This window comes from Micromonospora sp. NPDC049044 (assembly GCF_040649215.1).
Classification (GTDB): Bacteria; Actinomycetota; Actinomycetes; order Mycobacteriales; family Micromonosporaceae; genus Micromonospora.
On record NZ_JBEZFA010000001.1, the window covers coordinates 1 to 57,185 of the forward strand.

The window sequence follows — 57,185 nt, forward strand, 5'->3', positions numbered from 1 at the left end:
CCCGAACACCGCCGCCTACCAGATCAGCGTCGAGCACCTCGCCGACTGGATCGCCACCCGCGGCTACGCCGCCAGCTAAGCCACACGAGCACACGACGAAGGGCCGGACCCCACCACAGGGGACCGGCCCTTCGTCGTCGGCGTTTTCCACAAACTGCGTAACGCATTGACAAGTTTCGACGCAAGGGTGACGCTTGGACGATCGGTGAGAGCGCTCTCTCGCACGAGGTCCGCTGGTCACCACCAGTCCGGCCAGGGCAACCTCCGACGTCTTCGGCGGCGACGGCGCAGCGACCCCTGACCCGTCCCCCGACAGGAGTCACGAGATGGACAGGGCCGCACCCCTCTCCGGCAACCCCCGCCGCCTGCGCCTCGCCACGGCGATCGGCGCACTGCTTGTGCTACTCGGCACGTACCTCGTCGCCAGCACCGGGCGGGCCGACGCCAACCCGGTCGCCAACGCCATCCGGGTGGCCGAGTTCCCCGCCGACTGCACCTACAGCCACCGGCTGCCGGACGACCCGATCGTCTTCCCCGGGCTACCCGGCGCGTCGCACATGCACAGCTTCTTCGGCAGCACTGTGACGAACGCCAACACCACCCTGCCCGACCTGGTCAGCTCCCAGAGCACCTGCAACCCGCGGGTGGACGTCTCGTCCTACTGGGTGCCGACCCTCTACCGCGACAACGTGCCGGTGGAGCCGGCGATCGCCACGTTCTACTACCTGGGCGAGGGCGTACGCGCCGACGTCGTCGCGAACACCCAGCCGTTCCCGCTCGGGCTGCGACTCGTCGCCGGCAACGCGAAGGCCACCGGGTCGAGCGACAGCATCGCCAGGTGGTCGTGTCTGCACGCGGGACAGGTGCCGCCGTCGAAGGACTTCGTCACCTGCCCGTCCGGCACCATGCTGGAGTCGTACCTGGACTTCCCGCAGTGCTGGAACGGCCGCGACCTGGACTCGCCGGACCACAAGAGCCACCTGGCGTACCCGGTGAACCAGGCCTGCCCGAGCACCCACCCGGTGCACGTGCCCAAGTTGCGGCAGGTCCTGCGGTATCCGGTGAACGGTGACCCGTCGCGGTTCCGGCTGGCCTCCGGGCCGGGTTACACCATGCATGGCGACTTCTTCAACGCCTGGCCGGTCGCGGAGCTGGCCCGGCGGGTGCAGGACTGCATCCGCCCCGTCATCAAGTGCGGCGCCGACGGCCGACCGATCTGAGCCAACCGACGACGGCGGGTCCGGTCCTGCCGGGCCCGCCGCCGGGAGGGAGAGAGGGCCAGATGCGGAGACCAGCCGTACGCCCGCCCGGGTGCCTGCTCCTCGCGGCGTTGCTCGTCGGCGCGTGCACCGGTGGGTCACCGACCGGGCCGGCCGCGCCATCCGCCGCGACGATCGCGACCGCCGCACCCGTCGGGTCGGCTGCGTCCGGTGGTTCGACGGGTCAGTTCAGCGCCACCGACGTCGCGTGGCTTCATCTGACGGTGGCGATGAACGAACGCCTGCTGCCGGTGCTGGAGCTGACGCCGAGCCGGAGCACCGACGCGCAGTGGCTGACGTTCGTCGCCCGGCTCGGCACGGCGCACCGCACCGACCTGAGCACGGCCCGACGGCTGCTCGCCGAATCCGGTGCCCCGGCCACCAACCCGCACGAGGGGCACGACATGCCGGGCATGGTCACCGACGAGGAGTTGGCCGCGTTGCGGTCGGCCACCGGCGTCGCGTTCCAGCGGCGGGCCCGTCAGCACGTACGAGCGCACCTGGACCAGGCGGTCCGGATCGCCGCTGCCGAACAGCGGGCCGGCACCCACCGGGCGACCACGGCGTTGGCCTCGGCGGTCGTCCGGACGGGAAACGCCGACCTCACCTGGCTCGATCGGGCGGACCGGTGAGGCGGAGCTTCCGACCGGGCCAACGGGAGCGAAGCGCCGATCGTCCTCTCACCCGGTCGCCAACAGCCGGGCGATCGCCGCCGGCTCCGCGAGGTGCGGGAAGTGGCTGCCGGGCAACACTGTCACAAGGACCTCCGGCAGGGCATCGGTCAGCCAGGCCAGATAGCGGGGTGGCGGCTCGGACGAGGTCACCCAGCGGTAGGGGATCCCCCGCTCACCGATGGACCGCAGGTCGCGGGTCCGCTCGGCGGCGATCTCCGCGTCGGACCCGCGCAGGATCTCGCCCCAGTAACCAAGCAGCAGGTCCGGCCGGGGATCGGTAGCGGTGGTCACGATCTCGCGCGCCTCGGGCGGCAACGCCTCGATGCCCATTCCGGCCAGCATGGCGTCCCACACCTGCCGCCAGTCCGGGCCGCGCAGTGCGGGCTCGGCCTGGCGGACGGCCACGCCGAACGGGCCGGGCAGCAGGATCTGGTCCAGATTCACCACGCCGCGCACCGGATGGCGGGCCGCGTACGTCGTGGCGACCACCGCGCCTACCGAATGTCCCACCACGATCGGCTGGGCGAGGCCCGCCTCGGTCACCTGCTCGTGTACGACATCGGCCACCGCCGCCATCTCGTAGGACGACCGCCTGGCTGCGTCGCCATGGCCGGGCAGGTCGAGAGCCAGAACCGGCCGGGCCGGATCGATCACCGCGAGCTCGCGCCGGAACGGGTCCCACTGTCGGTTGTCGAAGGTGAGGCCGTGCAGCAGCACCAACGGTGGCTGACTGTCTCCGCTATCCATTGGCGTTCCCTTCCTGCGCCGCGGTCGCTCGGGCTTCCGAGCGCAGCGAGTCGATGGTGAGGTCGAGGACCGCTTCCAGGTGATCGATCTTTCCGGTGGAGAGCAGCAGCAGTACGCCGCCCTGGATGCCGGCCAGCAGCGCCGCGGCGGCGCGGTCGGCGTCCACGTCCGCGGCGATGTCCCCGGTCGACTGCATCTGCCGGATACCCTCGGTGATCGCGTTCTGCCAGCGCCACATGAGCCCGGTCACGACCGCCTGCGCGCCGGGTGCGCGTCGGCCGGTCTGCCCGAGCAGACCGTTGAGTGGGCACTTCACGCCCTGCTCCAGGTAGCGCTCGATGAGCCGGTCGCGCCACGCCAGCCAGGCCGACCAGGAGGTCAGGTTGCTGAGCATCGGCTCCTGGTCGATGAGCACCTGGTCGGCCTCGTGCTGGGCCACCGCGAGCAGCAGCTCCTCCTTGCCCTCGGGGAAGTAGTGGAAGAGCTGACCCTTGCTGGTGCCGGTGCGGGCCAGCACGTCCTCGAGGCGTACCTCGTCGACGCCGCGCTCGCGGATCTCGGCCGCCGCGCCGGTGACGATCCGCGCCCGGGTGGCCTCGCCCTTGCGGGTGAACGCCCGTGTCATGCGGCCTCCGTCACCGTCGCTCCGCCTTGCCTGCCGGTCCGACAGTAACCCGGAGTTTGGACTTGCGGGTCCATTTTTGCCGAGCCAAGGTCTGGAGCGCGGTCCGATCCGGGCCGCCACCACGATCGGGAGAGGCACCACCGTGAACCACTACTACCTGCTCGGACGGTCCGGCCTGCGGGTGAGCCAGCTGGCGCTGGGCACCATGAACTTCGGCGTCGACGGGTTCCACGCCGCGTACGGCAAGACCGAGGAGGAGGCCGAGCCGATCTTCCACCAATACCTGGAGGCGGGCGGGAACCTCGTCGACACTGCGGACTTCTACACCGCCGGGGAGAGCGAGCGGATCCTCGGCCGTCTGATCGACCGGGCCGGCGTCCGCGACCGGCTCGTGCTCACCAGCAAGGCCACGAACACCGTCGACCCGGCCGACCCGAACGCCAGCGGCAACGGCCGCAAGCACCTCGTGCGGGCCGTGGAAGGGTCGCTGAGCCGGCTCGGCACCGACTACATCGACCTGTATCTGCTGCACACCTGGGACCGGATCACCCCGGTCGAGGAGGTCGTGCACACCCTCGACGACCTGGTGCGCGCCGGCAAGATCCGGTACGCCGGGCTCTCCGACGTGCCGGCCTGGTACGCGGCCCGGGCGCAGAGCTACGCCGAGGCACACGGGCTGGCCCCGATGATCAACGTGCAGCTTCCGTACTCGCTGGTGACGCGGGGCATCGAGGCTGAGTTCGTGTCGATGGCGCAGAGCCTGGGGATGGGGCTCACCGCGTGGAGCCCGCTCGGCGGTGGTCTGCTCAGCGGCAAGTACCGGCGCACCGGCGAGGGCATGAGCGGGACCGGGCGGTTGACCAACCCCGACGCCGCGGGTCGGGAGATCAACCCCGGCGACTGGAAGGTCATCGAGGCACTGGAGGGCGTCGCCGCCGACCTGGGCCGCAGCATGGCCCAGGTCGCGATCAACTGGGTGGCCACCCAGCCCGCCGTCGCCTCGGTGATCGTCGGGGCGAGCAGCCCTGCGCAACTCGCCAGCAACTTCGGTGCGCTCGACTTCGAGATCCCGGCCGACGCCCGACGCCGGCTCGACGAGGCCAGCGCCCCGGACCTCGGGCTGCCGTACGGCATGTTCACACCGCAGTACCAGTCCTGGGTGGTCAGCCCCGGCCTCGGCATCGGCGACAAGCCGGCGGGTTACGCCCCGCCGGTGTTCAACGGGGCCGCCCAGCCCACGGCGTGAGAGATCCGGCAGACCGGCACCGGTCCAACCCGAGCACCGGTGCGGACCAGACCGCCAGCTCAGGCCCGAGCACCAGCGCGGACCAGACCATTGGCGCGGACCGGGCCGAGCGGAGCACCGGCGCGGGCATTGAGCGCACCGCGCCCGCGCCGGTGCCGGTGCCTCGCCGCCGGAGCCTGGGGCCGGGTCACCGCATGGCGACGGTCACTGCCGGCTCTGCTCGGGAAGCTGGTTGCCGTAGTAGGCGCCGGCGCCGTGCTTGCGGGTGAAGTGGCGGTCGAGCAACCACTGTGGTGCGGCCGCCGCCGGGTTCAGTGACAGCGTCTTCAGGGCCATCTCCGCGACCGCCTCGCAGACGATCGCGTTCTCCACCGACGTGAGCGGGTCCTTCGCCCAGGTGAAGGGGCCGTGGTTGGCGGCGAGGGCGACGGGGTTGGCGAGTGCCTCGGCCTCTCCCCCGATCAGCTCGATGATGGCCCGAGCGGTGTTGAACTCGTAGTCGTGGGCGCACTCGTCCGCCGTCAGGTCCCGGGTGACCCGGATCGGACCGGCGAAGGTGTCGGCGTGCGTGGTGCCGAGCACCGGCACGTCCCGCCCGGCCTGGGCGAAGGCGACGGCGTGCGTCGAGTGGGTGTGGGTCACACCGCCGATGGACGGCCAGTGCAGGTAGAACGCGCGGTGGGTCTCGCTGTCGACGGAGGGCCGCAGCGTCCCGGCGACGACCTGCCCGGTCTCCAGGTCCACCGGGACCAGCAGGTCGGCCGTGAGGTCCTGGTATGCCACGCCGGAAGGCTTGATCACATAGATGCCTGCCTCCCGGTCGACGCCGCTCACGTTGCCCCACGTCAGCTCGGCGAGGCCGGCCTGGGCGATGAGGCGGTTCGCGGCGAGGACTGCGGCGCGCAGGTCAGTTGATCCGGCCGTACTCATTGCAGGTGACGCCTTTCGGGTGGAGGTGGCATCCGGCGCAGCGCGACGCGCCAGCGCGGCTGGTTAGCGCTAACATTCTGCCCGGTCGATAGCGGGGGCGCGGTGTCGGGCCGGGGTGCCGCGCCCGCGAGCGGCACGACACGGGCAGTTTAGACGCCGGCTCGACCGCACGCGGCCCACCTCAGCTGTCGACGCGGGCCACCCGGGTGAGTCCGGGCGTCGGCGTCGGACCGCCCTCGTAGAGCGCGACGTACCGTCGGCGCAGCTCAGCGCCCTGATCGTCGAGCGCGGCCAGGTTGAGGATGTTGTGGCCGACGCCCAACGCCGCGGGCAGGGTGCAGACCTGCAGCGGGATCGCGTTCGCGTCGGCGATCCGGCGGGGTACGGTCACCGCCGCGGCGAGGTCCACCACGCCGTCGAGTGGGCTGATGGCGACCGCGACGCTCCGCAGACCGGTCCGGCGCGGCGGCTTCGGCAGACTGCGCGCGATCGTCAGGTACTGGGTGACGGCGGAGAGGGAGTAGCCGCGCGACGTGACGCGGTCCGGGAGGAGGCGCCGCCCGTACAGGGTGATGAGGGGTCGGACCGCGAAGGCCGGCGCCTGGCGCGGGTCCGGGCCGAAGAACGGCGACAGCAACAGCAGCCGTCGTACGACGTCGCCCGGCACCTGGGCCAGCCAGGCGGCCAGTACCGCGCCGCCGGAGATCCCCACCACGCCCACCTCGTCGCCGAGAGCCGCCGCGACGGCCAGCGCCTGCACGGCGTACGTCGCCAGTTCGTCCGCCTCGACCCGGTGGTGGGCCCGCTTGTCGACGGTGCCGTGGTGGGGAGCCCGGGGGATCCAGACGTTGTACCCGCTGTCGAAGAACTCCTCGGCCAGCCCGTCGTACTGCTCGGGCGCGAGGGTGTAGCCGTGCAGCAGCAGGACGACCCGGCCGGTACGGCGGCCGTGACTCAGCAGGCGGCTGCGCGATTCGGGTCCGACGGCCGGATCCGCCGCCTCGGCCGCGATGACGGCCTCGGCGGTGCGGATGGCGGTGTCGAAGTCGAACTGTGGCGGCAGTGCGACGCGTAGCCCACGGCGGGGCAGCGGCCAGCGATACAGCCCGGCGACCAACGCCATGACCAGCGCCAACCCACCGAGGACGAGGGCGATGATCTTCGGCATACGCTGATGCTGACAGGGGTGCGGTCGGGTGCCTGCCGAGGGGTGCGCCCCGGTGACAGGGCGCACCCCGGTCAGCTATTGCGGTGCGTCCGACGGTGCGAAGACGACCCTGGAGCGCAACTGCCGGAACCCGGTCCGTTCCAGTTCCGCGAGCACCGCCACCCGGTGGGCGTCCACGTCGGCGATGACCTCCCGTGCGCCGCCGGCGGCCAGCACCCGCACCGCTTCGGCCAGCAACTCGGGTCGGGCCGCCTCGTCGAGCAGGCCGAGATAGGCGAGCAGCGGGTAGCAGGCGTCGCCGGCGGTGCCGACCAGACCCACCGGCTCCCCGGCGTGCAGCGCTACCCGCCATTCCTCGGTCGCGTCGCCGAGCCAGGCCAGCGGGTCGGTGGCCAGGTCGACGCCGGCGACCGCCTGCGCGATCTCGACGCCGGTCAGCACGTCCGGTTCGGCGATCCGGGAGACCAGGGCATTGATCTCGGCCGCGTCGGCGGGCGGCCGGAAGTGGTAGCGCCCGGAGGACGCCGGCAGTGGGGTGCCCGTCCAGGAACACCGGAGCCGCTCCCCCCGCTCGACCAGCCCGGCGAGCCGGGCGGCGGCCATCGGGGCCCGGACCACGGCCAGCACCTCTTCGCGTCGCCGCCAGTGCGCCGGCAGTGCGGCGTAGTACCGGCCGGGACCGCCGAGCGCCTCGTGGGCGGCGTGCAACAACTCGGCACCGACCTCCGGCTCGGCGTCGAGATCGAACCGGTCCAGCCAGGGGGCGCCGACGGCGCCCGGCGGAAGCAGCCAGGCGGCCCGGCCGACCACCCGGCCGCCGCGCAGGGCGACCCAGGTGGTCTCGGGTCGGTAGCCGCCGCCGGCGATCCCGTCGGCGTAGCCGACCTGGCGCAGTTGGGGCAACGGATTGGGCATGGAGTCGAACAGGTTTTCCTCGCCCGCGACGAGCGGACGGATGACCAGATCAGTCATGGGTGGGCCTCCGGGAAGCGCGCCCCGGATCAGATCCGCGCGGACGCCGGAGCGCGGAGGGGGCGCAGAACATCGGACATTGTTCTGACCTCCTTCCAGCTCGACGGCGTGCCAGCAGACGCTACGCGCCGGGCTCGCCGGCCGCAAGGAATTGTCACAGCGTCGGGTTGGTCTCCGACCCGCGCCGGTGGGCTCTCCCGTCGAACACGGCGATGGCGGCCAGGATCACCCCGGCCGAGGCCGCCACCGCGACCGGCGGGAGCAGCACCATCGGTAGCGCCGCCACGATCAGCACCGCCGCGCCGACGTACAGCATCCGGCAGCGTGGCGCGTATCGGCTCTCCTTTTCCAGGAAGCTCCGCCCGATCAGGAACAGCACCGGGCCACCGAACATGATGACGACCAGGGCCCAGTCGATCGGCGGGTGCGGGTCCTCGATGACCTGCCCGAAACCGACCGCCGTACAGATGATGCCGCCGACGATGATCAGCAGGCTGTAGCTCGCCCACCGCGACAGCTGGATGCCCTGCCCGCCCGGGGTAGCGGCCTGACCGGATCTGACGTGGTAGAAGTAGATTCGCCAGAACGAGACGGCCGTCGCGAAGGCGGCGACGAGGGTGACGACCCCCGGCATGGTGAAGCCCGGAAAACTGACAGCGGCACCGGCCTCGAGCACCACCTCGGCGAGAGCGATCATGAAGAACTGGTTGTACCGCTCGGCGAGGTGCACCTGCGAGATGACCACCCGCGCCCTGCTGAACAACCTCGTGCCGAACGACGGCACGGACCAGCTCGTGGCGGCACCGGTGAGCTCGATGGCGAGAGCGAGGGTCCAGAAGATGCCCCGACCGAGGCCCCCGCTGATGCCGCCACTGATCCAGAGCACGCCGGAGGCCGCGTGCCAGGTCAACACCCGGGCCGCGAACGCCCCACCCGGGTGGCCCCGCAGGGCGAGCGTCAGGAAGAGCGGCCGGCCGATCTGGATCAGGACGTACGTGCAGGAGAACACCACGCCGCGTTTGCCGAACGCCTCCGGCAACGAGACGGCAAGCACCAGCGTGCCGAACATCGTCGCCAGCAGGACGGCCTGGAGGTCCGGTCGGCGCGGGTCGTAGGTGCTGGCCAGCAGGGCGTTGAGCGACCAGATCATCCACATCGCCGTGAAGAACAGCACCGTCTGGCCCGCCTCCGACAGCAGCGTGTGCCGGACGATCGTCAGGTCGTCAGCCACCCGCCCGGCGAGGCGGGCGAGGGCGAAGACGTAGACGATGTCGAACAGCAGCTCCAGGACGGTCGCCGAGTCGGGGCTCCGGCTGTCGCCGAGCCCAGGCGGGAACCTGGGGCGCGTCAGCACGGACGGCGGGACAGCTCAGCCGGCCGGTGCCGCCGGCACCGGTCCGCCGAGGCGGTGACGGTCTCCGGCGACCTGCTCCGCTGCCATCGTCCCCGAACCCTTTCGCCGACCGTGCCGCCTGACGCCTGTCCACATACTTTATCCGGATATATGAGAGTCCTCGTGGTTATGCCGGATACCCCCATCGGCGGTACGGGCCGGCGCCTCCCGGCCCGTCCCACCCCCGGTGCGGGCGATCATTCGTGCCGTCACCCCCCGGTACGCGCGCGGATCGACGGGGAGCAGCCACTGCCGGGCCCGGGTCAACGGACCGACGTTGAGCCCCAACTCGTCGAGCACCTCGTCAATGTTGTGCATCGAGAACGGAATGATGTTCGTGCCCCGGGCGTGCCGCCCGTTGGTGCGCTCCGCCATCCAGGCCAGCCGGACGCGCACCTCGTCACGCATCTGGGCCTCGGCCGGCAGGGTGAGCCCACCCCGCAGGTACGCGGCCGTCCACACCGCCGCCATCTCCGCGCTGAGCGGGCTGAAGAACGACGAGTTGTAGCCGGCGAACGTCAGCCGTGGTACGCCGATCGGCAGGATCTGGCGGTAGAGCTGGAAGTTGCCCGCGTCGTCCTGTAGCCGAGCGTGCAGCACGTCGTCGAAGAACGGCACGTGCTGTCGGAAGCCGGTCGCGCAGATCACCAGGTCGGCCGGGAGCACCGTGCCGTCGGCCAGGCGCGCGGCCGGCCGGCCATCGTCGGCGACGAGCAGTTCGGTGATCACCTGGTCGCGGTGCACGGCGATCCGACCGTCGGCGACGCGCTCGAAGAAGCCCTCGGTGGTGAGGCTCACCGTGCTACGGGCGATGTCCTCGAAGCTGCCGTTCGGCACCAGACCCAGCTCACGCAGCCTGAGTTGCCTGGTCGCGACCGAGCCGACGCTGTCGATCAACCGTTGGCGCAGGCCGTTGCCCGGACCGTGCAGGAACCGCTCGAAGCCCTTCAGGTCGAGGTAGCGGAACAGAGCCTCACCCATCCGGGTGAGCAGCAGGTACTTGTAGTTGAGCGCCCCGCCGAGCTTGCGGGGCATCTTCCAGAGCAGTTCCCGGGCCACCACGTGGGTCTGCGCGGCGAGGTCGCTCAACGGGACCGCCACGTCGCAGGCCGACTTGCCGTACCCGACGACGAGGACGTTCCTGGCGCGGGCCACCTCGATGTCGTGCAACTCCCCCGCGGCCAGGACGCGCCCACCGGCGGCGGCGAAGCCGGCGTGACCGTCGAACGACGGCACCACCGGGTCGGAGAAGATGCCGTTGGCGACGACCAGGTGGTCGTACCGCTGCACGGTCACCGGCTCCTGGGCGCCCGTCGGCCGCGACGTGATCAGCCACCCGGTGTCGTCGTTGACGAGTTCGGCGAAGGCAACCTCCGTGGACAGGCGCAGCACGCTGGCGAGCCCGAACTTCCGCACGTAGCTCTCCAGGTACCGCTGCACCTGCTCGCCCGAGGGCCACTGCGGATAGTCGGCGGGCATCGGCAGGTCGGACAGGTGGTAGGTGCCCTTGTTGTTCTGCGTGTGCAGACCGGGATAGCGCCGGGTGCGACTCCACACCCCACCGACGTCGGGCGCCTTTTCGAGCACTGTGACGTCGAATCCGCTCTGCCGCAGCACCTTCGCTGCGCTCAGGCCGGCGAATCCGGCGCCGACGACGGCAATCCTCATGGCATCCTCCGAAGCGCGGGAACCACTGCGGCAGCGGTGGTGAGCGCACGCTAGCGAGCGGGCCGCGGCTGTCGCTATCCGCTGCGCGCGAGGGGTGTCCGCAACGCGCAGCCGACCGGCCCGTGTCGGGTGCACGGCTTTGCGACACCGTCCGTCCCCGTCCCGCCTTATCGTCGGCGCACCAGGACGCCCCGGGAGGTGTCGGATGGATGCCGTGACGGTCCGGACGAACGACGTCGATCAGGCCCGTGCCGAGGTCGGCAGGGTCTTCTGTCCGCACCAACTCACTCCGCAGGCGGGCGTGCGCGGCGTCCAGCTGCGGATGGCGGCCCGCCGGGTCGGCGGGGTCGGGGTCATCGATCTCGACTACGGGCAGGCGGTACGAATCCAACCCCCGGCCCTGGAGAGCTTCTATCTCGTCCAGGTCCCCCGGGCCGGCAGCACTGTGGTCCGGCACTCCGGTCACACAGTGACCTCGACCCCCGACGTCGCCTCGGTCCTGTCCCCGTACGACCCCTCGGACATGCGCTGGTCCGCGGGGTCACCACATCGGATCTTCTACGCCGAGCGGCGGGCCGTCGACCGGGAACTCACCCGCCTCCTGGGTCGCCCGGTGGACGAGCCGGTCCGCTTGGACCTCGGCATGATCATGACTACGCCGACCGCGCGGGCTTGGGCGCGCGGTGTGGCGTTCCTCGCCGACGAGCTGGCCCAGCCGACGGACGCGTCGCTGTTCGACCACCCGCAGGTCGCCGCCCGTTTCGAGCAGGGGCTCATCGGCCAGCTGCTGCTGGCACACCGGCACAGCCATTCCGACCTGCTCGCCGGCCCGGGCCGGCAGACCAACCCCGGGCGGCTGGTCCGCCGGGCCTGCGCCCTGATCGCCGACCACCACGGCGAGGCACTGACCGTCGGTGATGTCGCCGAGGCGCTGCGGGTGAGCGTACGAACGTTGCAGGACTGCTTCCGGCGCGAGTTGCGGACCACCCCGACGGCGTACCTGCGGGCCTGTCGCCTCGACGCGGCGCACCGATCGTTGCGGGCGGCCGAGCCGGGTGTCTCGGTGACGAGCGTCGCGCTGCGCCACGGGTTCGTACACCTCGGTCGGTTCTCCACCGAGTATCGGGCGCGATTCGGCGAGGCGCCGTCCACGACCCTGCGGCGCTGAGCGGAACACGGTCGACGACGCGCGGCGTGCCGCTGTCAGTTCACGGAACCGACCTCAAGATAGGCACGCAGGGCGCGGTACGCCTCGTCCCGGCCGACACGACCCCGAGACGTGTCGTCCTCCGCCGAGAATCGGCAGGCGATCTCCAACGCCGCCTGAACGCTCTCCGCCACGTCGGGGTGCTCGCGGGCGAGGTGCACAAGTGTCTGCCCGGCGGCGCTACGAACGTCGGCGCTCTCATCCTCGATAAGCGCTTGCAGCGCGGTCCGGACCTGCGGCGTCGGTTTCGATTGCCGCAGGGCGTCGGCCGTGATTCGCCTGATGAGCGAGCTCCTGTTGGTGGCGGCCAACTCGATGGCAGCGGCGGTCACCTCGTCGCTCAACGGCCCGAAGGTGGCCAGGGCCGCCACCACCGACGCACGAACGACGCTCTCCGCAGTGGAAACCGCCAGGTTCACCGCTGCCACCTTCGCCTCTTCGGGCCACCGGCCGGCGTCGGTCACCGCTCTCAACGCCCGGACCCGCAGCTGCGGCTCGGCGTTGGAACTCGCCAGGTGCACCGCCGCGGCGGTCGCCGCCTCGGTCAGCTCCTCGGCAGCGGCCAGCGCTTCCACCGCCCGCACCCGCACGACCAGACTTCGATCGGTAGCGACCACCCGCTCGAGAGTGCTGGCGACCCGTTCGGTAATTCCCCGACCAACAGCCAGTTCCTCCACCGCCTGGAGTCGCACGTCCACATCGACAGCGGTGGTCGCCAGTTCGACGAGGGCACTGATCACCGCCTCGTTCCGCCTCCCGCCGGCGGCCAGTGCCTTCACCGCCTCCCTCCGGACGCTTGGTTCACCGGTCAGATCCATCGCCGTCGTGATCACCACCTCGGAGAGCACCCCACCGGCAGCGAGTGCGCGCACCGCCCTGAGGCGTACGCCCGGATCCACGTCGGTCGTGACCAGCCCGACCAGGGCCGTGACTGTCGCGTCGTCGAGGGTCTGACCAGCCGCCAGCGCATGGACCGCCCACAGCCGGATGCCGAGGTCGGCGCCGGTGGTGGCCAGGTCCACCCCGGCGGTGATCACCGGCTCGGTCAGGGCCCCAGCGGCGGCAAGCGTCTGCAGCGCCCAGAGCCGGACACTCGACTCCACATCCGTGGTCGCCGACCAGGTGAGGGCCTCGATCGCCGTGCTCGTCAACGGTCCGCCAGCGGCCAACGCCCGCACCGCCCACGATCGCACGCCCGGATCCGCGGCGGTGGTGGCCAGCCCGGCGAAGGCAGTGGTCAGGGCCTCGTCCAACGCCTGAGCAGCGGCGAGCGCGGTCACCGCCCGAATCCGGGTGCTCAGCTCCTCGCCGGTGGTAGCGAGATCCACCGCGGCGGCGATCACCGGCTGAGTCAGTGCCCCGACAGCGGCCAGGTCTTCCACCGCCCGGACCCGCACGTCCGGATCCGGATCGGTGGTGGCCAACCCGACCAGAACGCCGATCACCCGGTCGGTCAACCGCCCGGCATCGGCAAGCGCCTGCACCGCCCGGACCCGTACGCCCGAAGTCACGTCGGTGGCCAACCCGATGACCGAGGGGATGACCGCGTCGCTCAACTCGCCGGCGTCGGCGAGCGCCCGCACCGCCCGGACCCGTACGCCCGGACTCACGTCGGCGGTGGCAAGGTCCTCCGCGGCGGCGATCACCTGCTCGGAGAGCGCCTCACCGGCGATGAGTGCTTCCATCGCCCGCATCCGCAGAACCGGATCGTCAGCGGTGGTGACCAGCTCCCCCAGCGCCGCGACGACCGGCGGGGGGAACGAGGCGAGCGGGGCGACTGTCACCGCCAACTGGCAGAACTGTTCCGGCGCGGTGCGGCTGGCACTTACGGCACGGTCACCCAGGGCTTGCAGGAGGCGACTAGTGGCCCTGGTCGTGCCGAGCATGGTGAGGTGCTTGGCCAGCGCCGTCCGATAGCTGGCGAAGCGACACCGACTCGTCGGGTTGAGCCACTCGTCGAGTGCCAGGTTGACCACGGCGTCGATGGTGGCTGTCTCCACCGGAATGTCATCGGCCAGGACTCGCAGCATGAACAGGAAATCCCTCCCCAGCAGCTCCTCGTACGGGCTGGGGCTGCCGGCGGCCGGGTGGATGGCTTCGGCCACCACCGACTCCACCTGTTCGGCGTAATCCTTGCCGATCAGACCGAGCGCCAGGAGGATCGGTTCCTCGTACCGGGGGTCATGCAGTCGACGCCGGATACCCGAGGTTCGTTCACTGGCGGCGCCCCGAAAGGCGAGGGCACGGCCCGTGTAGTACTCCTCGAAGGTCAGGTGGGAGAAGCCGTAGCGCCTCGGTGCGCGTTCCACCACCAGCCCGGTGTGACGGTCGGCCTTGTCGATGAACCTCATGACGCCAAGACCCGCATCCGTGTTCATCGGATCGGCGGCCGTCAGGATGGACGGATCCCAGGTGACCCCGTGATGGGCGGCCCAGAGCGGCCCGAGGACCTCCAGTAGTTCACGCACTGTCGCCGAGCCCTCGGGGCGGTGCTCGTGCATCCACGCGGCCATCTCGGTGAGCCAGCGGGTAAGCATGCGTTCGTCGGGCAGGTCGGCCGCTGCCACACCGCGCACGGTGCGCCAGGTCAGCCCCAGCGCGTTGCACACCTCGATGTACGCCTCGATTCGTCGGTGCGGTAGTCGGCCGCTGGCCCGGTGGACGAGCACCAGGGCGGTCAGTAGCAGCGGATTCACCGCCAGGCGACGCACACCGGGATTGCCCTGCAGCGCCTGCGTGATCGCCGCGGCCTCCCGCAGTCCGATCTGACGGGCCGCGGACTTGGACCTGCTCGGCGCCTCGGCCCGTTCCACCTGCCAGCAGTAGCTACTGAGAAACGTGGCGATCGTGGGATCGTCCATGTCCAGTAGCCGGACCGCGTGAAAGGGTTTCGGCAGTGGCGCCGCGAGGTAGCCGGAGATGCGACTGGTCACGATGAAACGGTTGCCCGGCCGCGAGTGCGCGGTGACGAAGTTCGCCACAGCGGTGACCACGCTGCGGCGCTGGTCGGCCGAGGCGATCTCGTCCAGACCATCGAGCAGCACCAGGCAACTGCCATCGGCGAGCCGCTGGCGCAACAGGTCGCCGAGGCCTGTCGCACCGCACTCAAGGCCCTGGAAATAGTGCGGCAGGAACCCGCTTATGCCGGTGGTCAGCCGGTCGGGCCACAACGCGTAGTCACCCACCGGAAGATAGATCGGAAACAGTGGCGCCTGCCCGTCCACTGTGCTGTTCGTCGCCAACGCCCGGCCGTGCGTCAGGGCCAGATAACTCAGCAGTGTGGTCTTTCCGCTGCCCGGTTCGCCCAGGACGAGCAATTGCTTGGTGGTACGTACCGCGTCCAGTACGGGCATTGCCTGCTCGGTCGGCCCGGAGTTGTGCGGGGAAGGATCGCGACCGTACTGCATCTGCAACCGGTCGATGGCGGCCTCGAAGGCGAGATCGTCAAGATCGGCGGACTTCAGCCTGGTCTGCAACTTGTCACGTTCCGCCTCGAACCAGGCCCGCGCACGGTCCCCCGGATGCCGGTCGGGCCGGGCCTGCAGACCAACGAACACCTGCTCCAACGGCAGTTGCACGATGGTGTTGCGCACCACCCCCGCCGTCCCGACATACTGGTGTCGATCAATGAGCCAGCGTAGATACCGGGTCTCGTCCTCGGTCGTGGCGGGCGCCGCTCCGAGCGCCGTCGCTATTCGGCCCGCAGCAACCGCCGTAGCCGCGACATCGGCCCGGCCGAGCACGTCGGTCAGCACGGGCTCCTTGAGCACCTCGGTCGTCAGGTTGTCGAGCAGAGCCTTGAAGGCGGGCCGCAGTTCCGCGATCTGTTCCCACCGCGCATCGTCGGACGAGGAGCGGCCGAGGGAGTCGATGAGGCGTTCAGCGAGCCTGGTTGCCGACGGCTGAGCTCCCGGAACAATCGCCTTGGCAAGCTCGACAGCCCCCTCGAGTTCCAAGAAGTCCGCATTGACGTCATAATCCGCGAGCCGACGTCCGTGCCTGGCCTGGGTCGCGGCGAATGCCCGCTGGAGCGCGCGTTCCAGCGCCTTCTGCTCGCGAAAGCCGGTGATCCGAGTCCGCAATCCCGCGACGGCGGCACCACTCAACTCTTTGCCCACCTGCGCCATGATCGCCTTGGCGAGCGCCGACAGCACAGTAGACGACAGCGGTTCCATGGCCCGGGAGTGTATCGCCCGAATGCGAAGCAAGATCAGTTTCGGTTACCCGGAAAACTGCTCCTTATCGCGAAACTCCACGTGGTCCCGCCACGAGTGACGCGGCGCGTATCCCAGCACTCGGCGTGCCTTGTCGATGCTGAGCAGGGTCTCGTGCTCGGCCAACGCCTTGCGGACCTCGACGCCCGGGTAGACCTCGGCGAGCAGGCCGGCACTGGACCTGCTCATGACGGTGTCGGCGTTGGCGATGATGAAGACGTCGGCGCCGGGCCGGTCGTGGGCGAGCGCACGCTCGACCGCCTGGGCCCCGTCGCGGGCGTCGACGTAGCCCCACAGGTTCCACCGGCGTAGCTGCGGGTCGGCGTCGAACGAGGGGAACGGCGCGTAGTCCTCGACGTCCATCACGTTGGAGAAGCGCAGACCCACCATGACCAACTCCGGGTCCCAGCGGCAGAAGTGCCGCGCCATCTCCTCCTCAAGGGCCTTGTTGAGCGAGTACGTCGACTCGGGTCGCGGCGCGTACTCCTCGTCGACTGGCGCGTACGGCGGCGGGGTGTCGAACGGCAGCCCGAGCACCGTCTCGCTCGACGCCCACACCACCCGCTTGATCCCGGCCGCCCGAGCCGCGGCGAAGACGTTGTACGTGGCGGCGGAGTTGTTCGCGAACGTTGTCGCGTTCGACATCAGCCCGGGGGCCGGGACCGCGGCCAGGTGCACTATCGCGTCGATGCCGCCCGCGTGTTCGTCGGCGCCCCCAGTGAACGCCTCCACCACCTGCCCGTAGTCGGTCAGGTCGACCTGGAGAAACTCACAGTCGACGTCCCGGGGGTCGCGGCCTCCGGCGCGGTCCACCGCGAGCACGTCGACACCCACGGCGTGCAGGTGGGCGACCACGGCGCGGCCGAGCTTGCCGGTGGCTCCGGTGACGACGACACGCCTGGGCAGTGCGGAATCGCTCATGCCCACATCTTCTCCGGCGTGGCGCGGCACCCCGCACGCGGGTGGAGCACACCGGCGATCGAGACCGGACTGCTCCCCGTCGGAACCTGTACCCCCAGGGGGAACGTCGAACGGTGATGACCCGACGCCTACTGCTCTGTGCGGTCCTCCTCCTCACCGCCTGCTCTGACGGACCGGCAGTCCGGCCGCCGACCGGCACGGACACCGTGATCGCTGTGGTCGACCGGCGCGGCGGTTTCGCCGCCTCCGCCGAGCAGTGGGCGCTGCCGGCGCTCACCCTCTACGGCGACGGCACCGCCGTGACGCGAGGTGACGACCGGGGTGCGCTGCTGACGGGGCATCGCCGGACGCTCTCGACGGCACAGATCGACGCGCTGTTCCGGCGGGCGGACGACGCGGGCATACTCACGGACCGCGACTACCCGCAGGACGTCACCGACGCGGCCACACTCACCGTGCGGCTGACCACTACCGGCGGCGCGTACGAGACGACTGTCACGCAGCCGTCGCCCGGCGAGGGCGGTGACCGTGGTGAGGTGATCGCGTTCGCCGAGGCCGCGGCAGCCTCCGGTGTCGACGCCGGAGAGTACCTGCCGCAGCGGGCGACGGTGCTGGTTGTCGCCGACTCCGAGGACAACTCCGACGTACGGCCCTGGCCGCTGGACGTGCCCCTGTCCGCGATGGACGGCGCACCCCAGCGGCCCTGCCACGTGGTCGACGGCGCGACGCTGGCACCGCTGCTGGCCGAAGCCGGCGCGGCGCGGCGCGAGACCCGATGGCAGGCTGAGGGACACCGGGTACGCCTGGTGGTCCGACCGCTGCTGCCGCACGAGCGGAACTGCGCGGACCTCGACTAGGCGGAATCACGGTACAACTCTGGGAGTCAGCGCGATCATTACATCCCACGGTGACCGGGACGTAATGTGCGTAACGTGCAGGGGTAACCCTGACGCGACGAGGAGAGACTTCATGTCCAAGCCACCGCTGCCCGAGCCCGCGATCGCCATGCTGCAGAAGCCGAATCCGGCCGTCATGACCACCCTGCAGGCGACCGGTCAGCCGGTCTCTGCCGCCACCTGGTACCTGTGGGAGGACGGCCGGATCCTGGTGAACATGGACGCGGGCCGCCGCCGGCTGGACCACGTCCGGAACGACCCCCGGGTCTCCCTCACGGTCCTGGACGAAGCGGGCTGGTACACCCACGTCAGCATCATCGGGCACGTCGCCGAGCTGCGCGAGGACGAGGCCCTTGCCGACATCGACCGGCTGTCCCGGCACTACACCGGGAACCCGTATCCACGGCGGGAGCGCGCTCGGGTCAGCGCCCTGATCGAGATCGACCGCTGGCACGGCTGGGGCTCGCTCAAGGACAACAGCCAGGTCGGTTGACCAATCAGCCCGGCCGGCGGCACCGCCGGCCGGGCATGTGGCCGGACGCTCTTGACCCCGGACTGTGATCGGCTTAACTTCATCAATCAGATAAGTCTCTTTACTAATTCTGCTTGATGCCTCGTGGGAGTGTGCCGATGCGACCATTCCGCCACCGCCGTCTCACCGCCGTCGTCACCCTGGCGGCCCTGCTGTTCGCCGCCGCCCCGCCCAGCGCCGCGAGCGCGGGCGACAACCAGCAGCGCCGCGCCGGTTACCACCGGGTTGGCTACTTCACCCAGTGGGGCATCTACGGTCGGGCCTTTCCGGTCAAGAAGCTCGACACGTCCGGGGCGGCGAGCCGCCTCACCCACGTCAACTACGCCTTCGGCAACATCAGCGAGGACGGCCGCTGCTACCTGGACGGCGGGCCGGGCGAGGGCGACGCCTGGGCCGACTACCAGCGGCCCGTCCCGGCGGAGGAGAGCGTCGACGGCGTCGCGGACGCCCCGGGCCAGGCCCTCAACGGCAACTTCGGCCAGCTCGCCAAGCTGAAGGCCAAGTATCCCGACCTGAAGGTGCTGATCTCGCTGGGCGGCTGGAGCTGGTCGACGTACTTCTCGAACGCGGCCCGCACCGACGCCTCCCGCAGGGCGTTCGTCGCGTCCTGCGTCGACCTGTACCTCAAGGGCAACCTCCCCGGCAGCCCGGGCGCCGCAGCCGGCGTCTTCGACGGCGTCGACCTCGACTGGGAGTGGCCCAACTGGGCGGGTGAGCCCGGCAACGTCGTCCGCCCGGAGGACCGGGAGAACTTCACCAAGCTGCTTGCCGAGTTCCGTCGGCAGCTCGACGCGTACGGGCGCACGACCCGGTCACACCACCCGCTGACCGCGTTCCTGCCCGCCAACCCGGCCACCATGGACGCCGGCTACGAGGGCCGCAAGATCTTCAAGTACCTCGACTTCGCCACTGTGCAGGGGTACGACTTCCACGGCGGCTGGGAGTCGGTGGCCAACCAGCAGTCGGCGCTGCGCGTACCGGCGGGATCACCGGACAACCCGGACTTCTCCGTCGAGGTGGCCATCGACGGCTGGATCGCCCGCGGCGCGCCGCGCGACAAACTCGTGCTCGGCATCCCGTACTACGGCCGGGGCTGGACCGGCGTCACCGGCGGCGGCAACGGCCTGTTCAAGCCGGCCACCGGGCCCGCGCCGGCCACCTTCGAGCCCGGCTACGAGGACTACAAGAAGCTCAAGACCCTGGCCGACAACGGCTACACAGTGCACCGCGACCTGCGCGCCGGGCACGCCTGGTTGTTCGACGGTACGACGTTCTGGACGTACGACGATCCGGCGGTCGTGTTGCAGAAGGCGCTCTACATCCGTCGGGCCGGTCTGGCCGGCGCGATGATCTGGTCATTGGACGGAGACGACGACAACGCCACATTGACCAGAACCATCGGCCTCGGCCTCACGACCTGGTAGCTCCACCCCACGCGGCTCCCCTGATCATGTGACGAAAACAGGTGTCAGAGGCGTCTCCGCCCTCCTTTTCATCACGTGCTCACGGGAGCCGCTCCTTTTCGGGGGTGACCGCGCGCACCGCCGCGTCGATGAGCGCGGTCACCTGGTCCATGTCCCGCGCCTGGCGGACGTCCACATCGGCCGTCCACCCGTTGGGCCGGGCCAGCCGCACCGTCACGTCCTCCCGGCGGTGGATCAGCCAGTTGGCGATCGCCTGCACCAGCACCATGGCGGCGCCCGCGTCGTCGACCGCCACCCGCAGCGGGTCCGTGCCGTCGATCGACGACTCACCGGCCGGCGTCGAGGTCACCCCGTCGCGCAGCCGGTCCTCGGCACGCAGCCAGGACGCCAGAGAGCGCCGAGCGTCGGCGGACGGCAGGTCCGAATGGACCGAGAGCATGATCATCTGTGGCACGTGCTCCACCTCCCCAGACGACGACAAGCACCTGCCACCATCCTGCCAGTCCGCGTCGGAACCGGCACGCCGAGTAGTCACCACCGTCGATCGGAGCTTGACCTCCTGTCGGCCGCTTCATAGGCTCCGGCCACTGCGAGGTCTTCCCCGAGAAGGGCATCCGAGACATGACCCCATCGATGCGCTCGTCCTGGACGGCCCCGTCGAGACGGCTGGCGGGGGCCGCCACTATCGCGCTCCTACTCGGCCTGGCTCCCCTGCTCGGCGGCACCCCGGCCGCGAGCGCCGCACGGCCCGCACCCTGCGCCGACGACCCGACCGCACGGTTGGGCACGGTGCCCGCCCCGGAGACCGTGTTCGGCTTCCCGCTCGGCGCGGGTCAGCAGCGGGTCGTCACCAACGAGGAGGTCCGCGGCTACCTGACGGCTGTCGACCGCGCCTCGGACCGGGTCGTCACGGGGGTCCTGGCCACCAGCGTGGCCGGCCAGCCCCTGCCGTACGCGGTGGTGTCCAACGAGCGCCACGTGCGACCGGCCGCCCTGCGAAAGATCGCCGACGACGTACGGGACCTGCGTGACCCACGCCGGACCAGCGCACGGACGGCCGCCCGGACGGCCAAGGACAGCCCGGCCATCGTCTGGATCACCGCGAACGTGCACGGCGGCGAGAAGAGCGGCACCGACGCGGCGCTCAAGACGCTGTACGAGTTGGCGGCGGGCCTGTCCTGCGAGGTCGCGCGGCGCAACGACAACCTGGTCACCGTCATCGTCCCCACCCAGAACCCGGACGGCCGGGACGCGACCCGGCGGCAGAACGAGTTCGGCTTCGACCTGAACCGGGACTGGTTCGCCCGTACCCAGCAGGAGACCGACGGCAAGCTCGAACTGCTGCGCCGCTACCCGCCGCAGGTGTTCGTCGACGCCCACGAGATGGGTGGCCGGCAGTACTTCTTCCCGCCCAACGCCGACCCGATCCACCACGAGATCGCCGGCGAGGCGGTGGACTGGATCAACCGGATCGGCGAGGCCAACAAGGCCGGCTTCGGCTACCAGGGCGCCTGCGACGAGACAGTCACCACCGAGTGCTACTTCAACTACGACACGTACGACATGTTCTTCATGGGTTACGGCGACACAGTGCCGACCACCGGCTTCGGTGCGGCCGGCATGACGTACGAGAAGGGCAGCGCGTCGGCGGTGGCCGACCGGGTCCAGCAGCAGTTCCACACCCAGTGGTCGACGTTGGGGTGGGCCGCCGCGAACAAGCGCGAGGTGCTGGACGGCTACTTCGACATCTGGACCGACGCGCTCGCCCAGGGCCGGGCGGGCACCCTCGAACCGAACGAGGTGGTGCAGCCCACCAACGCTGTCCAGTTCCCCGTACCGGACATCAGGATCCGCTCGTACTTCCTGCTGCCGGACCGGCAACTCGCCGACGTCCGCCAACTCGTCGAACGGCTGCGCCGGATGGACGTCGAGGTGTACGAGGTGCAGAAGCCGACCCGGGTGCCGACCGCGCGGGTCTTCGGCGGGCGAACCGCCACGAACGTGACAGTGCCGAAGGGCGCGTACTGGATCCCGATGGACCAGCCGCAGAAGCACTGGATCCAGGCCGTCATGGGCGAGGACCCGTACACGCCGTTCCCCTACTTCTACGACGTGTCGTCCTGGAGCAACCCGCTGCTGATGGGGGTCTCCGCCATCTACACAGGTGACAACGTCCGGCCGAAGGCCCGGCTGGTCCGCGCGATCTCCGGTGGACGCAGCGCCCCGGCGTGGCCGTGGGGCTCGTACACGTACCCGCTCGACTCGGCAGCCGCCGCGGAGCTGACGTTCAGCCTGCTCGGTCGCGGCGTCCCGCTGGTGCGGGACCTGGACAGCAACCGGGTGGCGGTGCCGGCGAAGAAGCTGACCCGGGAGATCGACCGGCTCGCGGCCTCGCTCGGAGTGAGCCTGGCACCGAGCGGGCCAGCCACCGGCACGCCGGTGCACCTGCCCGACGTGGGCCTGTTCCAGGGCACCGGCATCTCCACCACGTCGGGTTCCCACGGTGAGGCGCGCTACGTGCTCGGCAAGCGGTGGGGGCTGGACCTCACGCCGGTCACCACCGCCGACATCAACGACAACACCGCCGCGTTCACCGGGCGTACCGTGCTGGTGGTGCCGGACGGCAGCAGCCCGACCGGCGGTCTGACCGCCGCGGGCCAGGCCAACCTGCGCGAGTGGATCGCCCAGGGCCACACCTACGTCGGGCTGCGCAACGAGGGCACCCGGTTGGCCCGCGCCGCCGGGCTCACCTCGACCACCGAGAAGACCAAGCCGGCCGACTATCTGGTGATCGGCTCACACCTGCGGGTCGACGTGGACACCGCCAGCCCGGTCGCCCTGGGCCGACCGGCGGAGGACTTCGAGTTCAACAACAGCGACCCGATCCTCACGCCCAGCACCACCGGGACGAACGTGCTCAGCTACCCGACGGGTGACACGTTCTGGGCCAACGGCTACACCGTCGGCGCGGACACCCTCAAGGGCACGGCGGCGGTGGTGGACGAGCCGACCGGAGCCGGTCGGGCGGTGCTGTTCGCGTTCAACCCGCTCTTTCGGGCGTACAACGAGAATGGTCTGCACCTGGTGGCCAACGCGTTGCTCTACCCGGCCGGCGCGACGCCGGACGCCCGGCGCGCGGCCGGGGTCGACGCGGCGCGCGCCAGCGCCGCCGCCGCGCCGGTGACGCCGGACCTCGGCGGCGGCTGGCGACCGATCACCATCCAGGTCGCGGCGGCGGACCTGCCGCGCGCCCAGGCGATCGTCGGACGCTTCACCGCCGACGCGAAGGCGTCCGCGAAGGACGATTCGGCGTACGTCGTGATCCCGAACCCGCGAGGGCTCCAGGCCGACGAGCACCCGTTCGTGAAGGATCTGGTACGCGCGCTGCGCGACGCCCGAGTGCCGCTGCGGTCGGTGGTGGGCTGACGTAGCCCTCTGTACGCCGAAGCGCCCGTCCCCGACATGGGGACGGGCGCTTCGTCGTGCGCGCGGGTGCGGGAACTATGCGGCGAGTCGACGGAAGACCTCACCACACACGTCGACGCAGAACGCCAGCACGACGTCGGCCGTCCGCACCCCGGCCGTGCTGAACAGGAAGACCTCGCGGTCGACGCGGTCGACCGACTCGGTCCACGGGGCGGCCGTCAACGCCTGCTCGAAGAAGTCGTTGCCTGGGCGGGACAGACCGAAGACGGCCAGCTTCCCGTCGTCGAAGCTCAGCGTCCACTCCCGGCCGTCCCTGGTGGAGACGGCCAGATAGCCCGGCAGGTCCTCCAGCGCCGGGTCCTGCGGCAGGCGCGCGGCGGCCTCGGCCACCACGGGCGACCCGGCCAACGCGTCACCGTCGAAGACGTCCCAGCCGTCGACGCGCTGCGGCTCGACACCGTCGACGGCGTAGCCAGGGCGGGACCGTTGCCACCAACTCATGGTTCTCACTATCGGGTAAGGGGGCCACGACGACGTCGCCCCGGACTGGCGCGGCCCCCTGCCCCCGGCACCGTCGCCGGGATCGAGGCCGGGAGCCGGCCGGCCCGACGAACGGGCCGGCCGGCCACCCGACGGCAGCGTCAGCCTGTCGCGCACACGGTCTACCCGGCCCCAGGTGGCAGTCGATGCCGGTACGGTGTTGCCCGCCATCACGAGAACGACCGGGGGTGGGTGTTGGTCTACCAGATCCAGTTCGAGGGTGAGATCCGCGCAGCCGAGCTGCGGCGGTTTCTCGCGGACAACTACGGCATCGCGCCCGCGGCGATCTATGTCGGGCGCATCGCGGACCGTTCGGCTGACGACCCGCGACCCGTCGCCATGTTCACGCCGCCCGAGGACGACGAGGAGTTCGGCTGGGTGCTGATCGGCGACACCGAACTCGCCGACGCCACCGGGCTCGGCGAACGCGAGCTGGCCGTTGCGCTGGCCCGCGCCTTCCGGATCCGGGCGCTTGTCGACGACGGCAGCTTCTATCCCGACAGGTGGCTGCTGGTCAGCACCGACGGCAGCACCGGCCGGGTCCGCACGGACGAGGACGCCGCGGCCGACGGCAACCTGCGGATCCTGTACGCACTCGAACCGATACGTGGCGAACCCCAACTCGCCGTCGTGCCACCGCGGGACTGGTCCCGCGATGGTGACTGACCGGCCGGCTGGCCCCGCGCGAACGGGCCAGCCGGCGCACCACGCCGCGGTCAGCCGCTCGCGCAGACGGTGCCGTTGAGGGTGAACGCGGTGGGCAGCACGTTCGGCCCGCTGTACGCGCCGACGAAGCCGGCGCTCACGCTGCTCCCGACGGCGATCTGCCGGTTGTCGTCGGTGGGCGTGACCCGCACGCCGGTGCCGGTCTGCTCCCAGGTGGCGCTCCACCCGCTGCTCACCTGCTGCCAGCCGGTGGGCCAGGTCCAGGTGAGCGTCCAGCCGTTTATCGGTCTGGTCCCGTTGTTGACGATCTCGACACCACCGATGTAGCCGTTACCCCAGTCGTTGGCCGTGGTGAACCGGACCGTGCACGCGCTGGTGGCGGGACTGCCGGTGGCGAAGGTGAGCGGTGGTGAGGCCCAGGACACCCGGCCGGCGGTGTCGCGGGCCAGCACGTTCACCGTGTATCTGCTGCCCGGCACCAGGTTGCCGACAGTGAACGAGGTGCCCGCCGTCTCGCCGAGTTGCTCGCTCACCGCGCCGTTCTGCCGGTACACCTCGTACTTGGCGATTGGGCTGCGGCCCGGGGTGGCTGCCGGCCAGGAGATCGTCGCGGCCCGGTCGGTGACGTCACTGGCGGTGGGCTGGCCCGGCGCCGAGGGCAGGCCGGCGGTCGCGCCCGCCGGGCGTAGCACGAGCGTCGTCAGCGAGTACGCCGGCAGCGTCCGGCTGGTCGCCGAGCCGGACTGGCTGGTGGCGATGCCGGTGGCGCCGTTGCTGAGGGTGGCGACGGTCGGCGCGGCGGCGGACGGGGTGAACCCTGCGTAGTCGATGGTGACGTCATGCGCCGCGTCCGGGTCCTTGTTGACAAGCAGCACCGCGAGGTCGCCGTTGCCGCGGCGCACGGCGTGCGCGGTGACCAACGGCTCGTCGGTGCCGGCGCGGATGAACTGGTCGCCGGTCTTCGCGAAGAGCTTCATCATGCTCAGCCCGTAATACGGCGCGAACGGTGTGTTCAGCGGCGGCTGGCACACCGACCCGTCCTCGGTGCAGGCCCCGCTGGAGAGCAACCCGAAGTCGCCGTAGTCGGTCTGACCGGCCACCTGCGTCACGGTGCCCATGCCGTTGTGCACGTTCCACCACTGGGCGGTGAAGACACCGTTCTCCAGCAGCCCGCTGTAGACGTCGGCCAGGAAGAGCGCGGCCGGTTGGGTGGTGCGGCCGACGTCGACGTTCAACTCGGTGAAGCTGATGCCGATGCGCTCGGCGTCCGCGCCGGCGTACCTGGCGAGTTGCTGCCGCAGCAGGTAGGTGGCGTCGGGGAGATGGTTGACGCGGGCCAGCGACTCGGCGGCGGTGCCGCCCGGGTACCAGTGCACGTCCACGAAGTCGATCTTCGGGCCGGCGATGGAGAGCACCGTCTGGTTCCACGGGCCCGGGTCACTGCCGGCGGTGATCCCGTCCGGCCAGTTGCCCGGCATGGTCAGCACCGCGCCGACCTTGACGCTCGGGTCGACCGCCTTCATCGCGTCGGCGTACTCGACGACAAGCCTCGCGTACTGTGTCGCGCTCTTGTCCGGATGGTCGTCCGCCTCCCAGGCGGACCCGTAGTGGCCGTTGCCGTAGTTCTCGTTGCCGACGGTCCAGTACCGCGCCCCGTAGCCCTTCGTCACGTTGGCGTATCGCACCCAGTCAGCCGCCTCGGCGGGTGTCCCGGTGCCGTAGTTCGCGATGATCATCGGTTGCGCGCCGACCCGGCGCACCGCCGCCATGAAGGTGTCGAAGTCGGTCCCCGGGGCGACGTAGCCGCCGGGCGCGGTGTGGTCCTTCCAGTGGTAGATGTCGGCGTACGAGCCGCCGGGGTAGCGCATCATCTGCACACCGGCGTCGCGCAGCAGGTCCGACGTTTGCGTGGTGCCCAGGTTCTGGTCCCAGATGGCGTGGTTGACACCGAGCGCGGTGGCAGGCACTGTCGCCAGCCCCGCGCGGGCGTTGACGGTCACGGTGACCGGGTCGGGAGCCGCACTGGCCGTCGGTGGGTTGATGCCGGCGAGCGCGGTCGCGGCGAGCAGCGCGCTGGCCACCACTGACGCGCGCCTCGTCTGGTTCTGCATGGGCTGGGGTTCCTTTGCGGGAGTGGGTGCACGGATGGCTCTCGGCGGTCCATCGCTCGTCGCACCGTCCCCCAGCATCCGTGCCGGATCCTGGTTGCCCATCGGACGGACATCGGCCCCGCACGTGGCCGCTCATCGACGCACAAGAATGTCACGGGCGGCTCGGGAATCTCAAGCCCGCGCCTGTCGACACGTCATACGTCACTGCTTGACGAACGGCATGTTATCGCTCACAGTCGATGTCGAGGCGAACGGCGTTCGCGGCTCGCCGGGAGAGCCCCCGCCGGTCGGCCTCGGCGAGACGACGTCCCCCGGGCAGGCGGGCGTCGCACCAGGACCTGACCGCGGCTGCCGACGACGCGCGGCGGACGACGCGCGTCCGCACCACCACCAGATCACCTCGTGCTGGCGCCGAGTCCCCGACCCAGCACAAGAGGAAGCGCCGATGAAATCAAGGATCGCACTGCTGGCCGCCGCGCTCGCGACGGCCCTGGCGACGATGACGGCCGTGGTCACGGTCGCCACCCCAGCGTCGGCCGCGACGCTCACCCAGGTGACGAACTTCGGCACCAACCCGACGAACCTCCAGATGCACCTGTACGTGCCGGACCGGGTCGCGGCCCAACCGGCCCTGCTCCTGGCCCTGCACTACTGCACCGGCAGCGGCCCGGCGGTGCACTCCGGTTTCGGGCTCAGCTCCCTCGCCGACCGGTACGGCTTCATCGTGATCTACCCGTCGGTGACCCGGAGCAGCAAGTGCTGGGACGTGTCCTCCCCGCAGGCGCTGCGGCGCGACGGCGGCAGCGACCCCGTCGGCCTCAAGTCCATGGTCGACTACGTCCGGGGCCGCTACCCGGTCGACGCCAACCGGATCGCCGTCGGCGGGTTCTCCTCCGGGGCGATGATGACCAACGTCATGGTCGGTCTCTACCCGGACCTGTTCAACGCCGGGTTCAGCTCCTCCGGGGTGCCGTTCGGGTGCTTCGCCACCACCAACGGCGCCGAGTGGAACAGCGAGTGCTCCGGCGGGCGCATCGTGCGGACCCCGCAACAGTGGGGCGACCTGGTGCGCAACGCCTACCCCGGCTACACCGGCAAACGCCCCCGGGTGCAGATCTGGCACGGCACCACTGACACCACGCTGAGCTACGTCAACTTCGGTGAACAGATCAAGCAGTGGACAAACGTCACCGGCGTGTCCCAGACCCCCGCCTACACCGACTCGCCGCAGGCCAGCGCCACCCGTACCCGCTACGGGGGCACCGGCGGCACGGCACCCGTGGAGGCCATCAGCTTCCAGGGGTACGGCCACTCCATCCCGTTCGACGCGGCCCAGGCCGTGCGGTTCATCGGTTTCGACGGCACGAGCCCCACCACACCGCCGCCGAACCCGACAACCCCGCCACCGGGCGGCACGGCCGGACCGCTGCGCAACGTCAACGCCGGTCGCTGCCTGGACGTCCCGGCGAGGTCGCAGACGAACGGCACCCAGGTGGCGTTGTGGGACTGCAACGGCGGCACCAACCAGCAGTGGACGCCGACCGCCGCGAGACAACTCCAGGTGTACGGCACGAAGTGCCTGGATGCCGAGGGCGCGGGGACCACGTCGGGCACCCGGGCGATCATCTGGGACTGCAACGGCGGCACCAACCAGCAGTGGAACCTCAACACCGACGGGACGGTCACCGGCGTGCAGTCCGGCCTGTGTCTCGCACCCAACGCCGCCGGCACCGCCAACGGCGCCCAGCTGGTGCTCTCGACCTGCAACAGCTCGAACAGCCAGCGGTGGACCAGAGGCTGACGCGTTTACCGACGTCGACGTACCCCGTTTGGTGTTCGGCCGGCCGGTGGCCCGGCTCGGGAAGGATCCCGGGCCGGGCCACCGGTCTGGTCGTGGCCGCCGTCCGCGCGGGGCGGCGGCACCCGGGCTCAGCGGTAGCCGGCGACGGTGATGTTCGCCTGTACCGCGTTCTCGGTAGCGTCGGACGGGTAACCCGCGACCATCGCGCCCTCGTAGAAGGTGCCGACGCTCTGGTTGGAGTCGAGGGGGTGTGGTTGGTGGGTGTGCCTCAGCCCGGGTGGTGTCCCGCTGCTCGGGCCCGGACTCTGAGCAGCGGGACCACCAGACGCGACCCGGCCACCTGGCCGGGACCGACGGCTCCCGGTAGCCGTCCCGCGTCGGCCACGTCCCCACCCGTCCGCCCCACGCCGCCGTCGGCTGCTCCGGACCAGGAGTCACCGCTCTCGCGATTGCCCGGAGCCAGTCGAGAATCGACGACTGTCCGTCACGTTAGCGCTAACAGGACACGTATGTCCATAGACGATGATCAGTGTCTGAGGGGGTCAGTCGGTCAGCCGCAGCAGGTGCCGGCCAGGGAACGGGCGGCCGTGCTCCCGCTCCCACGTCCGCAGGTGCCGCTCCCGGTCCGGCGCGGCCGGGGCGAGGAATTCGAAGTACGCGAGGATGACCGTCCGAGCCTCGTCGACCGAGTAGGTCGTCCCCGACCGGACCGGCCCGCAGCTCACCACAGTGACACCGGCCGAGGTGCAGCGGACCACCGACGAGTTGCCCTCGAACTCCTCGCAGGCGGAACGCCCGGACGCCGCGTCGTCGATGCACTGGAGCAGTTCGAGGCAGTCCGGGGCGTAGTTCTGGACATCGCTGGTGAGCTGCGAGGCGAGGTCGCGGAAGCGCCGATCACCGCTGATCATGCTGGCCGCACCGTACTGGTTACGGCCGAACTCGACGAGCCCCATCGTCAGCTCCCCATGCCCCACGAAACCCCGGCGATGTCAGGGGAGCCTAGTCGGCGTCACGACCCGGACTGCCCCGACGGTGCCGGCCGCCGTGGCGGTGCGGCACTGTCGCGCACGATGAGCTCGGTGGCGAGTTCGACCCGTGGGCTTTCGGTCTTCTCTCCCCCGGCGAGTCGCAGCACGGTCCGGGCGGCCAGCATGCCCATCTCGGCCAGGGGCTGACGAACTGTGGTGAGCGGCGGTGAGCACCACCGGACCTCCGGCAGGTCGTCGAAGCCGACCACGCTGATGTCGTCGGGCACCCGCAGCCCGCGTTTGCGGACCGCCTCGTAGACGCCGAGCGCCATCTGGTCGCTCGAGGCGAAGATGGCGGTGGGCGGGTCGGGCAGGGCCAGCAACTGGGTACCGGCGCTGAAGCCGCCCTCGTGGTAGAAGTTGCCCGGACGGATCAGGTCGTCGTCGAGGGGAATGTTCGCGGCGCCGAGGGCGGCCCGGTAGCCGTCCATCCGGGCCCGGCTGCACATCAGGTGCGGTGGGCCGGCGATGAAGCCGATGCGGCGGTGGCCGAGGCTGATCAGGTACTGGTTGGCGCTCAGGCTGCCGGCCCAGTTGGTGGCGCCGATGGTGGGTGACTCCTGCGGGTCGACGCCGGCCGGGTCGATGATGACCACCGGCAGGTGCAGGCGGCGCAGTTCGGCCTGCAACGGCGGGTTCACCATCGAGGTCACGAAGATGATGCCCTCGGTGGAGCGGGTACGCATGTTGTCGAGCCACTGCTTGGCCGAGGAGATGCGCCAGTGGATGGCCGACACCACGGTGCCCACGCCGCTGGTCTGGCCGACGTCCTCCACCCCACGGATGATCTCCACGGCCCACGGGCTGTCCAGGTCGTTGAAGACCAGGTCGATGAGAGCGGCGTCGGTACGCCGGGCCGGTGACCGACGTCGGTAGCCGTGCCGGTTGAGCAACGCCTCGACGCGTTCCCGGGTGTCCGGGGCGACGTCGGATCGTCCGTTGATGACCCGGGAGACCGTGGGCACGGAGACACCGGCCAACCGCGCGATCATGGCGATGGTGACGTTTCGGCCGTTCTCCGTGCCCACGGTTCCTCCCTTCGTCGTGCGGGCAGCGTCAGGTCTGCTCGCGGTGGTGCGATGTCACCCCTTGACGCTGCCGGTCAGACCGCCGATGAGCTGCCGTTCGGCCACGGCGTAGAAGCCCAGGGCCGGCAGCATGGACAGCACCACGTACGCCAGCACCCGTGCGGTGTCGTCGGCGTACTGCCCCTGGAACGCCTGAACTCCGACGGGAAGCGTCCACCAGCTCTGATCGCTGAAGACGACGAGCGGGAGCATGAAGTTGTTCCAGCTGGTGACGATGGCCAGCACCGATACGGTGGCCAGGGCCGGACGGGCCATCGGCAGCAGGACTCTCCAGAAGAACCCGAAGGCGCTACAGCCGTCGAGGACAGCTGCCTCCTCGACCTCGGCCGGGATGGTCCGGAAGAACTGGCGCAGGATGATGATGGTGATCGGCAGCCCGAAGGCGGCCTGGGGCAGGATGACACCGAGCGGATTGTCCAGCAGGCCCATACCGCGCAGCAGGACGAACAGCGGCAGGATGGCCACCGCGAACGGGAACATCAGACCGATAGCGAACAGGGTCACCAGGAACTCGCGACCCCGGAAGGCGTAGCGAGCGAAGACGAATGCGGCCATCGCCGCCGCTCCGACCACGATGAAGGTGCTGCTCACGGCGATGAGGAGACTGTTGCCGAGCTGCCGCCAGAACACGCCCTCGCTGAGGATCTCGAGGTAGTTCCACACCCAGGGATCGGGCCAGCCCAACGGATTGGTGGACAGCTGGCCGTTGTCCTTGAAGCCGCCGAGCACGCCGAAATACACCGGCACGACGATGAGCGTGCCGACGGCGATGCAGACGAGGTGCAGGACGACGCTGCGGGTCCGCTGGACGCGACTCGTCGTGGCGGTCATCGCTGGCCTCCCTGGGTGGTGACCGCGCCCGCGGTGTCGCGACGCAGCACGATGCGTTGGTAGAACAGTGCGAAGACGAGGCTCAACAGGAACATCACGATGCTGATGGCGCTCGCGTAGCCGACCTCGAAACGTTTGAAGCCGAACTGGTACATCGTCACGGCCAGGGTTTCCGAGGAGTGGATCGGGCCACCACCGGTGAGCACCCAGACCATGTCGAACAACTGGACGGTGCCGATGACGGACAGGAAGATGCTGATCCGGATCGTCGGGCCGAGCAGGGGCAGGGTGACGTGCCGGAACGCCTGCCAGGCGGTGGCGCCGTCGGTGAGCGCGGCCTCGGACAGCTCCTTGGGGATGCCCTGCCGGGCGGCCAGGAACAGCATCATGTAGAGACCGAAGTACTTCCAGGACACCACCAGGAAGACGGCGTACAGCACGGTGTCCGGGTCGGCGAAGACGGTGCCCGCATCAGAGCCCAACCACCGGGCTACGCCCTCGCCCAACCCTCGGTTCGGAGAGAACACCAGGGTGAACAGCACGGCCGTGGTGACCTCGGAGAGCACGTACGGGGCGAAGAAGATCAGCCGGTACGCGGCGCGACCCCGCAGTGGCTGGTTGAGCAGCATGGCCAGGGCCAGCGCGACCGGCAGCTGCACGACCAGGGACAGCACCACCAGCACGAGGCCGCGCCACAGGTCGCCGCGGAAGGTCGGGTCGCCGAAGGCGCGGGTGTAGTTGTCCAGCCCGATGAAGTTCTCGGGCAGTCCGAAGCCGTTCCATTTGTAGAGGCTGGCGTAGCCGGCCACCACGATGGGGGCGAGGACAAGGAGCACGAACAGCGCCAGGGCAGGCGCCAGGAACACGGCGAGGACGCCACCCCGGCCCGGCCGGGGCTGGCGGCCACGCTTGCGCGCGGTGCCCGGCCCCGGTGCCGGCGGATCGGTCGCCGAGTCGCCGCGCCTCGTGTCCGACACGGTCGATGGCCTGGTCATGCCTGCTCCACTCGGGTTCTACGGCCGGCTACGGATGGATGACGGGTCACGATCAGACGGTCTTTGCCACCTGCGTGATGTCCTTGACGATCGCCGCCGGGGACTTCTTGCCGGCGATGATCTCCGCGACGCTGTCGTTGATCTGCTGCCCGAGTGCGGGCGCGTACGCCTGGTCGAGGTAGAGCTGAAAGCCGGTGTTCTTGGCCAGGGCCTCCGCGACGGCCTTGTTGTTGGGGTCGCTGATGGCCGAGGTGGCCTCGGTGACCGTCGGGTTCACCGCGTTGGTCTGCGCGGAGCGCTTCTGGTTCTCGACGCTGAGCAGGAACTTCAGGAAGTCGACGGTCGACGCCGGGGCGTCCTTACCGACGGCGAAGCCGTTGCCACCGCCGAAGACCTCGGTCGCGGCGCCCTTACCACCGTCCACGGAGGGGAACGGGAAGAAGCCGAGTTTGTCGCCGAGGCCCTTCTTGCTGGTGGAGCTGGACGCCTGCACCGCCGGCGCCCACTGCCCCATCAGCTCCATGCCGGCGTTGCCGTTGCCCATGGTGGCGGCCTGCCCGTCGGGCGAGCCGAACTCCGCGCCGAGGAAGCCCTTCTGGAAGGGTTGCAGGTCGACGAGTTCCTTCAGCCGCTCACCCGCGGCGACGAGGTCGGGGGTGTCGAAGTTCTTGCTGTCCACGGCCTTCTGCAGGGCGTCGACACCACCGATGCGCATCGCGAGGTAGGACCAGTAGAAGTGGGCCGGCCACTTGTCCTTGCCAGCGAGGGCGACCGGGGTGATGCCGGCGGCCTTGAGCTTGCGGACCGCGTCGAGCACGCCGTTCCAGGTGGTGGGGGTCTCGGTGATGCCGGCCCGGGTGAAGAGCTCCTTGTTGTACCAGAACCCGACCATGCCGATGTCGAACGGAATGCCGTAGACCTTGCCGTCGATGGTGTAGGGCTCCATCGCGGCGGGCAGAATGCCGGCGACCAGGTCCTTCGTGTCGTCGGTGAGGTCCTTGACCAGACCGGCGTCGACCTGCTGCTTGAGCACGCCACCACCCCAGGACTGGAAGAGGTCCGGCACGTCACCGGCCTGCGTGGCGGTGGTGAGCTTGGCCTTGAACGCCTCGTTCTCCAGGGGCTGGATGTCGATCGTGACGTTCGAGTGGGCGCCCTTGTACTCGTTGGCCATGGCCGCCCAGACCGGGAGCATCGGGTCGGTGTTCTGGATGTGCCACCAGTTGATGGTCTGCGGCGCGTTGGGGTCGCTGGACTTCTCGTCGCCGCTGCAGGCGCTCAGCAGGTAGGCGCCGGCGCCGGCACTGGCGAGGCCGAGCAGCGTTCGGCGGGAAAGGTGCGTAGTCATGATCCATCCCTTCGGGGACTCACTGGGTGCTCGGACGCCGGCCGAGCCGGCGGTGGGACTTATGGATCTCCGGAACTTTCATTGCTTCGCCGGTATTACCGGTCGATGGCCGGCACGCTACGAGCTGTGGCCGCAACGGTCAAGACCTCTGTCCTATTGCGAAAAGACCGGCTAGCGTAGGCAGGACTTCCAGTGATCCGGGACCGCAAGTTTCCGGAAGTTCCAGACAGTCGTCCAGAGGAGCCCTCGTGTCGACCGACATCGCTGACGTGGTGACCGCTGCCCGGTCGATCCGCAACCCCGTCCTCGCCGGATTCCATCCGGACCCGTCGATCCTGCGCGTCGACGATGACTACTACCTGGCCACCTCGACCTTCGAGTGGTATCCGGGCGTGCGTGTGCACCATTCGCGTGATCTCGTGAACTGGCGCACCCTGGGCGGGATCATCACCGACCGCCGCCTGCTCGACCTGCGCGGCTGCGGCGACTCCAACGGAGTGTGGGCGCCCGACCTGACGTACCACGACGGGCAGTTCCACCTCGTCTACAGCGACGTGGCCAGCTTCGCCAGCGGCTACTGGGATCCCCAGAATTTCCTGGTCACCGCCACGGACATCGCCGGACCCTGGTCCGATCCGGTGAAACTGCACGGGCGCGGCTTCGACGCCGCCCTGTTCCACGACGAGGACGGCACCAGCTGGCTGCTGAGCATGAGCGCCGACTGGCGACCCGGCCGCGACCGCTTCGGCGGCATCGAGATCCAGCAGTACGACAGGGCCGCGCGCCGGCTGGTCGGTCGGCCCCGCATCCTGTTCACCGGCACCCCGGTCGGGGTCACCGAGGGCCCGCACCTGTACCGCCACGACGGCTGGTACTGGCTGATCACCGCCGAGGGCGGCACCAGTTGGGAGCACCAGGTCACCGTGGCGCGGTCCCGGGAGTTGTTCGGGCCGTACGAGGTGGACCCGGACGGCCCGCTGCTCAGCTCGGTGGGCCGGCCCGACCTGCGGTTGCAGAAGGCCGGTCACGGCAGCCTGGTGCGCACCCAGGGCGGGGAGTGGTATCTGGCCCACCTGGTAGGTCGCCCCTACTCACCGCTCGGCAGTTGTGTGCTGGGCCGGGAGACCGCGATCCAGCGGGTCGAGTGGCCGGCGGATGGCTGGCCCCGGATCCCCGGCGGGGTGCCCGCGGACGAGGTGGTCGCACCGGATCTGCCCGCGCACCCGTGGCCGGCGGATCCCGACACCGACCACTTCGACGCCCCCGAGCTGGGTTTGTGCTGGTCGACGCTGCGCCGGCCGGCCACTGACGACTGGATCGACCTACGGTCCCGCCCGTCGTACCTGCGCGTGCACGGCGGGCAGTCACCTGTCGGCCGACAGGCCCCCAGCCTCGTCGCGCGACGGGTCGAAGCGACGCACTGCTCGCTGGAGACGGTGGTGGAGTTCGACCCGGTCGACCACCGCCAGCTGGCCGGGATAACCGCCTACTACAACACCCTCAACTGGCACCACCTCTACCTGACCCGCGCCGACGACGGACGGACGGTGCTGGAGCTGCTCAGCTCCGACAACGGGCGACGCACCCCGCATCCCGAGCTGACCGTCGACGCCAGCGGGGTCACCCGGGTCGGTCTGCGGGCGGTGTTCGAGGGGCCGGTGGTGCGCTTCGACTACGACCTCGGCGCCGGCTGGCAGCAACTGCCGGTCGAGCTGGACGCGACCATCCTGTCCGACGAGCACGCCGCACTGATCATCGACGGCGAGCCGGCCGCGTGGGGCTTCACCGGAGCCTTCGTCGGCCTGTGGGTGCAGGATCTGGGCGGCGACGGGGTGTACGCCGACTTCGACCTGGCCACCTATCGCGAGTAGTGAGCACGCGGACGGCACCCTGGTGGGTGCCGTCCGCGTTTCCGTCGCCCTACTTGACCTGGGCAGCGACGCTGCGGAGCTGGCCCAGCGTGGTGCGGAAACCGTGGCCGGACGCGGCCGGGTCCTCGGTGACCAAGCCGCTGACGGCCATGGCCTGCGAGCGGGACGCCACTACCGCGTCGTCGTCGGCTCCGGCCGCGTCGAACACCCCGAAGTCGCCGCTGAGCGTACGGAACGTCGGGGCCGCCGGGTCCTTGGCGAGGTAGAGCACGACGACCTGACCCGCCGTGAGCGCGGACATCTGCGCCATGTCCGCCACGCCGCGATCCAGGCTGGCGAGCGTGATCCGCGTCCCGGCCGCGACCGCCGATCCGTCCGCCGCGCGCAGCACCTCGTCCACCCGGAACCCGGTCGCCTCGACCTCACCCCGGACCACCAGGTCCGCGGCCTCGCTGAGCTGCCGCACCGTGCCGTACCCGCGCATCTTGCCCTGGGCCGGCGGGCCCGCGGGGGCGGCCGGCGTGGCAGTGGCCGACGCGGCGGCGGTGGGTGCGCCGACCGGGTCGGTGCCGTCGGCGCCGCCGCAGGCGGACATCGCCGCCACGGCGAGCACGGCGGCGGCTGTGGCCCCCAGAGACCGGGCACGGCGCAGGTGGACTGCCATGTATCGCTCCTCGCGTATCGCTGCCGTCCCGGTTCGTTCCGCCCGGGATGCGGCACTGCTCACGCCATCTAACTGGGCGGTCCGGCCAGCGAGCATCCCGGTAGCCGTCCACGCGTACAACGCCTGCCGACAACGAGATGAACAGGCGTCGTCACCGCCTGCGGTCGTCGATTGACGGCGGCCCGACGCACTGATATCTGTTAATACAGTTTCCAGATGCTCGCGGTGCCCGCCGGGGCCGATCGTCGCGCCGGGGCACCCACCGGCCGGCGGCACGCCGCCCCTTCCCCGAGGAACACCATGGTGCGCAAGAGAACAGCCGCCTACGTCGTTGGCACCCTGCTGACCGGCGTCGCGGCGGTCGGCTACGGCCTGCCGTCGGCCAGCGCCGCGACCGCCGGCCCGATCACCGGCCTCGGTGGCAAGTGCGTCGACGTCGCGGGCGCCAACCCGGCCAACGGCACGCCGGTGCAGCTCTACGACTGCAACGGCAGCGCGGCCCAGACGTGGACGGTCGGCAACAGCGACGCCTCGATCCGGGCGCTCGGCAAGTGCCTGGACGTCACCGCCGCGTCGACCGCAAACGGCGCCAAGATCCAGCTGTACGACTGCAACAACACCGGCGCCCAGAAGTGGACCGCCGCCAGCGGTGGTGCCCTGATCAACTCCGCCTCCGGCAAGTGCCTCGACGTGACCGACCGGAGCACCGCCAACGGCGCCCGACTGCAGATCTGGACCTGCGGTGGCACCACCAACCAGCAGTGGACCCTTCCCGGCGGCGGCACCCCCACTCCCACGCCGACCGCCACCGTCCCGGCCGGCACCAACCTGGACGACCCGGCGAAGAAGGACGTCGCCATGCAGCTCGTCTCGGCGGCGGAGAACTCCTCGCTCGACTGGCGTGCGCAGTTCTCCTACATCGAGGACATCGGCGACGGTCGGGGCTACACCGCGGGCATCATCGGCTTCTGCTCCGGCACCGGGGACATGCTCGAACTGGTCCAGGCGTACACCAACACCAAGCCGGGCAACGTGCTGGCCGGCTACCTCCCGGCGCTGCGTGCCGTCAACGGCACCTCCTCACACGCCGGCCTCGACCCCAACTTCCCCCGCGACTGGCGCACCGCCGCCAACGACTCGGTGTTCCGGGCCGCCCAGGAAGCCGAGCGGGACCGGGTCTACTTCAACCCGTCGGTCCGCGACGGCAAGAACGACGGGGTACGGGCACTCGGCCAGTTCGCCTACTACGACGCGGCGGTCATGCACGGGTACGAGGGGATGCGCCAGATCCGCAGCCGCGCCCTCGCCCGCGCGAAGCCCCCGGCCCAGGGTGGCGACGAGCGGACCTGGCTCAACGCGTTCCTCGACGAGCGGGTCATCGAGATGCGCAAGGAGGAGGCGCACTCGGACACCTCCCGCGTCGACACGGCCCAGCGGGTGTTCCTCAACAACGGCAACCTCAACCTGAACACGCCGCTGACGTTCGCCGTCTACGGCGAGCAGTTCCGCATCGGCTAGCACCCCCACCGGCACGCACCGACGCTCAGGGCGCCGCCTCGCGGCGCCCTGAGCCGTCCCCGGGCGCGACCTTGCCTTGACGCTGACGACAAGGTTTAGCCTGGTCGCGACGGGCTGGTCGAGGGGGTCGTGATGCTGATCGGTGAGCTGGCGGAACGCGCCGGGACGAGCACCCGGACGCTGCGCTACTACGAGGCCCACGGGTTGGTACGCCCGCAGCGCTCGGCCAACGGCTACCGCGTCTACGACGAGGCGGAGCTGCGGGTGGTCCGGGAGATCCGGGCGCTGCTCGACGTCGGCTTCGGCCTCGACGACGTCCGTCCGTTCGTCGCCTGCCTACGGGCGGGCAACGCCTCCGGCGACGTCTGCCCCGATTCCGTGCTGGTGCTGCGGCGCAAGCTCGCCGAGGTCGACGACTACCTCGACCGGCTCGCAGCGGTCCGTCAGCAGCTGCGCACCCAGCTCACCCACGCCATCGCACACCGGGAGACAACATGCCCCAGGAGACGACCGTCAGCACCCTGATCACCGTCACCGACCCCACGTTCGCCGAGTTGGTGCTGGCCAGCGACCGGCCCGTCGTCGTCGATTTCTGGGCCGAGTGGTGCCCGCCCTGCAAGATGATCGAGAAGAGCCTCGTCGAGCTGGCCGGGGAATTCGGCGACCGGATGGTCATCGCCAAGCTCAACTCCGACGAAAACCCGCAGGCCACCCGGCGCTACGGCGTCATGTCCCTGCCGACGCTGCTGGTGTTCCGTCGGGGTGAGGTCGTCGGCTCGATCGTCGGGTCCAGGCCGAAACTGCACCTGCGGCAGAGCCTCACCATGCACGCCGGGCTGTGACCGGCACGCCGGCTCAGCTCTCGACCCAACCGTGTGACCGGGCGTGCTCGACGAGCGACTGCCGGATCGCGGCGAGCTGGGCGGCGGTCAACGTCGGCACCCGCTCGATCAGCAACTCCGTCACCTCGTAGCTGAACTCGCGCGGCGACAGGACGTCGCACATGCCGTCGTCCTCACCGGTCTGCCCGGTCCGCGCCGGCGCGACGTCGGGCACCCGTTCCGGCCGGAACGCCGCGACCGGCTCGACGATCCGCAGGGACGCCACCTTCAGCCCCCGGTCACCGGCCTCCACCTGGTACTCCACCCGCATGCCGGGATGCACGAGATGCCGTTGCTCGCCGAAATCGTTGGCGTGGACGAAGATGTCCTCGCCGCCCTTCGACGGCGCGATGAAGCCGTAGCCACGCGCCTCGTCAAATCGGATGACCTTACCCGCCGCCCACACAGACACGACCCACTCCACCACTCAACCGAAGACCTCGACAGTGTTCACCCACGGTACCGGAACACCCACCGCGACCGGCAGCAACAGGTCACCGCAGCGGTGCCGGCGGTGTCGCGGGTCAACGCCGGCCGCAAGCTGCACCCACCGCCCAGCCAGGGTTGGGACCCACCCGTCCAGCCGGGCGCCCACACGGCGACGCCCCGACCGGGATGGTGAATCCGGTCGGGGCGCCGCCGGCTGGTGTCAGTCGTCGTCGGAGCTGTCGTCATCGTCGTCGGACCGGTCGTCCGCGTCGTCGTCGTCGTTGTCGTCGTCGTCGTCGTCATCGACCGGCTCCTGCTCGGCCTTGACCACCGAACCGTTGTCCCGGTCGACGTCCACCTCGTGCTCGGTGTCGCCAGCGACGATCTCGACGCTCCACACCGGTCGGCCGTTCTCCTGCTCGGCCTCGACCTCGACGATCTGGCCGCCGCCAGCCCTGGCGAGTGCGATCTCACCAGCGCGCTTCTCGTCGACCGCGCTGCCCGCCGGCGCGGTGCCGGTGGTCGGCGTACCGCTCGACGGCGTACCCGACGGGGTGCTGGTCGACGGCGTACCGCTGGTTCCCGGCGCGGCGGTGGTCGCGCCGCCCTCCGGCGCGTCAGTGGCAGTCGGGGCGACGGTGGCCGCCGCGAGTGCCGTGCCGACCGTCCGCCCGTCGTCCGCGGCGTTGACGCCCAGCGCCACCCCGGCCACCGCCAGCACCGCCGAACCGCCGACCGTCGCCAGAAGCAGATTGGTGCGCTTCATCGTGGTGTCCACCTTTCCTCGGTTGTCGCCTCTGAGGATCGGGTGAACCGGGATAGCACCGCGCTGTCCGAACGCTAAGGCCGGGTTAAGCCGTGCCGGCGTCGGTGGTGGGACCAGCTCAGAGCGCCATCCGCATGAAGACGTCGGCGCGGGCGTACGGCGGCAGTGGGATCTGGTCCGGACTGACGTGCTGGAAGCCGGCACTCTCGTAGAGATGCACGGCGTTCGCCAGTTTGGTGCTGCTGCCCAGGAACAGGGTCGTCGCGCCGAGCTGGCGGGCCCGCTCGATCGCCGCCGCGATGAGCTGACGGCCGAGGCCCTTGCCGCGCACCACCGGGGCGACAGTCATCTTCGACAGCTCGAAGACGTCGTCCGAGTAGCGGATCAGGGCGACACAGCCGACGATCTCCCCACCGTCGCGCACGATCAGCACGTCGCCACCCGGGTCGACGATGGCGGTGAACGGATCGTCGAGCGTCTTGCGGTCCGACTCCTCGACTGTGAAGTAGTGGGAGATCCATTCCAGGTTCAGCGTGCGGAAGGCCTCGGCCTCCGCGGCTGTCGTCATGGACGTGACGGTAAGCGTGCTCGGCTTCATGGTTCGATTCTCCGGCCGCCGCCATTCGAACGTCCAATATCTTGTTCGGGCTCATTCGTATCCTTGGAGTATGGATCCCGAGTTACGCCACCTGCGCTACTTCGTCGCCGTCGCCGAGGAGCTCCATTTCGGCCGGGCCGCGCTACGACTGCGGATGGCCCAGCCGCCGCTGTCGCAGCAGATCCGCCAACTCGAGGCGATGATCGGTACGCCGCTGTTCGTCCGTACCTCCCGGTCGGTGGCATTGACACCGGCCGGCGAGGCGTACCTGGATCGGTGCCGGCGGGTGCTGGCCGCCGTGGCCGACGACGTGGACGAGGCGGGCCGGATCGGGCGCGGGGAGCAGGGACGCTTCGACGTCGGGTTCGTCAGCTCGGCGATCCAGCTCGGGCTCGCCGGGCCGATCCGTCGGTTCCGCGAGCGCTACCCGGCCGTTCACCTACGCCTGCACGAGGCGTACACCGCGCACATCGTCGACCGGCTGTTGAACGCCGAGGTCGACCTCGGCGTGGTCCGGGACCCGGACGACCACGACGACCTGGTCGGCACCACGTTCGCCAGGGAAACCTTCGTCGCCGTCCTGCCGGGCGATCACCCGCAGGTGGGAGAGCCCGCGATCAACGCGGCGGTACTGCGCGACGACCCCTTCGTCTTCTTCCCACGGGTGGCCAGCGAGCGGGCCTACCAGCGCAATCTCCGGCCGTGCCTGGAAGCCGGGTACACCCCACGCATCGTCCAGGAGGCCAGCAGTTGGACGACAGTGGCGCACCTGGTCGCGGCCGGCCTCGGGGTGACGATCGCGCCCGCGAGCATCGCCGCCGTCGTGCCCGCATCGGTGGACGTGCTGCCGTTGACCGGCTCCGAGGCCACCACCGAGGTGCAGATCCTGCGCCGTCGCGACGACGACCGGATCACGTCGACGGGCTTCGGGACGCCGCCTGGCACTGCCTGACCCGGTCGGCTAACCGCGCCGATTGAGTTCCGCTTCGAGCCGCTGGACGAGCGTCTTGCGGTCCTTGCCGGCATGCTCGTTGCGCAACGCGGTCCTGAGCTGCCGCGTGTCCAGGCCACGCACGAGCTTGGTCGCCTCGGCGACCGACATCTCGGACATCCGGCCGGCCGTGGTGGCGTCCCGACGCGCCCGCTTCGCCGGCCCGGTGTTCGCGACGTACTGCTTGCCGGACCGCGATGCGGCCCGCTTCTTCGTGTCGGTCGCGCGCCGCTGGCTCTCCGACATCTCCTCCCAGGCCTTCTTGGGCAGGTAACGACTTGTCGTGCCGCCCTTGCGCGCCCGGGTGTCGCCCTCTTTCGTCTGCCACTTCTCGTTGCCCCAGCGCTGGAGCGACTTCTGCCGCTCGTCCTTTGCGCCAAGGAATCCCCCGCCGCGCTTCTTGTACTCCTGAGTGACAAGCTGCGACTTACGCGCCGACCACTGCCCCGGCCTGCCGCCCTTGTCGGAGGCCTTTACCTCTTCCTTGATCTGCTCTCTGAGCTCGGGTTTCGTATACCGCGCCATGGCTGGCAGCTACCCGGCACCGCCGCGCCTATGCCTCCCGCCGCGGCGTCGGTGGACGCAGCCGCAGCAGCACCTGCGCCCCGCCCGTCGGGCCGGCCCGCAACTCCAGGCGACCGCCGCCGGCCTGCGCGGCACGCCGGGCGATGTCCAGGCCGAGACCTGTCGACCCGGCCGCGCTGGCGCCCCGCCGAACCGCCCCGACCGGCAGGCCCGGGCCGGCGTCCGCCACGGTGAGGACCACCTCCCCCGCGTCGCGGCCGAGCTGGACGGCGAACGGCGTCCCGTCGGGGGTGTGCGCGAAGACGTTTCCGAGCAGGGCGTCCACTGCCGCCGCCAGGTCGTCGGCGGGCACCCCCACCGGCAGCGGGCCGGGCGCCAGGTCGAGGGTGACTGCCCGCCCGGTGTCCTCGGCCAGCACCGACCAGAACGCGACCCGGTCGGCGACGATCGCCGCCGCGTCCGAGGTGGCCGGCTGCGCCGTCGGCGAGTGCCGCCACCGGGCCTGCCGGATCAGCCCGCTGACCGCCCGTTCGAGGCCGTCGGCCGCGGTGGTGATCCGGGCGGCGTCGTCCGGGTCCCGCAACGACTCCGCCTCCAGCCGCAAGGCCGTCAGCGGGGTACGCAACCGGTGCGAGAGGTCGGCGACCTGTTCGCGTTCCTGCACCAGGAGCACCTGGATCCGGGTGGCGAGATGGTTGAGCGCACCGGCCACCTCGCGCAGCTCGGCCGGGCCGGCCGGAGTGACCCGGGCGTCCAGCTCGGCGTTGGCCAGCCGGTGCGACACCGCCGACAGGTCGCTGATCGGCCGGACCAGGTTCCGCGCCAGCCGGTCGGCGACGAGCAGACCGATCAGCACCAGCAGCACCCCGAGCAGGGCCAGCACCAACCAGGCCCGGGTGACGCCGGCGGTCAGCTCGTGGCGCGGCACCACGATCCGGATCACCCCGGTGCCGTCCGCCCGCCCCTGCACGGCGATGACCACCTCCCGACCGGCGGCCGACTCCCCGGTGAGGCTCTGCCCGCGCGCGGCCAGCGCCACCGCCGGCGTGCGGGGGGTCTGCGCACCGAGCACCGACCCGTCCGGCAGGAAGACACTCACCGCTCGCCCGGATTCCGCGGCGAGTTGCTCGACGGTGAGTCGGATCGTCGTCGCGTCGGCGGTGCCGACCACCGGCACCAGGCTCTGCGCGTCGGCGGTGGCCGCAACTGTGGCCCGGTCCTCCGCGACGGTGCGGACCAGCAGGGCCAGCGGCACCAGGAACGCGATGAGGGTGAGCACGCTGACGGCGGCGACGAGCAGTGCCAGCCGGGCCCTCACGGCCGCGCCGCCGGTGCCTCGAGACGCACTCCGACGCCGCGCACTGTGTGCAGGTAGCGCGGTTGCTGGGCGTTCTCCCCCAGCTTGCGGCGCAGCCAGGACAGGTGCACGTCGACGGTCTTGTCCGCGCCGCCGTACGGGATCTGCCAGACCTCGGTGAGCAGCTCACGTTTGGTCACCACCTGGCCGGGGCGGCCGGCCAGGTGGTGCAACAGGTCGAACTCGCGCGGCGTCAGCTCCACAGCAGTCCCGTCCAGGGTGACCTGTCGGGACCGGGGGTCGACGCGCAGCCCGCCGACGACGAGCGACGGGTCCGACCCGTCCGCGCCGGCGGGACCCCGCCGCAGCACCGCCCGGACGCGGGCGTCGAGCTGCGCGGCGGTGAACGGCTTCACCACGTAGTCGTCGGCCCCCGCGTCGAGCACCCGGACGATCTCCGCCTCGTCGTCGCGGGCGGTGGCCACGATGACCGGCACGGAACTGACCGCGCGCAGCATCCGCAACAACTCGCGGCCGTCCAGGTCGGGCAGACCCAGGTCGAGCACGACAAGATCGGGCCGGTCCTCCAGGGCGTCGCGGAGCCCGGCCATCGCTGTCGAGGCGGCGGCCACCGCGTGCCCACGCTCCCGCAACGCCCGGATCAGCGGGGTGCGGATCGTCAGGTCGTCCTCGATGAGCAGCAGGCGGGCCACAGCTGGCAGGCTAACCGCTACCGGCGACTGCGCGGCGCACGTTAACCCTGCCTTAGCGTCCGGATGTGCCAACGACAAGGACGGATCGGGGATAGTCAGCGGATGAGCCGTCGTTCGATTCTCGTCGCCGCCGGGTGGGTCGCCACTGTCGCCGTGGCCACCCTGATCGGGTTGGGCGCGATCCGGCTGGTCGGCGAGAGCATCACCGGCACCCCGGGCGGGGTGCGCAGCGCGACGGAGATCGAACGGGCGCTCGCCTCGCCGGAGCCGGTGCCCACCGGCACCACGGGCACCGGTACGGCCACCGCAGGCCCGCCGGGCACCGCGGCGAGCGCCAGCCCCGGGGTCCGTCGAGGGTTCGCCACCAACGGCGGCACGGCAGTGGCCGAGTGCGCCGCCGACGGCGTACGCCTCGTCTCCTGGGCGCCCGCCCAGGGCTACCGGGTTCGCGACGTGGACCGGGGACCGGACGACGACGTCGAGGTCACGTTCGCGGGGTCGACAGGCGAGTACGAGTTGAAGGTGCGCTGCATCGGCTCGGAGCCGGTGGCCGTCGCCGACGACTGACGTGACCACCGGCCCGAGCGTCGCGTTACAGGTCCACCGGCTGCTCGCGGTCCGCGTCCCGGCCGAGGGCGACCATCCGCAGGGTCTCCTCTCGGCGTTGGACGAGCAGTGCGCCGGCCAGGAAGGTCACCGGTGGGGCGAGCAGCAGCATCGCCCACTGCACCGGCACCAGCGGGATGACGTGCCCCATGTTCATTGTCGAGGTGGCCCACCCGGCGAGTGCGCTGTCGATCACCAGGGTGAGGGTCGCCACGGGCAGGAGCAGGACGACGATCCGCCGGCGCACCCCGGGGTGGAGCCTGGCGAGCGCGACCAGCATGGCCAGTGCGGCCGCCGCCAGGCCGGCGACGAAGAGCCACACGGCCAGCTCGCTGCTCGCCTCGAGGCCGTAGAAGACGTGGTAGGACACGCCCTCGTCACCGACGAAGTCGAACGCGGGACTGGTCACCCGGTTGAGCACCAGCAGCGCCACCATCGCGGCCGGCGCGAGCAGCAGCGCCACCAGCCGGCGTACGCCCAGCAGCGCGACCGCCCGGCGGCGCGGCGCCGGCACGGTGAGCGCGCCGGCCGCCACCACGGCGAGGAGGAACTGGGGCAGGGTGTCCACCACGTACGTCGGGTTGGCACCGGCCTCGGGTGCGACGAACACGCCCCAACCGAGCACCCCGGCCCAGGCCAGGCCGGCGGCCAGCCAACGCCACCCGAGCAGCGCCGCGGCGCAGACGCCCGCCCAACCGGCGACGCGCAGCCAGTCGACGAGGTCCGGGCCGCCCGGCTGGTACTCGGGCGGCAGATTCGGGGGGTGGATGAGCTGGTCGAGTGTTGCCGTGCCGGCCAGGGCGAGCAGCACGAGCCCGACCAGCAGGCCCGTCACCGCCGAAGCGTCCGACCAGGTCGACGTGGTGAGCCCCCGTGCGCCCACCCGCAGCCGAGCCCGCAGGCCTGCGCCGAGGAGATTCCGCACGTCGGCGGCGGCCGGTCGCCGCTGCCCCGGCCGCGCCTCGGCGAGCAGCACGGCCATCATCTCGTCCTCGTACACCCGGCGGTGCTCCCACGGATACACCGCCAGCAGCCGCCGGTAGCGGCGTTCCAGGTCGTCGGCGCTCACGCCGCACCCCCGTCGGCAAGCAGGCCGCCGCGGCGCAGCCGGGTGCGCGCGGCTTCGGCGTGGTGTCGCAGGCGGGACGCCTCGTCGGCGAGCCGGCGCGCGCCCACGGCGGTGAGCCGGTAGTAGCGGCGGAGTCGCGACTGGACGATCTCCTCCCGCTCGACCTCGATGAGGCCGTCGGCGCGGAGCCGGTCGAGGACCGCGTAGAGGGTGCCGGCGCGCAGCCGCACCCGGCCGTCGGAGATACGCAGCACGTCCTCGATGACCGCGTATCCGTGTTTGGGCGCCTCGGCGAGCGCGGTGAGCACCAGGAACGTCGGTTCCCGGAGCGGACTGTCAGTCATGCGAATGAGAATATACCGATGAACGGTATATGCAATGAGGTCAGGCCAGCGAGGTTCCCGACCCGGTGACGGTTAGTCTCCTTGCCGTGATCCGCACCCTCCTTGTCGCTTCCCTGCTGTTGGCCGGCTGCTCGCCCGCCGAGTCGCCCTCCCCCACGCCCAGCTCCACCACGCCCGCGGACAAGGCCGCCGCCAACGCGTGCACCCGGGTGGTCTACTCCATCGAGAAGAACAACCCGCCCATGGAGGACGTTGGCACTGCGACGCGCGCCATCGAGTCGACCGACAGCGGCATCCAGGAGGCTGGCAAGCGGCTGGGGTCGGCCGCCCAGGAAGCTGGCGACCTCTGGGTGCTGAACGACCCCACAGTCGACACGGGCCCCGCCACCGAACGGGTGGCCACCGCGCGGAAACAGCTGCTGTCGGCGTGCACCAACCTGTTCGGGGAGTACCCCTGGCCGTTCACCCGGACGCCCGCGCCGACGCCCAGCACGTGAGCGCCGGGCGTGGCCGACCCGGGGTGCCCGTGCCGGCCACGTCAGCGGCGCTGGTTCAGCTCTGGTACGCCTGCACCTCCCAGAGCGAATGGCCGTACCCGGTGCCCCGGGCGGTGCCGTAGATCCGCAGGTAACGGCCGTTGGCCCCGAGCCCGGTGTGCTCGTCCACACCACCGTCGGCGCCGGTCACCGTCTTCACTGTGGTCCAGGTGGTGCCGTCGTTCGAGGTCTGGATCTGGTACGCGCTGCTGTACGCCGCCTCCCAGTTCAGCGTGACCCGGCCGATCGCGGTGGGGCTGCCGAGGTCGACCCGGATCCACTGCGGATCGGAGAAGGTGCTCGACCAGCGGGTGGTGAGGCTGCCGTCGACCGCCTGGGCGCCGGAGACGTCGGCTCCCTCGTTGCTCGATGTCGTCGTCGGCTTGTTGAGCAGCAGGTTGCCGCCGGTCGAGCCGCCGGCGCTCCCGTACACCTCGAATTCATAGAGCGAGTAGCCCCACGCAGTGCCGCGGGCGGTGCCGAGGAGCCGGACGTACCGGCCGGAGCCGGTGAGGCCGGTCAGGTCGTCCACCCCGCCGTCGCCGCCGGTCACCGTGCGGACAGTGGTGAAGGTGACCCCGTCCGTCGAGGTCTGGATCTGGTACCCGCTGCCGTACGCCGCCTCCCAGGTCAGCTTGACCCGGCTGAGCGAGTGCGTGCCACCGAGGTCCACGTCGATCCACTGCGGGTCGCTGAAGGCGCTGCCCCATCGGGTGTCGGCCACCCCGTCGAACGCGTTCGCCGCGCCGTACGCACCTTCGAAGCTGGACGCCCGTGCCGGTTTGCCCCGGGCCAGGTTGGTCCCCGGCTCGGGGTCCGGGTCCGGTCCGGGGCCACCCGGGCTGGTGGAGAGGGTGAACTCGTCGATGTCGAACCACGGGCCGGTGCCCTTGAAGACCAGGAACAGGGTCCGGGTGCCGGTCGGGGCGGTGACCCCGCCGGTGACGGTGGCGAAATTGGCGTACCCACCGGTGGGCACCACGGTGGCCGAGCCGACCAGCGGCCCGGTCGGCGAGTCGACCCGCAACTCCAGCGTGCCGCCCCCGCCGGCCGGGGCGCCGACCCGGGCGCTGAACGACTGGACGCCGGTCAGGTGGTACGGGCGGAACGAGATCCAGTCGTTGTTGTCGATGTAACCGACCGCCGCGCCGCCGTGCCCGGCCGCCCCGGAGACGATCTGCACGCCGGACGAGTCACCGAAGTGCTCGGCCTGCCGGACCCGGGGTTGCAGCACCGCCTGGGTGTGCGTGGTCAGCGCCGGTTGGCCGCCCCCGCCCAGGTCGGTGTACTCGGCGTCGATGACGCCGAAGATGTTCGCCGCCGTGTCGTGCTCACCGTCGGCGGTGGTCTGGATGACCCCGGTGCAGCCCTGCGCGCTGCCGAGCTGGTGGCCGTGCGAGTCGTGGCCGAGGACGTAGTTCACCTTCACGCGGGCACAGTTGACAGTACCGTCCTGGGCGTCGGTGACAGTGACGCTGAACGGCACCGCGTCCCCGAAGGAGAACGTCTGCCCGTTCAACGGGGTGTTCACGGTGACCACCGGGGCGCTGTTGCCGACCGTGACGACCACGCTCGCGGTGGCCGTCTTGCCGGTGGTGTCGCGGACCGTCAGCGTCGGGCTGCGGGTCCCGTTCGTGGTGTAGGTGAAGCTCGGGTTCGCCGCCGTCGAGTCGGTGCTGCCGTTGTTGTCGAAGTCCCAGGCGTAGCTGAACGGGTCACCGTCCGGGTCGAGCGTGCCGGCCGAGGAGAAGGCGACAGTCAGCGGCGCGGTGCCGCTGGTCGGGGTGGCCGACACCTTCGCGATCGGCGCTCTGCCCTCGCGGGCGTACTCGATGCGGTAGAGCGCCGAGTTGGCGTCGCCGTTGAACCAGCCGGTGCCGTAGTCGAGCACGTAGAGCGCGCCGTCCGGCCCGAACTCCATGTCCATGACCTGGGTGCCGGTCCACGGGAACGGGTTGATCTTCAGCGGTTGGCCGGACGCGTCGAGCTTGATGTTCTTGATCCAGCGACGGCCGAACTCACCGGCGAAGTAGGTCCCGTCGTAGTACTCGGGGAACGCCACAGGCGAGGTGTTGTTCGGGTCGTACCGGTAGACCGGGCCGCCCATCGGCGACAGGCCGCCGCCGGTGAACTCCGGCGGCGAGCCGGAACCGCCGTACGGCAGCCACGCCGGGATGGCCGGCGGTAGCTGGGTGATGCCCGTGTTGTTCGGCGAGTTGTTCACCGGCCCGCCCGCGCAGTCGAACTTCGGCCCGGACGGCCCGGACGGGAAGGTGTAGTCGTTGTAGGCGTCGTTGCGGGCGGTGCAGTACGGCCAGCCGTAGAAACCGGGCCGGTCGATCCGGGCGAACTCCACGTTGCCCGCCGGTCCCCGATTCGGGTCGGCGGTGCCCGCGTCCGGGCCGTAGTCGCCCAGGTAGACGATGCCGGTGGCCTTGTCCACGCTCATTCGGAACGGGTTGCGAAAGCCCATCGCGTAGACCTCCGGGCGGGTCCGCGCGGTGCCCGGGGCGAACATGTTGCCGGCCGGGATGGTGTAGCCACCGGCCGCGCTCGGCTTGATCCGGAGCACCTTTCCCCGCAGGTCGTTGCTGTTCGCCGAGGTGCGCTGGGCGTCGGAGGCCGGGTTGCGGCCGGCCCGCTCGTCGATCGGGGTGAAGCCGGCCGAGTCGAACGGGTTGGTGTCGTCCCCTGTGGACAGGTAGAGGTTGCCGGCGGCGTCGAAGTCCATGTCGCCACCGACGTGGCAGCACATACCCCGACTTGTCGGCACGGTGAGGATCAGCGTCTCGCTGGCCAGGTTGATGGTGTTGTCCGCGTTCACTGTGAACCGGGCCAGCCGGCTGACGCCGTCCCAGACGGCGAAGTCGGCAGGGGTGCCGGTGGCCGGTGCACCGCCACCGGGGGTGTTGAGGGGTGGGGCGTAGTAGGCGTACACCCAGCGGTTGGTGGCGAAGTTCGGGTCGGCCTTGATGCCCTGCAGGCCCTCCTCGTCGCCTGTGTAGACCGGCAGGGTGGCGGCGACCTTGGTGTTGCCGGCGGCGTCGGTGTGCCGGATCACGCCGTTGCGCGAGGTGTGCAGCACGCCCCGGTCGGGCAGGACGGTGAGGCTCATCGGTTCGCCGGTCTCGGCCGCACCCCTGGCCAGCTCGACCTGTTGGAAGTTGCTGCTGACGGTGGGGCCGCAGTCGGCGTCGACCGCCCCGGCGGCGGTCCGGATGCCGCCGAGCAGGTGCTGGCGGAAGTTCGCTTCGGTGTACGAGGCGTCGGTGTGGCCCAGCCCGGTGTACCAGGCGCGACCGCCGGAGTAGTTCTGGCACCAGGAGATCGGGTGGTCGGCGCCCATGCTGCCGCCGGTGTAGGTGCTCTCGTCCAGGGTGGCCAGCACGTGCGCGCTGCCCCGCGGGTTGGTGCGGTAGTTGTACAGCTCGTCGAACCGACTCCACCGCTGCGGCAACGTCGCGGTGGACGGGTGCACCTGGTCGGCGACCTTGACGGTGACGGTCTGCTCGGCCGGGTGCGAGGCGAAGTACGCCCCGACCAACCCGCCGTACCACTGCCAGTCGTACTCGGTGTCCGAGGCGGCGTGCACCCCCACGTAGCCGCCGCCGCCGGTGATGTAGCGCTCGAACGCGGCCTGCTGCGCGGTGTTGAGCACGTCGCCGGTGGTGGACAGCCAGATCACCGCGGCGAACCGGTCGAGGTTGGCGTCGCTGAACTGGGCCGCGTCCTCGGTCGCCTCGACGGTGAAACCGTTGGCGGCACCGAGCTGCTGGATGGCGGTGATGCCCGCGGCGATGGATCCGTGCCGGAATCCGGCGGTCTTGCTGAAGACCAGCACGGTGAAGGGTGCGGCGCTGGCGGTGGGTGCGGCGGCGACGATGCCGCCCGCCACCAGAAGCGCGCTCAGCGCGCCGCCGAGCCACGCTCTCAGGGATCTGCGCACGGTTGTCCTTTCGTGGTGCGAGGACGGCGTGCGCCGATCACGCCTGGCGAGGGAGCGATGTGTGTGGATGCATCGTGGCGTCCGGACCACCGGCGCGTCAAGCCTCTTCCGCGATCCGTGAGAGCGTTATCTCCGCAGGTCAGGGACAACCGTGTCGAGCATGATCGAATAACGGTTCTCGGGCTGCGGTAGCGACCGGCGAGCCTGCTGCGCCGGACCGCCGTCAGCTCAGCGGCCGCCCGCCACCAGCTCGGCGATCATCCCCTCGCAGCTGCGGACGACCACCTGGGCCCCGCGCCGCTGCGCCAGCGGCAGCAACGGGTCCTCGGCCCGGTCCCGCCACCGCCACTGCGCGTCGGTGGCAACCTCCCAGAGCCGCTGCACCGTCGCCTCGTGCTCGACACCGAGCCGGGCCGCGAGGCCCACCCCGTCACCCCCGACGAGCCGCTGCGCCTCGGCGGCCAGCTCCGCGTCGAAGCCGAGCCGGGCGTTGCGCAGCGCGACAAGCAGGCGCAGCTCGCGGAACTCGTGCGCACCCGCGAGGATCCGTTCGAGTGCGCCGGTCAGCTCCGCGGCACCCGGGATGGGCTCGGTCCGCAGCAGCGTCTCGACCGCCGCCAGCGCGGACCGGGCCTTGAGGGCGTCACCGCGGTCGATGAAACAGCGGGTCACCGACTCCCGCAGCTCGGTCAGACCGCTGCGCCGAATGAGTTCCGCCGAGAGTTTCACCCGACTGTCGAAACCACTGCGCACCAGGGTGCTCGCCAGCCGGACGCCGAAGATCCCGAACCGATCCAGCAACGCGGCCCGTACCTCGGTCTCCAGCCGTACCGGCAGCTCACCATTGAGGAACCGGTCGGCGGAGATCAGGTGGGCGTCCAGCTCGGCCCGCGGCACCTGGGCGATGGTGGCAAGCGCGGCGAAATCCGACTCACCGAGCATCCGGCCCGCCAGGCCGAGCATCCCACTGCACGCCACCACGTTCACGCTCAGCGCGTTCACCCGCGGGTCGCGGTGGTGCCGCCGAGCGAGCTGCCGGGCGGTGAGCAGGCCGTCGATCCGGCCTCCGCCGATCTCGTCCGCCCGGGACAAGACCATGATCACATTGACCGGGGCGGCCTGCCCGACCACGCTGTCCCGGCCGGACTCCAGCACCCGCAGATCACTGTCGCGGGCGTCGCGGGTCAGGTACAACACCGCGTCCGAGTCCCGTAACACCCGCTCCAGCACCGGCCCCCGGTCCGGCTCGGCGGCGCCGGTGACCGCCGGGGTGTCGATGAGCGTGACCTGCCGCAGCGCCCGCGTCGGCCACCGCACCACGATGTCGCGCACGTCGCCCGCGCCCCAGCCGAGATCCACCCGCAGGCCGGTCGCCGACTTGACCACTGCCAACTCCTGCGGAGGCTGACCGGCCGGATAGGCGGTCGCGCTCGGCTCGGCGCCGTCCTCGTACCAGGTGAACGCCCCGTCCGCCCGCTCGACCGGCGCGACCTCCTCGCCCATCAGGGCGTTGAGCACCGTCGACTTGCCGGAACGCCAGGGCCCGACGATCGCGATCCGCAGCGGTTGTTCCAGTCGGGCGACCTGGTGCCGCAACTGCCCCACGGCCCGTGGATGGCCCTGGTAGAGGTCGATGGCCTGGTGCAACAACCCCCAGGCCGCCTCGTCCAGGCGCAGACCCACGGTCATGCCTGCGGCTCCAACCGCAGCGGGGCGGACTGGGCGCCGGTCAACTGCTGCGCCTGCTCGTAGAGCGCCGCCAACCGGGTCATCTTCAGCCGGATCTCGCGGTGCCGCTGCTCGCGCAGCGACGCATCCGTCTCGGCCTCCTGCTTGGCGCTTCGGAACGACTGGACGATCGCCTCCTGAAGCTCCTCGGTCAGCCCCGTGAAGTGGTCCCGCAGCATCCGCTGCACCTGCCGGGTGGTGTCCCGACAGTCGCGGATCATCCGGACGAAGAAGTCGTCGACATGCCGCTGGATGGCCGTCTTGACTGTCGCCTGCCGGCGACGGAGCAACTGCTTGCTCTCGTCGCGGATGCTCTTGCCGCCGAACAGGGCCCCGATGCCGACCGAGACCGGGTTGATCATCGGCATGCCGGCCAGGGTGGTCGCCAGACCAAACATCAGCATCCCGCCGTACGAGCCCTTCATGCCGGTGAACAGCTTCTGGCCCGGGGTGAACCTGTCGATCGTCGGCATCTGCAACTCCGGCAGCCGCTGCCCGATGTCCTCCGGCATCGTCATCGACCAGGGCGGCAGCACGTCGTAGCCGTACCTGTTGAAGTTGGCGGCCACCCGGCGGGCGATCCAGTCGCAGCGCTGGATCAGCCACTCGTGGTTGGCCTCCGCCGCCTCCACCAGGCTCCGCTCCAGCCAGTCCTGGAAGGTGTCCCAGGCGACCAACGGGTCGGCAGTGTCGAACGCCTCGTCGACAGTGCGCAGGATCTCCCGGGTCCGGTCACGCAGGTCGTACTCGATGTCGGAGAGCAGATCGCCGATCTCGTCGCTGAGGGTGTTCTGCCAGCGGGTGGAGCACCGGCGTAGCTCGTCGACCTCCCGCTGCGCCGCGTGCAACCGGGAGATCGGCCCGGACTGCTCCTCGGCCTCCCGGGTCGCCAACTCGGCGCGCAGCGGGGCGGCCAACTGCTCCACCACCGTCCGGGCCACCGTCTGCACCGAGGCCCGGGCCAGTCGGTCGGCCTTGCCGGCCAGGTCCCGCTGAAGTCGGGCGATCAGCTCGGGAAAGCCGGACTCGGTGTTGAGCCCCCGGTCGTCGGCGCCTGCGGCGCGCAGTCGCAACGCCGCCGAGACCGGGATCAGCGTCGCCGCGATGCCTGCCTCGGCCAGGTGCTGCCGGTTGCGGTCGGCCACCGCGCGCCAATCCGCCACCAGGTCGGTCTTGCTCTGCACCACCACCACGTTGGGATGTGCCCGCATGACGTGCAGCAGCATGTTCAGCTCGGCGACCGACAGGTCCCGGGTGGAGTCGGAGACCAGCAGCACGGTGTCCGCACGGGCGGGCGCGGCGACCGAGGCGGCACCGCCGATGTCGCCGACCTCGTCGGCACCGGGAGTGTCCACAAGCACCAGTCCGGCACCGAGCAGTGCGCGGGGCACACCGATCTCGACGTACGCCGGGCCGCCACCCGGTCGGCGTCCGACCAGGCCGGCCACGCTCTCCCCGACCTGGTTCAGCGCCACCGGGGTCCGCTCGACCGCCACCGTTACGGCGGCGCCGCCCCGGGCGGACGGCGGAGCCTGGGCGACCGCGACGCTCGGGGCCTCGGCGTGCTGCACCACTGTCGGTAGGACAGTCGTACGGCCGTCACCCACCGGACAGGCCGGCGCGTTGATGATCGCGTTGATCAGCTGACTCTTGCCCTGGTTCGGCTCACCGATGACCAGGACGCGCAGCGTCGGATCCAGCAGTTGGGCACGCTTCTGCCGGACCGTCTGAAGCAGGTCACCACGACTGTGTGCACTGCACGTGCGGGCGATGTCGTCCAGCACGTCCAACCAGATCCCGGCCATCACCGCACCAAGTGTGCTGATTTCGGCTCAATTATCAAGAGGCAGCGGAGAGGGCCGGATCGCCCGAGGCGATCCGGCCCTCCGCTCCGCCCGGAGATCCGGGTCAGAGCAGGCCGCCGGTGATACCCAGCAGCCCGTGATCGGACGAGGCGTGCGAGTCGCCGCCGAGCACACCATCGGTGACCCCGCCGGTCACGTCACCGACAGTGCCGGTGACACCGGGGAGGAGGCTGTCCACCTGGTGCGTCACGCCGTCCACAGTCGACGGCACGTCGAGCGGTGGGACCACACCGCCGACGACACCGCCGCCGTGCCCGAGGCCCAGCCCGCCGAGGGTGTCGTCGACACCCAGGGAGCTGACGACCCCGCCGAGCTGACCGTAGGCGCCGGAGAGGACACCATCGGTCAGGTCGCCGCCGATCAGATTCGGGTCGGTGCCACCGAGGTCACCGACGGTGCCGGTGACCTCACCGAGCACCGGGTCGGCGACCGCGTCCACCGGCTGCACCACGTCCGCGTCGAGGGTGTAGGCCACGTCGGAGACGCCGGCGAAGTCGGCGTCCAGGCCGGACGGACCGACGCCCAGGCCGATGCCGGGCAGCACCGTCACCCCGGCACCGGCCGTCGACGGGGCGACCGCGATGGCACCGAGCACGCCGGCCTTGACGTCCACGCCGGTCGGCGAACTCGTGACGCTGATCTGCTGCGCCACGCTCTGCAACTGACCCACCACATCGGTGCTGTCGGTGAGCAGCGGCTCCAGGTCGAGCTGCCCGACCGGTGCGGCCAACGGCGCCAGACCCGCCCCCGGCGCGTAGTCGACGACAAGCGGCACGACGTCCTGCACGTCCGCCGCGGTGATGTCGGTGAGCCCCGCCCCCCGCAGCGCACCCTCGGGGTCGAGGTCGAATGCCGACCGCGCGTCGGGGTTCGTCAGCAGGTCGAGCACGAAGTCGTGGAGGGTCTGGTGCGAGTCCATGTGCCGGTTCTCCTCGGAAGTGGCGGCGCCGGGTGTCATACGTCGACAGTGACGCTATTGCCCGGGTCCGACCCGGGCATCGGGGCTCAGCCCGCAACCAGCCCGGTTGAACCGGGGGCACCACGACCTCGTACGTTAGGGGGACAGGGGGAAACCGTCCCGGCGAGATTAGGGTCCCGACCAGGGGCTGATCTCTGGTACGAACGTAGGAGCCCGCGGGGTTCGCCCGGGGTGGGTCGTCGGCAGCACCGACACCATCGCCACCGGCCGGCCAACTCACGGGGGGAGAAGAGACGATGCCGTACGTCCTCGGGATAGACATCGGGAGCACCAACACGGCCGCCGCGGTAACCCGGCGCACCGGCACGACGTGGACGCGTCCCGAGCCCGTCCCGCTGCACGTCGGCTCCCCTGTCGTACCGTCGGTGCTGTGCCTGGCGGAGGACGGCTCGCTGCACGTCGGCGAGCCGCCCACCGACGACGGCAGCCGCACCACCCGGGACTTCGTCCACCGGATCGGCGACGACGTGCCCCTGCTGCTCGGCGGCGAGGCCTGCACCCCGCAGACACTGACCGCGGAACTCGCGGCGTGGGTGGTCGAGCGGGTGCACGCCCTGGAGGGCGGCCCGGCCGAGGCGGTCGTGCTCAGCCATCCGGCGGGGTGGCGTCCGTACCGGCGGGAGGTGCTGCACCGGGCACTGTCGCACTTCGGCCTGCGGCACGTGACGCTGCTCCCGCGCACTGTCACGGCGGCCGAGAGCCACGCGGCCCGTGGCTTCCCGGGCACCACCGCCGCCGTCTACGCCCTGGGGGGCAACAGCTTCGAGGCCGCGCTGGTGCGTCGCACGCCGCGCGGCACCTACGAGACGTTCGGCACGCCCCAGGGTCTGGACTCGGTGGGCGGGGTCGACTTCGACGAGGCGCTGGCCGGACACACCCGGACGGTGCTGGCCCGGGAGCTGGCCAGCACCGCACGCCGCGGCACCCAGGCCGCGCTGCGCGGGCTGCGCGGGGAGTGTGACAGGGCCAAGCGGGCGCTGACCGTCGACCTGACGGCCGACGTGGTGCTGACCCTGCCGAGCGGCCCAGCCCGGATACCGGTGACCCGGGCGCAGTTCGAACACATGATCCGCCCGATCGTGCAGACCACAGTCGAGCTTCTGCTGCGGGTGGTACGAAGCGCCGACCTGACGTCGACGCAGCTCGACGGGGTCCTGCTGGCGGGCGGCTCGGCCCGCGTACCGCTCGTCATCGAGCTGATCAGCGCGGCCCTCCCGGTGCCCGTCGAGGTCGAACCGGACTCGCAGCTGACCGCCGCCACCGGAGCGGCGCTGGCCGCCGCCCAGGTGGTGTCGCCCCGCCCTCGCCCGCCGGCACCGGCACGCGACCCGGTGCGCAGCGCCGGGCGGGCCACCATCCCGGCACCGCACCACCCCCACCACGACACCGTTCCGGGCGATCCGCCACCGCGGCCGCCGGTCCGGGTCCTCCCACTTGACCTGCCGAAGCCGTCCCGCCTGGCGCTGGCCCGCAGCCGGGGACGCGAAGGATGACCCCAATGATCATGAATGACCTCGCCGCACCGGGGCTGACCCTGGACCGGGGGCCACAGACCCTGCTGGACACCGTCGCCCAGGACCCGACCGGCCCCCTTGCCGTCGGCATCGCCGGCCCCGGCGGCCACGGCAAGACCGCCCTCCTCGCCGAGCTGGCGCGGGCCCACCAGCGGGCCGGGATCACCGTCCGCACGACCACCCCGGAGCCCGACGACCCGGTCGGCCCCGACACGCTCGTGCTTGTCGACGACGCGCACCTGCTCGACGACGCACGGATCGAGGTGCTGCTGCGTCTGCACGGCACCCGCCGGCACCGCCTGGTGGTCGCCCACCGCCCGTGGCCCCGGTCGGCGGCGCTCAGCGAGCTTGTCGACTCCCTCCGGCGCGACGGGCAGGCGGTGCTGCTCACCCCGTTCACCAGGGAACAGACCGCCAGCTACCTCGCCGCCACTCCGGAGCTGGGCCGCCGCGACGACCTTGTGGACTTCGTCCACACGCAGACCTCGGGCGTACCCCGGGATGTCGAACGGCTGGCCCGCGGCCTGGCCGGCGCGGAGACCCCGACCGGCCCGGTGGCCAGCCCGCCCCGGTCCGCCGTCGCGGAGTTCGGGCCCGACCTGGACGTGCAGCCCGCCGCCGTACGCCGGCTG

General features: G+C 70.9%; 49 protein-coding genes and 1 pseudogene (1 of these 50 running past the window's edge). 19 read left to right on the forward strand and 31 right to left on the reverse strand.

Going from position 1 to position 57,185, the window contains the following annotated elements:
- The first annotated feature begins 326 nt into the window (after positions 1-326).
- Positions 327-1,220 (forward strand): DUF1996 domain-containing protein, encoded by an 894-nt coding sequence (locus AB0B85_RS00005; RefSeq protein WP_357401762.1) that lies wholly within the window; start codon positions 327-329, stop codon positions 1,218-1,220.
- 62 nt (positions 1,221-1,282) lie between these two features.
- Positions 1,283-1,891 (forward strand): DUF305 domain-containing protein, encoded by a 609-nt coding sequence (locus AB0B85_RS00010; RefSeq protein ID WP_357401764.1) that lies wholly within the window; start codon positions 1,283-1,285, stop codon positions 1,889-1,891.
- Positions 1,892-1,939: 48 nt separating this feature from the next.
- Here the strand turns inward: AB0B85_RS00010 and AB0B85_RS00015 are convergent, their stop codons facing one another.
- Together AB0B85_RS00015 and AB0B85_RS00020 are read right to left on the reverse strand one after the other, a co-directional pair.
- Complete coding sequence (locus tag AB0B85_RS00015; protein WP_357401766.1) at positions 1,940-2,680, reverse strand: alpha/beta hydrolase; 741 nt, start codon at positions 2,678-2,680, stop codon at positions 1,940-1,942.
- Complete coding sequence (locus AB0B85_RS00020; RefSeq protein WP_357401768.1) at positions 2,673-3,305, reverse strand: TetR/AcrR family transcriptional regulator; 633 nt, start codon at positions 3,303-3,305, stop codon at positions 2,673-2,675. Before AB0B85_RS00020 ends, AB0B85_RS00015 begins: the two co-directional genes overlap by 8 nt.
- A 76-nt stretch (positions 3,306-3,381) precedes the next feature.
- On the opposite strand from AB0B85_RS00020, the gene AB0B85_RS00025 reads away from it, so the two are divergent.
- Positions 3,382-4,551 (forward strand): aldo/keto reductase, encoded by a 1,170-nt coding sequence (locus AB0B85_RS00025; RefSeq protein WP_357401770.1) that lies wholly within the window; start codon positions 3,382-3,384, stop codon positions 4,549-4,551.
- A 204-nt stretch (positions 4,552-4,755) separates the two neighbouring features.
- On the opposite strand, the gene araD is transcribed toward AB0B85_RS00025, so the two are convergent.
- The 5 genes from araD to AB0B85_RS00050 all read right to left on the reverse strand — a co-directional run bounded on the left by araD (position 4,756) and on the right by AB0B85_RS00050 (position 10,682).
- Complete coding sequence (gene araD / locus AB0B85_RS00030; protein ID WP_357401772.1) at positions 4,756-5,481, reverse strand: L-ribulose-5-phosphate 4-epimerase AraD; 726 nt, start codon at positions 5,479-5,481, stop codon at positions 4,756-4,758.
- Positions 5,482-5,662: 181 nt separating this feature from the next.
- Positions 5,663-6,649 (reverse strand): alpha/beta fold hydrolase, encoded by a 987-nt coding sequence (locus tag AB0B85_RS00035; RefSeq protein WP_357401774.1) that lies wholly within the window; start codon positions 6,647-6,649, stop codon positions 5,663-5,665.
- Between the two features lie 75 nt (positions 6,650-6,724).
- Positions 6,725-7,621: an acetyltransferase gene (locus tag AB0B85_RS00040; protein ID WP_357401776.1), complete on the reverse strand. Its 897-nt coding sequence runs from the start codon at positions 7,619-7,621 to the stop codon at positions 6,725-6,727.
- Between the two features lie 154 nt (positions 7,622-7,775).
- Complete coding sequence (locus AB0B85_RS00045; RefSeq protein WP_357401779.1) at positions 7,776-8,975, reverse strand: low temperature requirement protein A; 1,200 nt, start codon at positions 8,973-8,975, stop codon at positions 7,776-7,778.
- A 138-nt stretch (positions 8,976-9,113) separates the two neighbouring features.
- The gene (locus tag AB0B85_RS00050; protein WP_357401781.1) at positions 9,114-10,682 is read right to left on the reverse strand and encodes an NAD(P)/FAD-dependent oxidoreductase; all 1,569 of its coding nucleotides are present in this window, start codon (positions 10,680-10,682) and stop codon (positions 9,114-9,116) included.
- Positions 10,683-10,887: 205 nt separating this feature from the next.
- On the opposite strand from AB0B85_RS00050, the gene AB0B85_RS00055 reads away from it, so the two are divergent.
- The gene (locus AB0B85_RS00055; RefSeq protein WP_357401783.1) at positions 10,888-11,850 is read left to right on the forward strand and encodes an AraC family transcriptional regulator; all 963 of its coding nucleotides are present in this window, start codon (positions 10,888-10,890) and stop codon (positions 11,848-11,850) included.
- 35 nt (positions 11,851-11,885) lie between these two features.
- On the opposite strand, the gene AB0B85_RS00060 is transcribed toward AB0B85_RS00055, so the two are convergent.
- Complete coding sequence (locus tag AB0B85_RS00060; RefSeq protein ID WP_357401785.1) at positions 11,886-16,064, reverse strand: HEAT repeat domain-containing protein; 4,179 nt, start codon at positions 16,062-16,064, stop codon at positions 11,886-11,888.
- Positions 16,065-16,109: 45 nt separating this feature from the next.
- The gene (locus tag AB0B85_RS00065) at positions 16,110-17,024 is read right to left on the reverse strand and encodes an NAD(P)-dependent oxidoreductase (protein WP_357401787.1); all 915 of its coding nucleotides are present in this window, start codon (positions 17,022-17,024) and stop codon (positions 16,110-16,112) included.
- 116 nt (positions 17,025-17,140) lie between these two features.
- On the opposite strand from AB0B85_RS00065, the gene AB0B85_RS00070 reads away from it, so the two are divergent.
- The 3 genes from AB0B85_RS00070 (at position 17,141) to AB0B85_RS00080 (ending at position 19,876) form a co-directional block, all read left to right on the forward strand.
- Complete coding sequence (locus AB0B85_RS00070) at positions 17,141-17,881, forward strand: hypothetical protein (RefSeq protein WP_357401789.1); 741 nt, start codon at positions 17,141-17,143, stop codon at positions 17,879-17,881.
- A gap of 112 nt (positions 17,882-17,993) precedes the next feature.
- Positions 17,994-18,413 carry a PPOX class F420-dependent oxidoreductase gene (locus AB0B85_RS00075; protein WP_357401791.1) on the forward strand — a complete coding sequence of 140 codons (420 nt, stop codon included), beginning with the start codon at positions 17,994-17,996 and terminating at the stop codon, positions 18,411-18,413.
- A gap of 137 nt (positions 18,414-18,550) precedes the next feature.
- Complete coding sequence (locus tag AB0B85_RS00080; protein WP_357401793.1) at positions 18,551-19,876, forward strand: glycoside hydrolase family 18 protein; 1,326 nt, start codon at positions 18,551-18,553, stop codon at positions 19,874-19,876.
- Between the two features lie 79 nt (positions 19,877-19,955).
- On the opposite strand, the gene AB0B85_RS00085 is transcribed toward AB0B85_RS00080, so the two are convergent.
- Positions 19,956-20,321 (reverse strand): hypothetical protein, encoded by a 366-nt coding sequence (locus AB0B85_RS00085; RefSeq protein WP_357402389.1) that lies wholly within the window; start codon positions 20,319-20,321, stop codon positions 19,956-19,958.
- Between the two features lie 176 nt (positions 20,322-20,497).
- On the opposite strand from AB0B85_RS00085, the gene AB0B85_RS00090 reads away from it, so the two are divergent.
- Positions 20,498-23,302 carry a M14 family zinc carboxypeptidase gene (locus tag AB0B85_RS00090; RefSeq protein WP_357401795.1) on the forward strand — a complete coding sequence of 935 codons (2,805 nt, stop codon included), beginning with the start codon at positions 20,498-20,500 and terminating at the stop codon, positions 23,300-23,302.
- Positions 23,303-23,377: 75 nt separating this feature from the next.
- On the opposite strand, the gene AB0B85_RS00095 is transcribed toward AB0B85_RS00090, so the two are convergent.
- Positions 23,378-23,803 carry a hypothetical protein gene (locus AB0B85_RS00095; RefSeq protein ID WP_357401797.1) on the reverse strand — a complete coding sequence of 142 codons (426 nt, stop codon included), beginning with the start codon at positions 23,801-23,803 and terminating at the stop codon, positions 23,378-23,380.
- Positions 23,804-24,037: 234 nt separating this feature from the next.
- Here AB0B85_RS00095 and AB0B85_RS00100 point away from each other — a divergent pair, with 234 nt between their 5' ends.
- Entirely contained in the window at positions 24,038-24,508 is a 471-nt protein-coding gene (locus tag AB0B85_RS00100; protein WP_357401799.1) for a hypothetical protein, read from the forward strand.
- A 50-nt stretch (positions 24,509-24,558) separates the two neighbouring features.
- Here AB0B85_RS00100 and AB0B85_RS00105 read toward each other — a convergent pair whose 3' ends face one another.
- Positions 24,559-26,619, reverse strand: coding sequence for a cellulose binding domain-containing protein (locus AB0B85_RS00105; protein WP_357401801.1), 2,061 nt, complete (start codon positions 26,617-26,619; stop codon positions 24,559-24,561).
- Positions 26,620-27,064: 445 nt separating this feature from the next.
- On the opposite strand from AB0B85_RS00105, the gene AB0B85_RS00110 reads away from it, so the two are divergent.
- Positions 27,065-28,420 carry a PHB depolymerase family esterase gene (locus AB0B85_RS00110; RefSeq protein ID WP_357401803.1) on the forward strand — a complete coding sequence of 452 codons (1,356 nt, stop codon included), beginning with the start codon at positions 27,065-27,067 and terminating at the stop codon, positions 28,418-28,420.
- Between the two features lie 128 nt (positions 28,421-28,548).
- Here AB0B85_RS00110 and AB0B85_RS00115 read toward each other — a convergent pair.
- The 6 genes and pseudogenes from AB0B85_RS00115 to AB0B85_RS00140 all read right to left on the reverse strand — a co-directional run.
- Positions 28,549-28,662: pseudogene (locus AB0B85_RS00115) on the reverse strand (arabinofuranosidase catalytic domain-containing protein); the annotation flags it as partial.
- Between the two features lie 300 nt (positions 28,663-28,962).
- Positions 28,963-29,376, reverse strand: coding sequence for a hypothetical protein (locus tag AB0B85_RS00120; protein ID WP_357401806.1), 414 nt, complete (start codon positions 29,374-29,376; stop codon positions 28,963-28,965).
- Between the two features lie 56 nt (positions 29,377-29,432).
- On the reverse strand, positions 29,433-30,479 hold the full coding sequence (locus AB0B85_RS00125; protein WP_357401808.1) for a LacI family DNA-binding transcriptional regulator: 1,047 nt from the start codon (positions 30,477-30,479) through the stop codon (positions 29,433-29,435).
- Between the two features lie 54 nt (positions 30,480-30,533).
- Positions 30,534-31,370: a carbohydrate ABC transporter permease gene (locus tag AB0B85_RS00130; protein ID WP_357401810.1), complete on the reverse strand. Its 837-nt coding sequence runs from the start codon at positions 31,368-31,370 to the stop codon at positions 30,534-30,536.
- Complete coding sequence (locus AB0B85_RS00135) at positions 31,367-32,365, reverse strand: sugar ABC transporter permease (protein WP_357401812.1); 999 nt, start codon at positions 32,363-32,365, stop codon at positions 31,367-31,369. The genes AB0B85_RS00130 and AB0B85_RS00135 overlap by 4 nt, the downstream gene beginning before the upstream one ends.
- A gap of 52 nt (positions 32,366-32,417) precedes the next feature.
- Positions 32,418-33,713 carry an extracellular solute-binding protein gene (locus AB0B85_RS00140; RefSeq protein ID WP_357401814.1) on the reverse strand — a complete coding sequence of 432 codons (1,296 nt, stop codon included), beginning with the start codon at positions 33,711-33,713 and terminating at the stop codon, positions 32,418-32,420.
- A gap of 248 nt (positions 33,714-33,961) precedes the next feature.
- Here AB0B85_RS00140 and AB0B85_RS00145 point away from each other — a divergent pair, with 248 nt between their 5' ends.
- The gene (locus tag AB0B85_RS00145; protein ID WP_357401816.1) at positions 33,962-35,584 is read left to right on the forward strand and encodes a glycoside hydrolase family 43 protein; all 1,623 of its coding nucleotides are present in this window, start codon (positions 33,962-33,964) and stop codon (positions 35,582-35,584) included.
- Positions 35,585-35,633: 49 nt separating this feature from the next.
- Here AB0B85_RS00145 and AB0B85_RS00150 read toward each other — a convergent pair whose 3' ends face one another.
- Entirely contained in the window at positions 35,634-36,248 is a 615-nt protein-coding gene (locus AB0B85_RS00150) for a hypothetical protein (RefSeq protein ID WP_357401818.1), read from the reverse strand.
- A gap of 216 nt (positions 36,249-36,464) precedes the next feature.
- Between AB0B85_RS00150 and AB0B85_RS00155 the strand changes: the two genes are divergently transcribed.
- The 3 genes from AB0B85_RS00155 (at position 36,465) to trxA (ending at position 38,608) form a co-directional block, all read left to right on the forward strand.
- Positions 36,465-37,766, forward strand: coding sequence for a chitosanase (locus AB0B85_RS00155; RefSeq protein WP_357401820.1), 1,302 nt, complete (start codon positions 36,465-36,467; stop codon positions 37,764-37,766).
- Between the two features lie 132 nt (positions 37,767-37,898).
- Positions 37,899-38,291, forward strand: coding sequence for a MerR family transcriptional regulator (locus AB0B85_RS00160; RefSeq protein WP_357401822.1), 393 nt, complete (start codon positions 37,899-37,901; stop codon positions 38,289-38,291).
- Positions 38,261-38,608: a thioredoxin gene (gene trxA, locus AB0B85_RS00165; protein ID WP_357401824.1), complete on the forward strand. Its 348-nt coding sequence runs from the start codon at positions 38,261-38,263 to the stop codon at positions 38,606-38,608. The genes AB0B85_RS00160 and trxA overlap by 31 nt, the downstream gene beginning before the upstream one ends.
- Before the next feature lie 13 nt (positions 38,609-38,621).
- On the opposite strand, the gene AB0B85_RS00170 is transcribed toward trxA, so the two are convergent.
- The 3 genes from AB0B85_RS00170 to AB0B85_RS00180 form a co-directional block, all read right to left on the reverse strand.
- Positions 38,622-39,053 carry a cold shock domain-containing protein gene (locus tag AB0B85_RS00170; protein ID WP_357402391.1) on the reverse strand — a complete coding sequence of 144 codons (432 nt, stop codon included), beginning with the start codon at positions 39,051-39,053 and terminating at the stop codon, positions 38,622-38,624.
- A gap of 243 nt (positions 39,054-39,296) precedes the next feature.
- A complete protein-coding gene (locus tag AB0B85_RS00175) occupies positions 39,297-39,842 on the reverse strand; it encodes a PepSY domain-containing protein (protein ID WP_357401826.1) in 546 nt (181 codons plus the stop codon).
- Positions 39,843-39,960: 118 nt separating this feature from the next.
- On the reverse strand, positions 39,961-40,410 hold the full coding sequence (locus AB0B85_RS00180) for a GNAT family N-acetyltransferase (RefSeq protein ID WP_357401828.1): 450 nt from the start codon (positions 40,408-40,410) through the stop codon (positions 39,961-39,963).
- 100 nt (positions 40,411-40,510) lie between these two features.
- Between AB0B85_RS00180 and AB0B85_RS00185 the strand changes: the two genes are divergently transcribed.
- Positions 40,511-41,392 carry a LysR substrate-binding domain-containing protein gene (locus AB0B85_RS00185; protein WP_357401830.1) on the forward strand — a complete coding sequence of 294 codons (882 nt, stop codon included), beginning with the start codon at positions 40,511-40,513 and terminating at the stop codon, positions 41,390-41,392.
- Between the two features lie 9 nt (positions 41,393-41,401).
- Here AB0B85_RS00185 and AB0B85_RS00190 read toward each other — a convergent pair whose 3' ends face one another.
- From AB0B85_RS00190 to AB0B85_RS00200, 3 genes are read right to left on the reverse strand one after another with little or no spacing between them, the layout of a single operon-like run.
- Complete coding sequence (locus tag AB0B85_RS00190) at positions 41,402-41,956, reverse strand: DUF5872 domain-containing protein (RefSeq protein WP_357401832.1); 555 nt, start codon at positions 41,954-41,956, stop codon at positions 41,402-41,404.
- 28 nt (positions 41,957-41,984) lie between these two features.
- Positions 41,985-43,274 carry a HAMP domain-containing sensor histidine kinase gene (locus tag AB0B85_RS00195; protein ID WP_357401834.1) on the reverse strand — a complete coding sequence of 430 codons (1,290 nt, stop codon included), beginning with the start codon at positions 43,272-43,274 and terminating at the stop codon, positions 41,985-41,987.
- Entirely contained in the window at positions 43,271-43,966 is a 696-nt protein-coding gene (locus AB0B85_RS00200) for a response regulator transcription factor (RefSeq protein ID WP_357401836.1), read from the reverse strand. Before AB0B85_RS00200 ends, AB0B85_RS00195 begins: the two co-directional genes overlap by 4 nt.
- 102 nt (positions 43,967-44,068) lie before the next feature.
- Here AB0B85_RS00200 and AB0B85_RS00205 point away from each other — a divergent pair, with 102 nt between their 5' ends.
- Positions 44,069-44,533, forward strand: coding sequence for a septum formation initiator (locus AB0B85_RS00205; protein WP_357401838.1), 465 nt, complete (start codon positions 44,069-44,071; stop codon positions 44,531-44,533).
- Positions 44,534-44,558: 25 nt separating this feature from the next.
- On the opposite strand, the gene AB0B85_RS00210 is transcribed toward AB0B85_RS00205, so the two are convergent.
- On the reverse strand, positions 44,559-45,641 hold the full coding sequence (locus tag AB0B85_RS00210; RefSeq protein WP_357401840.1) for a hypothetical protein: 1,083 nt from the start codon (positions 45,639-45,641) through the stop codon (positions 44,559-44,561).
- Positions 45,638-45,985, reverse strand: coding sequence for a PadR family transcriptional regulator (locus AB0B85_RS00215; protein WP_357401842.1), 348 nt, complete (start codon positions 45,983-45,985; stop codon positions 45,638-45,640). Before AB0B85_RS00215 ends, AB0B85_RS00210 begins: the two co-directional genes overlap by 4 nt.
- A gap of 86 nt (positions 45,986-46,071) precedes the next feature.
- Here AB0B85_RS00215 and AB0B85_RS00220 point away from each other — a divergent pair, with 86 nt between their 5' ends.
- Complete coding sequence (locus AB0B85_RS00220) at positions 46,072-46,482, forward strand: hypothetical protein (RefSeq protein WP_357401844.1); 411 nt, start codon at positions 46,072-46,074, stop codon at positions 46,480-46,482.
- A gap of 55 nt (positions 46,483-46,537) precedes the next feature.
- Here the strand turns inward: AB0B85_RS00220 and AB0B85_RS00225 are convergent, their stop codons facing one another.
- The 4 genes from AB0B85_RS00225 to AB0B85_RS00240 form a co-directional block, all read right to left on the reverse strand.
- Positions 46,538-50,467 (reverse strand): ThuA domain-containing protein, encoded by a 3,930-nt coding sequence (locus AB0B85_RS00225; RefSeq protein ID WP_357401846.1) that lies wholly within the window; start codon positions 50,465-50,467, stop codon positions 46,538-46,540.
- Between the two features lie 228 nt (positions 50,468-50,695).
- On the reverse strand, positions 50,696-52,156 hold the full coding sequence (locus AB0B85_RS00230; protein ID WP_357401848.1) for a hypothetical protein: 1,461 nt from the start codon (positions 52,154-52,156) through the stop codon (positions 50,696-50,698).
- Complete coding sequence (locus AB0B85_RS00235) at positions 52,153-54,000, reverse strand: dynamin family protein (protein WP_357402393.1); 1,848 nt, start codon at positions 53,998-54,000, stop codon at positions 52,153-52,155. The genes AB0B85_RS00230 and AB0B85_RS00235 overlap by 4 nt, the downstream gene beginning before the upstream one ends.
- Positions 54,001-54,103: 103 nt before the next feature.
- Positions 54,104-54,979 carry an IniB N-terminal domain-containing protein gene (locus AB0B85_RS00240; protein ID WP_357401850.1) on the reverse strand — a complete coding sequence of 292 codons (876 nt, stop codon included), beginning with the start codon at positions 54,977-54,979 and terminating at the stop codon, positions 54,104-54,106.
- 296 nt (positions 54,980-55,275) lie between these two features.
- On the opposite strand from AB0B85_RS00240, the gene AB0B85_RS00245 reads away from it, so the two are divergent.
- Both AB0B85_RS00245 and AB0B85_RS00250 read left to right on the forward strand, forming a co-directional pair.
- Positions 55,276-56,532 (forward strand): Hsp70 family protein, encoded by a 1,257-nt coding sequence (locus AB0B85_RS00245; protein WP_357401851.1) that lies wholly within the window; start codon positions 55,276-55,278, stop codon positions 56,530-56,532.
- 5 nt (positions 56,533-56,537) lie between these two features.
- Positions 56,538-57,185, forward strand: the 5' end (the start) of a protein-coding gene (locus AB0B85_RS00250) for a LuxR C-terminal-related transcriptional regulator (RefSeq protein ID WP_357401852.1). Its footprint extends 1,920 nt past the window's final position; 648 of the gene's 2,568 nt are visible here — the first part of the coding sequence; it begins with the start codon at positions 56,538-56,540; its stop codon lies off the right edge, out of view.

Coding starts and splice junctions, on each gene's coding strand:
- AB0B85_RS00120 (WP_357401806.1), bottom strand. CDS start 29,376: ATGGGGCTCGTCGAGTTCGGCCGTAACCAGTACGGTGCGGCCAGCATG.
- AB0B85_RS00050 (WP_357401781.1), bottom strand. CDS start 10,682: ATGAGGATTGCCGTCGTCGGCGCCGGATTCGCCGGCCTGAGCGCAGCG.
- AB0B85_RS00015 (WP_357401766.1), bottom strand. CDS start 2,680: ATGGATAGCGGAGACAGTCAGCCACCGTTGGTGCTGCTGCACGGCCTC.
- AB0B85_RS00020 (WP_357401768.1), bottom strand. CDS start 3,305: ATGACACGGGCGTTCACCCGCAAGGGCGAGGCCACCCGGGCGCGGATC.
- AB0B85_RS00150 (WP_357401818.1), bottom strand. CDS start 36,248: ATGGCAGTCCACCTGCGCCGTGCCCGGTCTCTGGGGGCCACAGCCGCC.
- AB0B85_RS00065 (WP_357401787.1), bottom strand. CDS start 17,024: ATGAGCGATTCCGCACTGCCCAGGCGTGTCGTCGTCACCGGAGCCACC.
- AB0B85_RS00230 (WP_357401848.1), bottom strand. CDS start 52,156: ATGACCGTGGGTCTGCGCCTGGACGAGGCGGCCTGGGGGTTGTTGCAC.
- AB0B85_RS00110 (WP_357401803.1), top strand. CDS start 27,065: ATGAAATCAAGGATCGCACTGCTGGCCGCCGCGCTCGCGACGGCCCTG.
- AB0B85_RS00080 (WP_357401793.1), top strand. CDS start 18,551: ATGCGACCATTCCGCCACCGCCGTCTCACCGCCGTCGTCACCCTGGCG.
- AB0B85_RS00095 (WP_357401797.1), bottom strand. CDS start 23,803: ATGAGTTGGTGGCAACGGTCCCGCCCTGGCTACGCCGTCGACGGTGTC.
- araD (WP_357401772.1), bottom strand. CDS start 5,481: ATGAGTACGGCCGGATCAACTGACCTGCGCGCCGCAGTCCTCGCCGCG.
- trxA (WP_357401824.1), top strand. CDS start 38,261: ATGCCCCAGGAGACGACCGTCAGCACCCTGATCACCGTCACCGACCCC.
- AB0B85_RS00055 (WP_357401783.1), top strand. CDS start 10,888: ATGGATGCCGTGACGGTCCGGACGAACGACGTCGATCAGGCCCGTGCC.
- AB0B85_RS00105 (WP_357401801.1), bottom strand. CDS start 26,619: ATGCAGAACCAGACGAGGCGCGCGTCAGTGGTGGCCAGCGCGCTGCTC.
- AB0B85_RS00140 (WP_357401814.1), bottom strand. CDS start 33,713: ATGACTACGCACCTTTCCCGCCGAACGCTGCTCGGCCTCGCCAGTGCC.
- AB0B85_RS00155 (WP_357401820.1), top strand. CDS start 36,465: ATGCTCGCGGTGCCCGCCGGGGCCGATCGTCGCGCCGGGGCACCCACC.
- AB0B85_RS00075 (WP_357401791.1), top strand. CDS start 17,994: ATGTCCAAGCCACCGCTGCCCGAGCCCGCGATCGCCATGCTGCAGAAG.
- AB0B85_RS00160 (WP_357401822.1), top strand. CDS start 37,899: ATGCTGATCGGTGAGCTGGCGGAACGCGCCGGGACGAGCACCCGGACG.
- AB0B85_RS00240 (WP_357401850.1), bottom strand. CDS start 54,979: ATGGACTCGCACCAGACCCTCCACGACTTCGTGCTCGACCTGCTGACG.
- AB0B85_RS00185 (WP_357401830.1), top strand. CDS start 40,511: ATGGATCCCGAGTTACGCCACCTGCGCTACTTCGTCGCCGTCGCCGAG.
- AB0B85_RS00205 (WP_357401838.1), top strand. CDS start 44,069: ATGAGCCGTCGTTCGATTCTCGTCGCCGCCGGGTGGGTCGCCACTGTC.
- AB0B85_RS00130 (WP_357401810.1), bottom strand. CDS start 31,370: ATGACCGCCACGACGAGTCGCGTCCAGCGGACCCGCAGCGTCGTCCTG.
- AB0B85_RS00215 (WP_357401842.1), bottom strand. CDS start 45,985: ATGACTGACAGTCCGCTCCGGGAACCGACGTTCCTGGTGCTCACCGCG.
- AB0B85_RS00090 (WP_357401795.1), top strand. CDS start 20,498: ATGACCCCATCGATGCGCTCGTCCTGGACGGCCCCGTCGAGACGGCTG.
- AB0B85_RS00070 (WP_357401789.1), top strand. CDS start 17,141: ATGACCCGACGCCTACTGCTCTGTGCGGTCCTCCTCCTCACCGCCTGC.
- AB0B85_RS00245 (WP_357401851.1), top strand. CDS start 55,276: ATGCCGTACGTCCTCGGGATAGACATCGGGAGCACCAACACGGCCGCC.
- AB0B85_RS00235 (WP_357402393.1), bottom strand. CDS start 54,000: ATGGCCGGGATCTGGTTGGACGTGCTGGACGACATCGCCCGCACGTGC.
- AB0B85_RS00040 (WP_357401776.1), bottom strand. CDS start 7,621: ATGACTGATCTGGTCATCCGTCCGCTCGTCGCGGGCGAGGAAAACCTG.
- AB0B85_RS00010 (WP_357401764.1), top strand. CDS start 1,283: ATGCGGAGACCAGCCGTACGCCCGCCCGGGTGCCTGCTCCTCGCGGCG.
- AB0B85_RS00135 (WP_357401812.1), bottom strand. CDS start 32,365: ATGACCAGGCCATCGACCGTGTCGGACACGAGGCGCGGCGACTCGGCG.
- AB0B85_RS00175 (WP_357401826.1), bottom strand. CDS start 39,842: ATGAAGCGCACCAATCTGCTTCTGGCGACGGTCGGCGGTTCGGCGGTG.
- AB0B85_RS00035 (WP_357401774.1), bottom strand. CDS start 6,649: ATGCCGAAGATCATCGCCCTCGTCCTCGGTGGGTTGGCGCTGGTCATG.
- AB0B85_RS00060 (WP_357401785.1), bottom strand. CDS start 16,064: ATGGAACCGCTGTCGTCTACTGTGCTGTCGGCGCTCGCCAAGGCGATC.
- AB0B85_RS00180 (WP_357401828.1), bottom strand. CDS start 40,410: ATGACGACAGCCGCGGAGGCCGAGGCCTTCCGCACGCTGAACCTGGAA.
- AB0B85_RS00005 (WP_357401762.1), top strand. CDS start 327: ATGGACAGGGCCGCACCCCTCTCCGGCAACCCCCGCCGCCTGCGCCTC.
- AB0B85_RS00190 (WP_357401832.1), bottom strand. CDS start 41,956: ATGGCGCGGTATACGAAACCCGAGCTCAGAGAGCAGATCAAGGAAGAG.
- AB0B85_RS00085 (WP_357402389.1), bottom strand. CDS start 20,321: ATGATCATGCTCTCGGTCCATTCGGACCTGCCGTCCGCCGACGCTCGG.